General features: G+C 45.1%; 47 protein-coding genes and 5 tRNA genes (1 of these 52 running past the window's edge). 31 read left to right on the top strand and 21 right to left on the bottom strand.

What is annotated here, in order from left to right:
- The 5 genes from RH86_RS13960 to hemN form a co-directional block, all read left to right on the top strand.
- A protein-coding gene (locus tag RH86_RS13960) for a c-type cytochrome (protein ID WP_009386777.1) crosses the window boundary here: on the top strand, positions 1-571 show its 3' portion. 47 nt of this gene lie to the left of the window's left edge; the window shows 571 of its 618 coding nt (coding positions 48-618); its start codon lies beyond the left edge, outside the window; it ends in the stop codon at positions 569-571.
- Positions 572-1380: 809 nt separating this feature from the next.
- A complete protein-coding gene (locus RH86_RS13950; protein ID WP_009386776.1) occupies positions 1381-2019 on the top strand; it encodes a class I SAM-dependent methyltransferase in 639 nt (212 codons plus the stop codon).
- Positions 2019-2579, top strand: a complete 561-nt coding sequence (gene yihI, locus RH86_RS13945; protein WP_005595546.1) for a Der GTPase-activating protein YihI — start codon at positions 2019-2021, stop codon at positions 2577-2579. Before RH86_RS13950 ends, yihI begins: the two co-directional genes overlap by 1 nt.
- Before the next feature lie 8 nt (positions 2580-2587).
- Complete coding sequence (locus RH86_RS13940) at positions 2588-3076, top strand: DUF2489 domain-containing protein (RefSeq protein WP_009386775.1); 489 nt, start codon at positions 2588-2590, stop codon at positions 3074-3076.
- Positions 3077-3264: 188 nt separating this feature from the next.
- Entirely contained in the window at positions 3265-4653 is a 1389-nt protein-coding gene (gene hemN / locus RH86_RS13935) for an oxygen-independent coproporphyrinogen III oxidase (protein WP_009386774.1), read from the top strand.
- Between the two features lie 52 nt (positions 4654-4705).
- On the opposite strand, the gene ilvY is transcribed toward hemN, so the two are convergent.
- Positions 4706-5596 carry an HTH-type transcriptional activator IlvY gene (gene ilvY / locus RH86_RS13930; RefSeq protein ID WP_009386773.1) on the bottom strand — a complete coding sequence of 297 codons (891 nt, stop codon included), beginning with the start codon at positions 5594-5596 and terminating at the stop codon, positions 4706-4708.
- Positions 5597-5741: 145 nt separating this feature from the next.
- On the opposite strand from ilvY, the gene ilvC reads away from it, so the two are divergent.
- Positions 5742-7226, top strand: a complete 1485-nt coding sequence (gene ilvC, locus RH86_RS13925) for a ketol-acid reductoisomerase (protein WP_005595540.1) — start codon at positions 5742-5744, stop codon at positions 7224-7226.
- A 253-nt stretch (positions 7227-7479) separates the two neighbouring features.
- Here ilvC and ubiK read toward each other — a convergent pair whose 3' ends face one another.
- From ubiK to RH86_RS13905, 4 genes are all read right to left on the bottom strand, one after another.
- Positions 7480-7731, bottom strand: a complete 252-nt coding sequence (gene ubiK / locus RH86_RS13920) for a ubiquinone biosynthesis accessory factor UbiK (protein WP_005595538.1) — start codon at positions 7729-7731, stop codon at positions 7480-7482.
- 163 nt (positions 7732-7894) lie between these two features.
- A complete protein-coding gene (locus RH86_RS13915) occupies positions 7895-11020 on the bottom strand; it encodes a multidrug efflux RND transporter permease subunit (protein WP_009386772.1) in 3126 nt (1041 codons plus the stop codon).
- Between the two features lie 11 nt (positions 11021-11031).
- Positions 11032-12138 (bottom strand): efflux RND transporter periplasmic adaptor subunit, encoded by a 1107-nt coding sequence (locus tag RH86_RS13910; RefSeq protein WP_009386770.1) that lies wholly within the window; start codon positions 12136-12138, stop codon positions 11032-11034.
- An 18-nt stretch (positions 12139-12156) separates the two neighbouring features.
- Positions 12157-12738, bottom strand: coding sequence for a TetR/AcrR family transcriptional regulator (locus RH86_RS13905; protein WP_005595535.1), 582 nt, complete (start codon positions 12736-12738; stop codon positions 12157-12159).
- 213 nt (positions 12739-12951) lie between these two features.
- On the opposite strand from RH86_RS13905, the gene rep reads away from it, so the two are divergent.
- A complete protein-coding gene (rep, locus tag RH86_RS13900; RefSeq protein ID WP_009386768.1) occupies positions 12952-14970 on the top strand; it encodes a DNA helicase Rep in 2019 nt (672 codons plus the stop codon).
- Between the two features lie 128 nt (positions 14971-15098).
- Here rep and RH86_RS13895 read toward each other — a convergent pair whose 3' ends face one another.
- Positions 15099-15512 carry a c-type cytochrome gene (locus RH86_RS13895; RefSeq protein ID WP_005595533.1) on the bottom strand — a complete coding sequence of 138 codons (414 nt, stop codon included), beginning with the start codon at positions 15510-15512 and terminating at the stop codon, positions 15099-15101.
- Positions 15513-15801: 289 nt separating this feature from the next.
- On the opposite strand from RH86_RS13895, the gene RH86_RS13890 reads away from it, so the two are divergent.
- The 12 genes from RH86_RS13890 (at position 15802) to RH86_RS13835 (ending at position 26061) form a co-directional block, all read left to right on the top strand.
- Positions 15802-15878: transfer RNA gene (locus RH86_RS13890), tRNA-Arg, on the top strand.
- 34 nt (positions 15879-15912) lie between these two features.
- Positions 15913-15988, top strand: a tRNA-His gene (locus RH86_RS13885).
- Positions 15989-16043: 55 nt separating this feature from the next.
- Positions 16044-16120 (top strand) — tRNA-Pro (locus tag RH86_RS13880).
- A gap of 44 nt (positions 16121-16164) precedes the next feature.
- Positions 16165-16240, top strand: a tRNA-His gene (locus tag RH86_RS13875).
- A gap of 53 nt (positions 16241-16293) precedes the next feature.
- Positions 16294-16370, top strand: a tRNA-Pro gene (locus RH86_RS13870).
- A gap of 754 nt (positions 16371-17124) precedes the next feature.
- The gene (locus RH86_RS13865; RefSeq protein WP_005594520.1) at positions 17125-18867 is read left to right on the top strand and encodes a dipeptide ABC transporter ATP-binding protein; all 1743 of its coding nucleotides are present in this window, start codon (positions 17125-17127) and stop codon (positions 18865-18867) included.
- A gap of 65 nt (positions 18868-18932) precedes the next feature.
- Entirely contained in the window at positions 18933-20486 is a 1554-nt protein-coding gene (locus tag RH86_RS13860; protein ID WP_009386767.1) for an ABC transporter substrate-binding protein, read from the top strand.
- Positions 20487-20688: 202 nt separating this feature from the next.
- Entirely contained in the window at positions 20689-21666 is a 978-nt protein-coding gene (locus RH86_RS13855) for an ABC transporter permease (protein WP_005594523.1), read from the top strand.
- A 2-nt stretch (positions 21667-21668) separates the two neighbouring features.
- Positions 21669-22625 carry an ABC transporter permease gene (locus RH86_RS13850; RefSeq protein WP_009386766.1) on the top strand — a complete coding sequence of 319 codons (957 nt, stop codon included), beginning with the start codon at positions 21669-21671 and terminating at the stop codon, positions 22623-22625.
- A gap of 200 nt (positions 22626-22825) precedes the next feature.
- Complete coding sequence (locus tag RH86_RS13845) at positions 22826-23191, top strand: diacylglycerol kinase (RefSeq protein ID WP_009386765.1); 366 nt, start codon at positions 22826-22828, stop codon at positions 23189-23191.
- A gap of 41 nt (positions 23192-23232) precedes the next feature.
- Positions 23233-24858: a phosphoethanolamine transferase gene (locus RH86_RS13840; RefSeq protein ID WP_050798545.1), complete on the top strand. Its 1626-nt coding sequence runs from the start codon at positions 23233-23235 to the stop codon at positions 24856-24858.
- Between the two features lie 255 nt (positions 24859-25113).
- Entirely contained in the window at positions 25114-26061 is a 948-nt protein-coding gene (locus RH86_RS13835) for an SPOR domain-containing protein (protein WP_009386763.1), read from the top strand.
- 70 nt (positions 26062-26131) lie between these two features.
- On the opposite strand, the gene RH86_RS13830 is transcribed toward RH86_RS13835, so the two are convergent.
- The 4 genes from RH86_RS13830 to RH86_RS13815 form a co-directional block, all read right to left on the bottom strand.
- Positions 26132-28078: a methyl-accepting chemotaxis protein gene (locus RH86_RS13830; RefSeq protein ID WP_009386762.1), complete on the bottom strand. Its 1947-nt coding sequence runs from the start codon at positions 28076-28078 to the stop codon at positions 26132-26134.
- A 291-nt stretch (positions 28079-28369) separates the two neighbouring features.
- On the bottom strand, positions 28370-28744 hold the full coding sequence (locus RH86_RS13825) for a RidA family protein (RefSeq protein WP_005594532.1): 375 nt from the start codon (positions 28742-28744) through the stop codon (positions 28370-28372).
- A gap of 46 nt (positions 28745-28790) precedes the next feature.
- Entirely contained in the window at positions 28791-29978 is a 1188-nt protein-coding gene (metC, locus tag RH86_RS13820; protein WP_009386761.1) for a cystathionine beta-lyase, read from the bottom strand.
- An 11-nt stretch (positions 29979-29989) separates the two neighbouring features.
- Complete coding sequence (locus RH86_RS13815; protein WP_005594535.1) at positions 29990-31225, bottom strand: dicarboxylate/amino acid:cation symporter; 1236 nt, start codon at positions 31223-31225, stop codon at positions 29990-29992.
- 205 nt (positions 31226-31430) lie between these two features.
- On the opposite strand from RH86_RS13815, the gene RH86_RS13810 reads away from it, so the two are divergent.
- Positions 31431-32060: a transcriptional regulator gene (locus tag RH86_RS13810; RefSeq protein WP_005594538.1), complete on the top strand. Its 630-nt coding sequence runs from the start codon at positions 31431-31433 to the stop codon at positions 32058-32060.
- 119 nt (positions 32061-32179) lie between these two features.
- Here RH86_RS13810 and gorA read toward each other — a convergent pair whose 3' ends face one another.
- Both gorA and RH86_RS13800 read right to left on the bottom strand, forming a co-directional pair.
- Positions 32180-33535 carry a glutathione-disulfide reductase gene (gorA, locus tag RH86_RS13805; RefSeq protein ID WP_009386760.1) on the bottom strand — a complete coding sequence of 452 codons (1356 nt, stop codon included), beginning with the start codon at positions 33533-33535 and terminating at the stop codon, positions 32180-32182.
- A 252-nt stretch (positions 33536-33787) separates the two neighbouring features.
- Entirely contained in the window at positions 33788-34627 is an 840-nt protein-coding gene (locus RH86_RS13800; protein WP_009386759.1) for a 23S rRNA (adenine(2030)-N(6))-methyltransferase RlmJ, read from the bottom strand.
- A 262-nt stretch (positions 34628-34889) separates the two neighbouring features.
- On the opposite strand from RH86_RS13800, the gene prlC reads away from it, so the two are divergent.
- Positions 34890-36932: an oligopeptidase A gene (gene prlC / locus RH86_RS13795; RefSeq protein ID WP_009386758.1), complete on the top strand. Its 2043-nt coding sequence runs from the start codon at positions 34890-34892 to the stop codon at positions 36930-36932.
- 112 nt (positions 36933-37044) lie between these two features.
- Here prlC and RH86_RS13790 read toward each other — a convergent pair whose 3' ends face one another.
- From RH86_RS13790 to RH86_RS13775, 4 genes are all read right to left on the bottom strand, one after another.
- Positions 37045-37500 (bottom strand): DoxX family protein, encoded by a 456-nt coding sequence (locus RH86_RS13790; protein ID WP_005594545.1) that lies wholly within the window; start codon positions 37498-37500, stop codon positions 37045-37047.
- A gap of 9 nt (positions 37501-37509) precedes the next feature.
- Entirely contained in the window at positions 37510-38292 is a 783-nt protein-coding gene (locus RH86_RS13785) for a DNA-binding domain-containing protein (RefSeq protein WP_009386757.1), read from the bottom strand.
- Positions 38289-39161, bottom strand: a complete 873-nt coding sequence (locus RH86_RS13780) for a DUF692 domain-containing protein (RefSeq protein ID WP_009386756.1) — start codon at positions 39159-39161, stop codon at positions 38289-38291. Before RH86_RS13780 ends, RH86_RS13785 begins: the two co-directional genes overlap by 4 nt.
- A gap of 95 nt (positions 39162-39256) precedes the next feature.
- Positions 39257-39517 (bottom strand): DUF2282 domain-containing protein, encoded by a 261-nt coding sequence (locus RH86_RS13775; protein WP_005594549.1) that lies wholly within the window; start codon positions 39515-39517, stop codon positions 39257-39259.
- Between the two features lie 256 nt (positions 39518-39773).
- Between RH86_RS13775 and uvrD the strand changes: the two genes are divergently transcribed.
- Entirely contained in the window at positions 39774-41948 is a 2175-nt protein-coding gene (gene uvrD, locus RH86_RS13770) for a DNA helicase II (protein WP_009386755.1), read from the top strand.
- Between the two features lie 886 nt (positions 41949-42834).
- On the opposite strand, the gene RH86_RS13765 is transcribed toward uvrD, so the two are convergent.
- From RH86_RS13765 to rarD, 3 genes are all read right to left on the bottom strand, one after another.
- Positions 42835-43488 carry a LysE family translocator gene (locus tag RH86_RS13765; protein WP_009386753.1) on the bottom strand — a complete coding sequence of 218 codons (654 nt, stop codon included), beginning with the start codon at positions 43486-43488 and terminating at the stop codon, positions 42835-42837.
- 71 nt (positions 43489-43559) lie between these two features.
- Complete coding sequence (locus tag RH86_RS13760) at positions 43560-44357, bottom strand: AraC family transcriptional regulator (protein WP_009386752.1); 798 nt, start codon at positions 44355-44357, stop codon at positions 43560-43562.
- A 66-nt stretch (positions 44358-44423) separates the two neighbouring features.
- On the bottom strand, positions 44424-45338 hold the full coding sequence (rarD, locus tag RH86_RS13755; protein WP_009386751.1) for an EamA family transporter RarD: 915 nt from the start codon (positions 45336-45338) through the stop codon (positions 44424-44426).
- Between the two features lie 145 nt (positions 45339-45483).
- Here rarD and recQ point away from each other — a divergent pair, with 145 nt between their 5' ends.
- The 3 genes from recQ (at position 45484) to RH86_RS13740 (ending at position 48541) form a co-directional block, all read left to right on the top strand.
- The gene (gene recQ, locus RH86_RS13750; protein ID WP_009386750.1) at positions 45484-47322 is read left to right on the top strand and encodes an ATP-dependent DNA helicase RecQ; all 1839 of its coding nucleotides are present in this window, start codon (positions 45484-45486) and stop codon (positions 47320-47322) included.
- The gene (locus tag RH86_RS13745; RefSeq protein ID WP_009386749.1) at positions 47315-47656 is read left to right on the top strand and encodes a DUF3630 family protein; all 342 of its coding nucleotides are present in this window, start codon (positions 47315-47317) and stop codon (positions 47654-47656) included. Before recQ ends, RH86_RS13745 begins: the two co-directional genes overlap by 8 nt.
- Positions 47657-47860: 204 nt before the next feature.
- On the top strand, positions 47861-48541 hold the full coding sequence (locus RH86_RS13740) for a 7-cyano-7-deazaguanine/7-aminomethyl-7-deazaguanine transporter (RefSeq protein WP_009386748.1): 681 nt from the start codon (positions 47861-47863) through the stop codon (positions 48539-48541).
- A 99-nt stretch (positions 48542-48640) separates the two neighbouring features.
- On the opposite strand, the gene gppA is transcribed toward RH86_RS13740, so the two are convergent.
- Entirely contained in the window at positions 48641-50131 is a 1491-nt protein-coding gene (gene gppA, locus RH86_RS13735) for a guanosine-5'-triphosphate,3'-diphosphate diphosphatase (RefSeq protein ID WP_009386747.1), read from the bottom strand.
- A 6-nt stretch (positions 50132-50137) separates the two neighbouring features.
- Positions 50138-51439: an ATP-dependent RNA helicase RhlB gene (gene rhlB, locus RH86_RS13730; protein ID WP_005594562.1), complete on the bottom strand. Its 1302-nt coding sequence runs from the start codon at positions 51437-51439 to the stop codon at positions 50138-50140.
- 111 nt (positions 51440-51550) lie between these two features.
- Here rhlB and trxA point away from each other — a divergent pair, with 111 nt between their 5' ends.
- The 6 genes from trxA (at position 51551) to fre (ending at position 57373) form a co-directional block, all read left to right on the top strand.
- A complete protein-coding gene (gene trxA / locus RH86_RS13725; protein ID WP_005594565.1) occupies positions 51551-51877 on the top strand; it encodes a thioredoxin TrxA in 327 nt (108 codons plus the stop codon).
- 203 nt (positions 51878-52080) lie between these two features.
- Positions 52081-53340: a transcription termination factor Rho gene (rho, locus tag RH86_RS13720; protein WP_005594566.1), complete on the top strand. Its 1260-nt coding sequence runs from the start codon at positions 52081-52083 to the stop codon at positions 53338-53340.
- A 102-nt stretch (positions 53341-53442) separates the two neighbouring features.
- Positions 53443-54441 carry a hypothetical protein gene (locus tag RH86_RS13715; RefSeq protein ID WP_009386746.1) on the top strand — a complete coding sequence of 333 codons (999 nt, stop codon included), beginning with the start codon at positions 53443-53445 and terminating at the stop codon, positions 54439-54441.
- 90 nt (positions 54442-54531) lie between these two features.
- Positions 54532-56376, top strand: coding sequence for a 4-hydroxy-3-polyprenylbenzoate decarboxylase (ubiD, locus tag RH86_RS13710; protein WP_009386745.1), 1845 nt, complete (start codon positions 54532-54534; stop codon positions 56374-56376).
- Entirely contained in the window at positions 56376-56645 is a 270-nt protein-coding gene (locus tag RH86_RS13705; protein WP_005594571.1) for a 2Fe-2S iron-sulfur cluster-binding protein, read from the top strand. Before ubiD ends, RH86_RS13705 begins: the two co-directional genes overlap by 1 nt.
- A 14-nt stretch (positions 56646-56659) precedes the next feature.
- Positions 56660-57373 (top strand): NAD(P)H-flavin reductase, encoded by a 714-nt coding sequence (fre, locus tag RH86_RS13700; RefSeq protein ID WP_009386744.1) that lies wholly within the window; start codon positions 56660-56662, stop codon positions 57371-57373.
- Positions 57374-57671 lie beyond the last annotated feature (298 nt).

Below are 57671 nucleotides of genomic sequence, written 5' to 3'. Positions count from 1 at the left end.
GTGGGCCCAAGGCAGCATTGAAGCTGGTAAAGAAAAATCTCAAACTTGTGTTGCCTGCCATGGGGCTGATGGTAACAGTTTACTCGGCATGTATCCGTCATTGGCGGGTCAGCATGAAAAGTATTTAGAGAAGCAGCTGAAAGACCTCAAACTCGGGATGACAAGCGGTGGTAAGCAAGGCCGTTTTGATCCAGTGATGAGTGGCATGGCTCTTCCTTTAAATGAACAAGATATGGCTGATCTTGCTGCTTATTATGCCTCTCTACCTTTGGCACACAGCACCACTCCAGAAAATGTTGTCGCGCAAGGTAAAATTCTTTACACCGCAGGTGATGCCGAGCGTGGATTGACCGCTTGTATTGCTTGTCATGGGCCACGTGGTAACGGTACTGAGTTGTCTGGTTTCCCGAAAATTTCGGGCCAGCAACCTGACTATATTAAAGCTCAGTTGATGAAATTCCGCGACGGTACGCGTGAAAATGATATGAACGCCATGATGCGTGATATCGCGCAGAAATTAACCGATGAAGATATCGATACACTTTCGAACTATATGGGTGGCTTACATTAAACCGATGTAGTTCCTTATCTGTTGTATTCAACAGTTCGACATCAAAAAGCTGCGACTCGGTTGCGGCTTTTTTTGTCCCTCTCTTTTACTACTCGCCTTCATTTTCAATAATCGTGCTTATTGGTCATACACTTTAGTCATGGATGAATTGCACTTAAAGTGTGACTCGAGTCACTAAGCCAGATCACGAACCAACGGCCATCTTGCTCATTGCGGTGTAAGAGATTCGCTATAGTGTGGCAAGCCAAAATGGCATCGAAAAAGTAAATTAAAATAAAATCATTAACTTATCGTTCTGGTGAATAAGTGAGCATATTTTTTTTGTTTGATGGGTTGTGCTGAGAGAGAGCTGAAGTAAAGTAATCATATTCACAGGGCGTGAGTTAGGAACAAAAGACTAGGATGGTCTCCACGGATGCAAGCAATGAATGCTTGGTAGTGAATAAGGATATTGGGTAGGTAGGATACCTGCTCAAATAAGGATGGTTGACTCGTCTAATGGTTTAGACAGGGAAACGGATCAGGCGCAGGATTAGCCCAGTAACAGGATGTTGAAAAGGAAAGCCAAAACTCATCAGGATGATGGCAAACAACACCTTTTGGCATGGAAAGCACTAAGAACAAATGGAATTTTGGAGTACAACTTTTTGTACGACTCAGTTTTGCCCTTGTGGCATTTAGAAAGCGATAGGCCATCTATCGCTTTTTTTATCTCTATTTTTTACCAATTTGACGATAAATTGCACAATAGTACTCCACTCTAAGCCGAGTTTCTGGTATGTTTCGCATCCCCGTTTGAGGATGTAAAGATGCACCATTGTCCGCTTTGTCAAAGCAATCACACTCATCACTACTTTGAAGACAAACACCGCCAGTACCTCGAATGCTCGAACTGTGCACTGGTCTTTGTTAACCCAGAGCAGCGATTGGATGCTAAAGCTGAAAAAGCGCACTATGATCTGCACGAAAACAACCCTAGTGACATGGGTTATCGCCGCTTTTTATCACGCATGGCTGATCCGATTTGCCAACGTGTGGCACCTCAATCTCACGGGTTAGATTTTGGTTGTGGGCCAGGACCAACACTTTCGATAATGTTGGAAGAGCTGGGCCATACCATGAAGTTATACGATATTTACTATCACCCAGAACGCTCGGTGTTAGAGCAACAGTATGACTTCGTGACTGCCACCGAAGTGATTGAGCACTTATATGAGCCAGCTCAAGTGTGGCAGCAATGGTTGAATTTAGTTAAGCCCGGTGGCTGGCTTGGTATTATGACCAAGATGGTTATCGATGTAGAAGCGTTTGCCCATTGGCATTATAAAAACGATCTCACCCATGCGATCTTTTTTAGCCAAGCAACGTTTGAATACTTGGCAGAGCGGGATAAGCTCGAACTTGAATTTGTAGGAAATGATGTAATTTTACTGAGGAAAGCCCAGTAATGAGTCGTAGTAAAAAATCTAGATCAGGCGGCGCAGCTGCTGATGTTATCGTTGTTCGTAACCGCACCCAATCGGATGTTGAAGGTCGCGAGCGCAAAAGAGATAAAAAGCGTAAAGGCCTAAAAACCGGTACGCGTAATTCTGAAGCAAAACAGAATAAAGATCAGAAAGCAGCGCAGCAGCGTGATCCTCGCTTAGGCAGCAAGAAGAAAATTCCTCTTATCGTTGCAGAAGTGAAAAAACCAACCAAAGCAGAGCGTCGCGTTAGCGCAGCGCAAGAGCTGGAAATGTTGGAAAATGATGCTCAGTTACTGGTATTGCTTGATCGTATCGAAGATGGTGAGAACCTAGGTTCAGGTCTACAGAAATACGTAGATGAAAAGCTAAACCGTATCGAAGTACTGATGAAGCAATTGGGTCTTTACGAAGAAGACATCGCTGACGATGTTGAAGAAGAGACACCTGCGCCAGCAACGAAGAAAACAGCGAAAAAATCAAACTCAGATGACGATCTTCTGTCTGAATTTGAATCGTTCGATTTCGATCAATTTAAAGGATAACAGTCAGTATGAACGTAACCTTATTAGCCTTTGTCGGTGGAATTATTATTCTTGGCTTAGCGTCTTACGCAGGTTACCTTCTGCTCCAACTGAAGAAGCAAAAGGAATTGCAGCTTAAACATCAAAAGCTAGCGATTGAAAAACGTAACGCGAATATCTTTGAAAACGTCAACACACTTTGTTTGGCCGGGATTCAAGGACAATGTGATTTGTCAGAAATCAGCATTCGCGTTTACTGCATTATGGATTACGTTCAAGGCGATGACCGTGTGGATTTCGATACGAAGTTTCCGGCTACCGCTGAGCTATACCATATCGTGAAGGACATGGCGCGTGGTGAAGATCGCCAAGCGCTGCCAAAACAACAGCGTATGCAACAGAATTTGGCCCGTCAAAAAGCAGAATCTCGCCTGCAAGATGCGATTGTTGATGAATTAAAACTGCTGCAACAAACCGTTCAGCCGCTCAACAATCAAATCAATATTCAAATGCTTTAAGCCCCAACGGTAGTTCAACCGGACGATATTGCCTCGATCGCTTACACTTACTAGTGAGTGATCGAGCTAGCAGTTCTGAGTTTTGCTACTCAAAAAACGGTTTGCTTTAGTTTCTACTTTTTGGGGCTATGGCAAAATAGGCCGTTCACATAACCATGACCTTTCAGTCACAAAGTGGAAATATCACCATGTCGCAGCAAGTAGTCGCAAGCCAACAAATTGTGTGGGATCAAACCGTTCTAGATAAGTACAATTACTCTGGGCCGCGTTACACATCTTACCCAACCGCATTAGAGTTTCATGAAGCTTTTACGGTGGCAGATTATGACATGGCATGTGCGGCATACCCTGAACGACCACTCTCGCTTTATATCCATATTCCGTTTTGCCACAAGCTTTGTTACTACTGTGGTTGTAACAAGGTCATTACGCGTCATGCGCACAAAGCGGATGAATATTTGGATGTGTTAGAGGCTGAAATCCGCACTCGCGCTAGCTTGCTACAAGGTCGCCGAGTGACGCAATTACATTTTGGTGGCGGTACTCCAACCTTCTTATCAAAAGCACAAATTAGTCGTGTGATGGCGATCTTACGTGGTGAATTTGATTTTGAGCCTACCGCAGAAATCAGCATCGAAGTTGATCCGCGCGAAATTGAGCTTGATGTACTAGACCACTTACGTGGTGAAGGTTTTAACCGCCTCAGTATTGGCGTGCAAGATTTCAATAAAGAAGTACAGAAGTTGGTTAACCGTGAGCAAGATGAAGATTTTATTATCGCCATGGTTCAGCGCGCCAAAGAGCTTGGCTTCCGTTCGACCAACCTTGATTTGATCTACGGCTTACCAAAGCAGACCAAAGATTCTTTTGCTGAAACCTTAAAGCAAGTGCTGGAAATGCAACCGGGTCGTCTATCGGTGTTTAACTACGCGCACATGCCGCAATTGTTCGCAGCGCAGCGTAAGATTAAAGATGAAGATCTGCCACAAGCATCTGAAAAGATGAATATCTTGCAAGACACCATTGCGACACTGACTGGTGCTGGTTACCAATTTATTGGTATGGACCACTTTGCTTTACCAGAAGATGAACTGGCTGTAGCTCAGCGTGAAGGCATTTTGCATCGTAACTTCCAAGGCTACACTACCCAAGGTGAGTGTGACTTAGTCGGTTTTGGTGTTTCGGCTATTTCAATGATTGGTGATGCATACGCGCAAAACCAGAAAGAGTTGAAAAAGTACTACGCACAAGTGAATGAACAGCGCCACGCATTGTGGAAAGGCGTATCACTGGATAATGACGATTTGATTCGTCGTGAAGTGATTAAGCAGCTGATTTGTAACTTTAAGCTCGATAAAGTCTTCATCAAAAAAGAATTTAAACTCGATTTTAACCGTTACTTTGCTCAAGACTTGGAGCTGCTGCAAACCTTCATCAATGATGAACTGGTGGAAGTGGATGAGAGTGAAATTCGCGTCACATTACGTGGTCGTTTGTTGATTCGTAACATCTGTATGTGTTTCGATAAATACTTACGTGACCGTGCTCGCCAGCAGCAATTTTCTCGTGTGATTTAAGCGAAGAGTTAAGCCAATTTTAAAAGCCACGCTATTGCGTGGCTTTGTGGTTTTAAGGGGTAATGAATTTATCTTGCGCGACTTTCCATAACGCTTTGATGAGCGGATTGTCTAGTTGCGAACGTTTGCAGCACACACCCAGTTCAAATGGAGCAATTGAAGCTACCTTTAAGCGCTCGATCTTATCTCTTACCGGACTGTTATTGATCACCACATCTGGCGCAATACCCACACCACACCCTAATGCCACCATACTGACAATCGCTTCATGACCGGACACTTGAGCGTAGATGTTCGGTTTGATTTTCATCGCTTTAAACCATGTATTGGCGCGTTCACGAGCGGTGCCAGCTTCAGGGACGATAAACGGGATATCACTCCAATTTGGCCTTTCTTGTTGCAGCTCTTGGGCAAAATGGCTCACCCCAGATGGTGCAATCACGGACAGTGGGATTTCACTGATGATCTCAAATTCCACCCGTGACGGCAGTTGGCTAGGCATCGCAGAAATTGCAATGTCTGCGTCATCATTAAGTACCTTGTCGATCGCTTGCGCAGGGTCGCCCGTTGAGAGTTTGAATTCAATAAAAGGGTGCTGAAGGCGAAATTCAGAGAGGAGTTCTGGCAGATGACTGTAGCTGGCGGTGACCGAGCAAAACAGACGGATTTCGCCTTTTAGTTCTTGGTTTTGGTCAACAAATTGCACCTGATAGTTCTGCCATTCTGCGAGAATATTGAGTGCTACAGGTAACAATTTTTTGCCGGAGGGGGTTAATTCCACGCTGCGATTATCGCGTAAAAACAGCGCTTGGCCAGATTCTGCTTCCAGCTTTTGAATTTGGCGACTGAGCGCAGAAGGGCTAATGTGCATCGCTGAAGCCGTCTTGGCAAAGTTTTTACTTTCACATAAGTGAATGAAAAGCTGCAGACTCTTAATGTTCATTTTAGTTACGTCCATGTTGCATAACTTGCAATTACTAATTGTGAATATATCACTTTAAGCAATTTAATGTCTGCTTTAGTATCAGGTTATTCGGTAAACAAAATTGCCGACCAAACGGACATTATTCTTAAAGGAGAGCCCTACAATGGCTAACTATTTCAATACCCTAAACTTGCGTGAGCAACTAGACCAACTAGGTCGTTGTCGTTTTATGGACCGTTCAGAGTTTGCAACAGAAGCAGATTTTCTGAAGGGTAAAAAAGTAGTCATTGTTGGTTGTGGCGCACAAGGTCTTAACCAAGGTCTTAACATGCGTGACTCAGGCCTAGATGTGGCATATGCACTTCGCCAAGCAGCGATTGATGAGCAGCGTCAGTCTTATAAAAATGCCAAAGAGAACGGCTTTGAAGTGGCTAGTTACGAAACGCTAATCCCTCAAGCAGACCTAGTGGTGAACCTGACCCCAGATAAGCAACACACCAATGTTGTTGAAACCGTAATGCCATTGATGAAACAAGGTGCTGCACTGGGTTACTCACACGGCTTCAACATCGTTGAAGAAGGTATGCAAATCCGTGACGACCTAACGGTTGTGATGGTTGCGCCTAAGTGTCCAGGTACGGAAGTTCGTGAAGAATACAAACGCGGTTTTGGTGTACCAACGCTTATCGCTGTTCACCCTGAGAACGATCCAAAAGGTGAAGGTTGGGACATCGCTAAAGCATGGGCTGCGGCAACTGGTGGCCATCGCGCAGGTTGCCTAGAGTCTTCATTCGTTGCAGAAGTGAAGTCAGACCTAATGGGTGAGCAAACTATCCTTTGTGGCATGCTACAAGCGGGTTCAATCGTTTGTTACGAGAAGATGGTTGCGGAAGGTATCGATCCAGCATACGCCGGTAAACTGCTGCAATTTGGTTGGGAAACGGTCACTGAAGCACTGAAATTCGGTGGCATCACACACATGATGGACCGTCTATCAAACCCTGCAAAAATCAAAGCGTTTGAGCTTTCAGAAGAGCTGAAAGATCTGATGCGTCCGCTATACAACAAGCACATGGATGACATCATTGAAGGTGAGTTCTCTCGCACCATGATGGCTGACTGGGCAAACGATGATGTGAACCTACTAGGTTGGCGTGCAGAGACCGGTGAAACGGCGTTTGAAAACTACCCAGAATCAAACATCCAAATCTCAGAGCAAGAGTACTTCGACAACGGCATCCTAATGGTAGCGATGGTACGTGCTGGGGTTGAGCTAGCATTTGAAGCGATGACAGCATCAGGCATCATCGATGAGTCTGCGTACTACGAATCACTACACGAACTGCCGTTAATCGCCAACACGGTTGCGCGTAAGCGTCTATACGAAATGAACGTGGTTATTTCAGACACAGCAGAATATGGTAACTACCTGTTTGCTAACGTTGCAACGCCGTTACTACGCGAGAAATTCATGCCATCAGTGGGTATTGATGTCATCGGCAAAGGCCTAGGTGAAGAATCAAACCAAGTTGATAACCAGCAACTGATTGAAGTGAATGATGCGATTCGCAACCACCCAGTAGAATACATTGGTGAAGAGCTTCGTGGTTACATGACAGATATGAAGCACATCGCGGTAGGCGGCTAATTTATTGTGCTAGGGGATAACTCTGATGCGCTGATTTAGTTTTGTAAACGGCGCGTCTTCTCTTTAGGAACTGGAGCCTTATCCCTGCGTTCTTGATTTGAATCGAAGGCGCAAAAATAAAGATAAAAACAGCATCAACAAAAAAGGCTTGTTCCGAATGGACCAAGCCTTTTTAATTTCTCGCTTCTCGCTTCTCGCTTCTCGCTTCTCGCTTCTCGCTTCTCGCTTCTCGCTTCTCGCTTCTCGCTTCTCGCTATTTATCCGCTAACTTTGCTTCTAGATCAGACAGTTTCTTTTCCATTTCAGTTAGCTTTTGACGAGTACGTAGTAGCACTTGAGTTTGCACGTCGAACTCTTCGCGGCTAACGACGTCGAGTTTGTTAAGTTGGCCTTGGATTACTTGGCGTACTTTTTGGTCAACATCTGAGCCAAGGTCTTTTACTGGCTGAGGCATTGAATCATGAATTTGTTTCGCGATTTGCTCTAATTTCTTTGGGTCAAACATGGTGTGAACACTCCTGTATCTTTGGATTCATTCTATGTAATTGATACGCGAAAGTCGCCATTTTGATGCAAAAAATCGACTCTTTACTCATTGGTAGTCTGGTTTCTTTTTGTACTAATGAAAAAAAGGCCACCGAGGTGGCCTTTATAGAGAGGTATAAATCTTAACTTGGTTTATTCGCTCGTTCACGGTGAACAGCTTTCGCTTCATCCACTCGTGCCAGTTTTTCTAAGTCTTTATCTTCAACAAACACAGGTAGTGGTTTGTGTTGCTCTGCTAAGTAACTATAAATCACTGGCAGTACAAACAGCGTGAATAGTGTACCAATCGCTAGACCAGATACGATAACAATACCAATACTAAAGCGCTGTGCAGCACCTGCACCCGATGCATAGAGCAGTGGGATCAGGCCGGCGATCATCGCGGCGGTGGTCATCAGAATTGGGCGAAGACGTACTTTCGCCGCTTCTTTCACCGCGTCAATGCGTGAAAGCTTGTTATGTAACTGTTCTTCTTTGGCCACTTCACAAATCAAGATACCGTGTTTGGTGATCAGGCCCACCAAGGTAATCAAACCAACTTGCGAGTAGATGTTCATCGTCGCCGTCCCCCAAGCCAAGGCTATCAGGGCGCCACAAATAGCCAGTGGTACGGATACCATGATGACCAGTGGGTCACGAATCGATTCGAACTGAATAGCCAGAACAAGGAAGATAATTGCCAATGCCAAGCCAAAGGTGGCGTATAGAGCGCTCCCTTCGGTGACGAACTGGCGTGATTCACCCATATAGTCGTGGTTATAGCCGGTAGGTAAGCTGCTTTGCGCGACATCTTCAAACCACTTCACCGCATCACCCATTGCCACACCCGGCGCAGGGACCGCACCGACAGTTGCTGAGTTGAGTTGGTTAAAGTGAGGTAGAGCACGAGGTGCGGCTACCACATCAATGTTGATTAAGCTGCCAAGTGGAATCGATTCACCACTGGCGGTTCTGACGTAGTAGTTATCCATTGATTCAGGGTTTAAGCGCCATTTACGCTCTACCTGAGGGATTACTTCGTATGAACGGCCGTTGAGGTCGATACGGTTTACATAACCATCGGCCATCATGGTACTTAAGGTAATACCGATATCTTGCATCGTTACGCCATACGCACCTGCTTTATCTTTATCGATGCTGATTTTCATTGTGGCAGAGCCATAGTTCAAATCAAGATCAGAATAGACAAACATTGGGCTCTTCATCACTTGTGTCAGGATATCGCTGGCGATAGTGAACAAGCTTTCAAAGCTATTTGGCGTCGTAATAACGAACTGCAACGGTAGACCTGAACCAGCCCCTGGTAGTTCTGGCATCTGGAATGCCGTTACTGCCATGCCTGGTACATTAGCGACTAAATCGCCGACGCGCTTAGTGATTTCAGCTTGGCTGGCGTCACGTTGGCTCCACGGTTTTAGTGTCGCAAGACCAAAGGCTTGGTTGGAGTTTGGTACACCAGTGAAGACCTGAGCGTATTCCACTTCAGGTTGGTCTGACAGAATCTTATTCACGTCATTCATGGTGTTTTGCAAATAGTCTAAGTTGGCATTCGCTGGGCCAGTACCCAGTAACACCACCACGCCTTTATCTTCTGATGGTGCCAGTTCACTTGGGATGAACTTAAACAGGATCGGAAGAGTGGCAAAGACGATTATCGCAAAGGCAATCACCACTGGGCGGTGTTTCATTACCGCGTCAATCATGCTCTCGTATCGATTGGTCATCTTATCGAGGAAGTGATGTACCGTTTGTTCGAACTTGCTTGGCTTGTCGGTGGCTTTCAGCATCTTCGAACACATCATTGGTGATAGTGTTAATGCGATGATACCTGAAACAAAAACCGCACCCGCCAAGGTTAGCGCAAACTCTTTAAATAGCGCACCGGTGATGCCACCCATCAAAGCGATTGGCGCATATACCGCACCCAATGTCAGTGTCATTGCGATAACCGGAACGGCGATTTCACGCGTACCAATAATCGCTGCACGGAATGGGGACTCGCCTTCTTTGATATGACGGTCAACGTTTTCCAATACCACGATGGCGTCATCCACCACCAGACCGATAGCTAAAACCATCGCCAACAGTGTCATCAAGTTCCACGAGAAGCCCATGCCTTGCATTACCATCGCCACACCAATCAGTGAGAGTGGAATGGTGACGATAGGGATCACAACCGCTCGGAATGAACCGAGGAAGATGGTGATCACCACCAATACAATCAAAGCGGCTTCCAAAATAGTTTTGATAACTTCATGAATCGACTCGTTGATGGCAATCGTGGAGTCATACATGACATTCATTTTGATATTGCTAGGCAAGTTACGCTCAAGTTGAGGTAAAAGTGCTCTAACATCAGCAGCAATGTTGATTGGGTTAGCGCTTGGTGCAGCATTGATTGCTGAGACCACGGCCTCTTTGCCATTGGCACTGGCGCGGTAAACGTCGTGACTCTTGTCTAAAGTGACCTTAGCAATGTCACCTAAGCGAATCACGTTACCTTTACCGGTTTTCACCACAAGTGCTTTGAGCTCTTCAACATTAGAAACCTGAGTATCAGCACTGCCGTTATACAACACAAACTCACCAGTGGCTTGGCCCGTAGCGGATTGGTAGTTGTTGGCACTTAGGACGCCCATAACATCGGTTGCAGTGAGATCAAGCGCGCCCATTTTGTATGGGTCAAGCCAAACTCGTAGGGCGTATTTCATCCCACCATACATGTCGACTTTGGATACACCATTGACTGTGAACAGCTGTGGGTTAATCACACGCTCAAGGTAATCGGTGATCTGGCTTGAAGAGAGTTCATCACTGGTAAAACCGATGTAGAGAACCGCCGTTGTCGAACCGGTCGACATACTAACTGTCGGATCTTCCGCTTCTTTCGGTAGTTGTGACCGCACCGAGTTGGTTTTTGCCAGTATGTCTGCCAATGCCGCGTTGGGATCGGTATTGAGCTTCATTGTCACAGTAATCGTTGATTGACCGAGTACCGATTGTGACGTCATGAAATCAATATTGTCGGCCTGTGCAACGGCTTGCTCCAATGGCTGAGTAATAAAGCCTTGGATTAAGTCTGCACTGGCACCGTAGTAACCGGTGGTCACCGTGACCACGGTATTTGTCATTTCAGGGTATTCTCGAACCTGCATCTTGAAGATTGCTTGAAGACCAAGCAAAGCAATCAAGAAACTGATCGATACCGCTAAAACTGGACGTTTAATAAAAACATCAGTAAAGCGCATGAAGCCTCCGGTTACAGCATTGGTGTTTCTTTTGGTGGAGTAAGGGCAGTGTCTTCAACCACACGCACTTTGGCATGATTACTCAGACGAACCTGACCAGAGGTGACGACGACATCACCGGGTTTTACGCCTTCAAGAATATGAGCGATATCTGTTGCACGTTCGCCCACTTTCACCACTTGCTGTGTTACGCGTTTCTCTCCGTCTTCTTCAGTAATAATGTAAACATTATCGCCGTATAAGGTGTAGGTAATCGCGGTTTGCGGCAAGGTCACTTGATCAGCAACGAGTGGTAAAATGATATTGGCACGCGCGAACATGCCGCTACGTAATTTACCATCGCTGTTTGGAATGCTTGCTTGCACTTGAATCAAGCCACTTTGTACTGCAACGGCTGGTTCTATGGCCGTAATTGCGCCTTTGAATGGACGTTCAGGGTAAGCATCAACGAAAATGTCGACTTCTTGGCCTAGATTGATACGAGAGATATCGGTTTGCGGAACGGTGAAACGTAAACGCATCACACTGGTGTCTTCTAAACGGACAATGTCAGTACCAGTTTGCAGATATTGACCAAGATAGACATTACGGATACCCACTTCACCGGCGAAAGGTGCACGGATTTCACGACGATCGATAGAGGCTTTTAAACTTTCGACATCAGCAACAAGAGAGAAGTAGTTTGCACCAGCTTCATCGAGTGCTTCTTTAGAGATGGAACCTTTCTTGAAGAGGCCCTGGTAACGCTTGTATTTGGCTTTTGCCGCAGGAACTTTGGCTTGAGCACTTTTGAGGTTGGCTTGCTCGACTGCAGAATCTAGCTCAACCAGCAGTTGGTCTTGCTCGACTTGGGTACCTGAATCAAAGCTAATGTTATCAATAATACCGCTGGTTTCATTGGCGAGGGTAACGCCCTGATTGGGTTCGATGAAGCCGATCGCCTCGATCACTGGTACCCAATCTACCGATTTAACCGTAATGGCGGTGACGGGGAATTCCGCCTCGGGTCGGTTCGCCATATATTCGGCAATTTTATGCTGCTTGAACAGATTGAAACCTATCACACTACCGAACAGTAGTATCGCAATAAGTAACATGAAGAAAGTCCACTTTTTCATTCTAATTGGAACTCCAAGTTAATGAGTAATTATTGCATCCCAACTGGCTTCGATGACGGCGTCTAATTCGTCATCTTTCAGTTTATAGAATCCCAGCGCGTGTTTTCTCGCAAGGGTGACACTTGATTCAAAGCTCAAAACAAATAGCACTTGATTATCCAATTGCTTAAATATCTTTTGTTTCTTACCTTCAATAAACAAACGCTCTACTTGGTCAAACATTTTGCGCTCAAGTTCCCTAACCTGTTGATCGTCGGTCGCGGGAAGAGATTCATATTGGACTCGGCTACTTAGTGCATCCATCTCACAGGATGCCAGGTTCCAAATGTTTAGCCACATAGTATGGAAGGCCGTTTTTAAGGGCATATCGTCCGTTACGCCGCTTTGAACGGCTGTGGCTATACGTTTGGCTACATGAAGTCGAACTTCATTGAGTAATTGTTCTTTGTCAGAAAAATATCGATAAATGGTACCCGCGGCGACTCCTGCTGCTGTGGCGACTTTTTGCATCGACAGACCATGAAAGCCTGAGTCTGCAATTAGCTTTTCCGCTGCAGCTAAAATTTGTGCGTGTTTATCTAAAGAGATCTTTCTTGACATTTTTCCTATCACTAATGAATGAACGTTCATTCATTATTAGGCCAAAATCGGCCAGTGTTTGCAATATAGTATGGCCCTAAATCTGTAAAAATCTTGTCAATCCAATGATTTTTCTTCGTTTTGAGTGAAATTATTTGGCCTACCATTAATCATGGTAATAACAAGGTTGCACTATTATTATAAGCGGCAATATTTTTTCGAGATGAGACCCTCATGAAGCTGAACCCCGGACAAGATCAAGCGGTAAAGTATGTGTCAGGCCCATGTCTTGTGTTGGCAGGCGCAGGCTCAGGCAAAACTCGTGTTATCACGAACAAAATCGCTTATTTGGTTCAGCAGTGTGGTTACAAGGCGCGTAACATTGCTGCGGTAACCTTTACCAATAAAGCCGCGCGTGAAATGAAAGAGCGCGTTGGGCAAACATTAGGCAAGCAAGAAGCAAAAGGCTTGATGGTTTCCACCTTCCATACCTTAGGTCTTAACATCATCAAGCGTGAACACAAGCACCTGGGCTTAAAAGCGGGCTTTTCGCTGTTTGATGATCAAGACCAGTTGGCACTACTCAAAGAGCTGACCGAAACCCAATTGGATGGTGATAAAGATCTGCTGCGCCAATTGCTCAGCGCGATATCCAACTGGAAGAACGACATGCTCACGCCAGAGCAAGCTAAAGCTTACGCTCAAGGCGAGCAACAGCAGTTGTTTGCTTTTTGTTTTGATATGTACCAGAAACAGATGCGAGCCTACAACGCGCTTGATTTTGATGATTTGATCGCATTGCCGGTATTGTTACTGCGGACCAATGAAGAAGCTCGAACGCGTTGGCAGAATCGAATTCGTTACCTGCTGGTGGATGAATATCAAGATACCAACACCAGCCAGTATGAATTAGTACGTTTGTTAGTCGGCCAGCGTGAGCGTTTGACGGTGGTGGGCGATGATGACCAATCAATTTACTCATGGCGTGGGGCAAAACCGCAAAACTTGGTGTTGTTGGGGCAAGATTACCCGAACTTAAAGCTGATCAAGTTGGAGCAAAATTATCGTTCGACCAACCGAATTCTGCGTTGTGCCAACATTCTGATCGCCAATAACCCGCACGTATACGAGAAATCGTTGTTCTCTGAGCTGCCTGATGGCGAAAAACTCAAAGTGCTACTGGCGAAAAATGAAGATCATGAAGCGGAACGTGTGACTGGTGAGATCATTGCGCATAAGTTCCTTAATCGTACCAACTATCGCGACTATGCGATTTTGTACCGTGGTAATCACCAATCTCGTCTGATTGAAAAGTCGCTGATGCAAAACCGGGTGCCATACAAATTGTCTGGCGGAACGTCGTTTTTTGCTCGTGCGGAAATCAAAGATATCATGGCTTACCTAAAAGTATTGGTGAACCCGGATGATGACAATGCATTCCTACGCATTGTTAACACGCCCAAGCGTGAGATTGGGCCGGTCACTCTAGAGAAGCTCGGCAGTTACGCTAACATGCGTGGTAAAAGCCTATTTGAGGCCAGCTTTGAAATGGGCCTCGAGCAGCATCTTACTGGACGAGGTTTAGAGAATTTACAGCGTTTTACGACCTGGCTGGTGAAGATTGCCGATCAAGCTGAGCGTGGCGATACAGTTGAAGCGGTACGATCATTGGTGCGTGATATCCATTATGAAGATTGGCTGTATGAGACATCTTCAAGCCCGAAAGCGGCAGAAATGCGGATGAAAAACGTCTCGGATCTCTACTCGTGGATTGTGGCTGATTTAGAAGGTGATAATTACGACCAAGAAGAGAAATCTTTAAAAGAGGTGGTTCAACGTCTAACTCTGCGCGATATGATGGAGCGTAATGAAGAAGATGAAGACAGTGATGCAGTGCAATTGATGACGCTACACGCTTCGAAAGGTTTGGAGTTCCCTTACGTCTATCTGCTCGGTTCGGAAGAGGGTATCTTGCCACACCAAACCAGTATTGATGAAGATAACGTCGAAGAAGAGCGTCGCTTGATGTATGTGGGGATCACTCGTGCACAGAAAGAGCTGACCTTTACCATGTGCCGTGAACGTCGCCAATATGGTGAGTTACTGAAACCAACACAAAGCCGCTTTTTAGATGAATTGCCATTTGATGATGTGGAGTGGGAACAGACTAAGAAGCCGGTTACCCAAGAAGAACGTATGGCGAAAGGGCAGGCGCACATTGCCAATTTAAGATCGATGTTTAATAAAAAGTAATGAAGTTAAATTGATTCGCCTAAATCTCGATTAAAGGTAGCGACTGCAAATCAGTACGATTAAAAACACAAAAGGCTTGGTTTCGACCAAGCCTTTTTCACGTGCATCATTTAACGCAGTAGCCGTTTTTATAGGCCATCAGTCATGTGTTTGATGGCTGCGATGATTTCTTCATCAGAACAATCCATACATGCCCCTTTGGCTGGCATCGCATTGAAGCCATTAATCGCGTGGTCATTTAGCACCGCTTCGCCTTGAGCAATGCGGGGTGCCCAATCTGCGGCATCACCAATCTTAGGTGCGCCGCTGACGCCTGTGGCATGACAAGCAATACAGAAGGTGCCATAAACACTCGCGCCATCACGAGGACCGGTTGGTTCCGCGACAACAGGTTCACTGCCCGCTAAATAAACATTACCAACAGGTTTGATCCTTTCTGCTATCGCATCGTATTCTTCTTGGTTCACACTTGCTGCAAAGGCGGCGCCAGAAAAGGCGACGGCAGCGATTAAGGTGGTTAAGATTTTTCGAGACATATCCATTAAACTCACTGTACATTCCTGAGGGTAAGTTCAAGCTTACCTTTTATTAGTGTGTAAATTGACGAACAGCAAGTAAAGCTGTTAAATCAATGTAAACATTAGGTGATTATATCCCGATAAGTTGTTGCAATAAACAATAACTTCCCAGCGACAGGGGGTACATCACACGCAGGATTGGTTTTTAATTAGTCTATGTTGCTGAAAAAGGCGTCAAACGGTAAAAAAAGTTGAAAAAGTACTAGACGCAATAGTGTGATATCCGTATTATTCCTCTCCGCCGATAGGGCATGCGCCCGTAGCTCAGCTGGATAGAGCGTTGGCCTCCGGAGCCAAAGGTCGAAGGTTCGAATCCTTTCGGGCGCACCATGTGCCTCGGAAGTATTATCGGTAAAAAACAGTGGTGGCTATAGCTCAGTTGGTAGAGTCCCGGATTGTGATTCCGGTTGTCGCGAGTTCAAGCCTCGTTAGCCACCCCATTATTCAGGTAGCATTTGCTCCCTTTCTTGATGAAAATCGAGAAGAAACTTAAGTCGGTGAATAGCGCAGCTTGGTAGCGCATCTGGTTTGGGACCAGAGGGTCGGGGGTTCGAATCCCTCTTCACCGACCACTATTTAGTTTATTGCTTAGATGGCATTAAACACACAAATTGTGGTGGCTATAGCTCAGTTGGTAGAGTCCCGGATTGTGATTCCGGTTGTCGCGAGTTCAAGCCTCGTTAGCCACCCCATTATATAGGTAGCTTTGCTTCCTTTCTTGATGAAAGTTAAGATAAAACCTTGTCGGTGAATAGCGCAGCTTGGTAGCGCATCTGGTTTGGGACCAGAGGGTCGGGGGTTCGAATCCCTCTTCACCGACCACTATACGAAGCCCTAGTCGAAAGACTAGGGCTTTTTTGCATCTGTGCTTTAGCTATATTTCTTTATTCATATTGTCTACGTAGCCGCTAGTTATACAAATCGTCATGGTTAGCAATGACTAATCGCTTACCCTTTTCTTTATTCTCCTCATCGATACCTTTATCTGCTCTTTACTGGGTTTTTATCACATTACTGTCTCAGCTAGCCCGCTCTTAGCTTTATTTCACTCGTTATATTACTCACCTTCATGCTTTAAGCCATGCGGCAAAATAGATGGTTTTCACCTGATTATTTTTGGGTGGTAAAAATAGAATTAAAGATTGAGTCGTGCTTATTGTGTGAAGTTAATCACTGGTTGTGTGGTTTCTGGTTGGTTCTAAATATTACTGATTCATCTTAATGGTAGTGTTATGTGTTTTTTTTGTTAATGACGCTTAATTCACTAAATTGATTGATTATGCGCAGGGATTTAACGGTAATTTAGATAATAATCACTAGGTGGCCAGTGATAGCAGTAAATGTTGGCGCTTGCTTATCAGTTTTTCTTATCAATAATTGTATTTTTATGCATTGTTGTGTTTATTAGTTGCTTAAAATATGCGCAAAACTAAATTTTTCCACTGTAAATGTTGCTTTCGTGTGAATTATTTGCCAAATTGAACAGCTAATATTGGCCAGAACGATATTCTGGTAAATGAATGGATTCAGTTTTTCAGACAGGGCAGAAAGCTGTCAAAGCAGTAGAGGTCTGGTAATGTCACTTTTAGAAGTAAGAAACCTGCGTATCGAATACCCATCGCGTCATGGTGTTCATGCTGCGGTTAAATCACTGTCGTTTAATATCGAACGTGGTGAGATCGTTGGCGTAGTCGGTGAGTCGGGGGCCGGTAAATCAACCGTAGGCAATGCAGTTATCGATCTACTTAGCCCTCCGGGCACGATCGCAGACGGTGAAGTGTTCTTAGAAGGCGAAAAAATATCGGGATTAACTCCGCAGCAAATGCGTCGAGTTCGTGGTTCAAAAATCGGTTTCATCTTCCAAGATCCGATGACATCACTTAACCCGTTATTTACCGTTGAACAGCAAATCAAAGAAACGATTCATGCCAACATGAAGGTTTCGGATGAGGAAGCGTATCAGCGCGCACTTAATTTAATGAACCAAGTCGGTATTCCACAACCAGAGAATCGTCTTAAACAGTATCCACACCAATTTTCTGGTGGCATGCGTCAGCGTGTTGTCATTGCGATCGCCCTTGCTGGCGAACCTGACCTTATCATTGCTGATGAGCCAACCACCGCATTGGATGTTTCTATCCAAGATCAAATTCTGACGCTTATTCGTGATTTATGCATCAAGAACAATGTCGGTTGTATGTTGGTTACTCACGACATGGGCGTGGTCTCTAATGTGACCGATCGTGTCGCAGTCATGTATCGAGGCGATCTAGTTGAATTTGGTCCAACCGCGAAAGTCTTAGGCGATCCCGATCACTCCTATACTCGCAGTTTGATTTCTGCCGTACCACGTTCAGACATGAAACTAGAGCGTTTTCCTCTGGTGAGCTATATCGAACAAGCTTCCGAGCTAAAGCCACTGGATATTAAAAATCACTGGTTAGGTCAAAGCCAAGATCAGCGTGACTATAGCGGTGCTCTGTTGGAAGTGGAAAACGTCAATCTTCGCTTTATTACTAAAGACTCTCTATTTGAAAGTCGTCGTGAATATGTACAAGCTTCGAATAACGTCAGCTTCGAAGTAAAAGAGGGTGAGACGTTCGGTTTGGTTGGGGAATCTGGTTCTGGTAAGTCGACCATTGCTCGTGTGATCGCCGGTCTTTATGCACCTAATTCAGGACGCGTTACGTTTGAAGGTATTGACCTGACTTCACTGCGTTCAGAGAAAGAACGTCGTCCGATCCGTCGTCAAATGCAGATGGTTTTCCAAAATCCATATACTTCGATGAATCCGCGCATGAAAGTGTTCGATATTATCGCTGAGCCGATCCGTTTTCATAAACTCACGCGCAATGAAACAGAAACGCGACAGATCGTTAACGATCTTTTGGATCACGTTGGTTTGGGCGTTATGGCTGGGGTGAAGTACCCACATGAGTTTTCTGGTGGTCAGCGCCAGCGTATTTCTATCGCTCGTGCATTGGCAACACGTCCACGCTTGCTGATTTGTGATGAGCCGACCTCGGCATTGGATGTATCAGTGCAGGCGCAAATTCTTAACCTGCTGAAAGATTTACAGAGTGAGCTCAACCTCACCATGCTGTTTATCAGTCACGACTTGCCCGTCATTCGTCAAATGTGCGATCGCGTGGGTGTAATGCAAATGGGGACGCTATTGGAGGTGGCTCCAACTGAGCAATTGTTCACTCAGCCTCAGCATGCTTACAGCAAACAATTGATTTCATTAATGCCGGAATTTACTGGCTTAAGAGAAGAAGTAGAAGCGGCACAAGCCGTGGATAGCAAAGTCACCGCTTAGCTATCAAATCCAAATAGATGCAAACACAACAACTAGGGATTGGATCCCGCATAAGGAGTTATGCAATGAAAACCATGAAAAGCAAATTAGCAGTGGCGCTAATGACTGCAGGTCTAAGCTTTAATGCAATGGCGGCAGATATCAAAGTTGGCTACGCAGCTGACCCTGTTTCGTTAGACCCGCATGAGCAGTTATCTGGCGGTACGCTGCAAATGTCACACATGGTATTTGATCCACTTGTTCGCTTTACTCAAGAGATGGATTTTGAACCGCGCCTTGCGCAAAGCTGGGAGCGTATTGATGATAAAACCATGCGCTTCAAACTGCGTGAAGGGGTGAAGTTCCACTCTGGCAATGCTTTGACTGCTGATGATGTGGTTTGGACGTTTGACCGTCTGCAAAGCTCGCCAGATTTTAAAGCTATCTTCGACCCATATGAAAAGATTGTGAAGGTGGATGATTACACTTTTGACCTTGTCACCAAAGGCCCATACCCACTGGTTCTACAGACTGCGACTTACATCTTCCCAATGGACAGTAAGTTTTACTCAGGTAACACCGCCGATGGCAAAGATAAATCTGAAGTGGTGAAGCACGGTAACTCATTTGCGTCGACCAATGTTTCAGGTACTGGTCCGTTCATCGTGACTGAACGTGAACAAGGCGTAAAAGTAGAATTTGAACGCTTTAATGATTACTGGGATACCGCTTCTAAAGGTAACGTTGATAAGCTGACCTTGGTGCCAATCAAAGAAGATGCAACGCGTGTCGCAGCACTACTGTCTGGTGGTGTGGATATGATTCACCCAGTAGCGCCAAATGACCACAAACGTGTTAAATCAGCGGAAGGCATCGATCTGGTCACACTACCAGGTACTCGTATCATCACTTTCCAAATGAACCAAAACAGCAATGAAGCGTTAAAAGACGTTCGCGTACGTCAAGCTATTGTGCATGCGATCAACAATGAAGGCATCGTGAAGAAAATCATGAAAGGCTTCGCGACTGCTGCAGGTCAACAAAGTCCGGCAGGTTACGTAGGCCATGATGAAGCACTAGTGCCACGTTACGATCTGAAAAAAGCGAAGCAGTTGATGAAAGAAGCGGGTTATGAGGATGGTTTTGCGCTGAGCATGATCGCGCCAAATAACCGTTATGTGAACGATGCGAAAGTTGCACAAGCGGCGGCTGCGATGCTATCGAAGATCGGTATTAAGGTGGATCTGAAAACCATGCCTAAAGCGCAGTACTGGCCTGAGTTTGATCTCTGTGCAGCCGATATGCTGATGATTGGCTGGCACTCAGATACCGAAGATTCGGCTAACTTGAGTGAATTCCTAACCATGACGCGCAATGCGGAAACAGGTAAAGGCCAATACAACTGTGGTTACTACTCAAACCCAGAAATGGATGCGGTCGTAGAAGCGGCTAACGTAGAAACCGATCCGGCTAAGCGTGCAGCGATGCTGAAAGGCGTAGAAGCGACGCTATACAACGATGCAGCGTTTGTTCCACTGCATTGGCAAAGTGAAGCGTGGGGCGCGAAATCTAACGTGAAAGCGGCAGACATCGTCAACCCAATGGTTATGCCTTACTTTGGCGACTTAGTGGTTGAATAATCACATTCTGTAGTCATAAGGAGGGTGCAATACCCTCCTTAATAAGCCCAATCTAGATAAGCGTTACTGACGCAGATTAGGTAGACACACGCTCAATTTCGTTTCAGTCGGGTTGAGTGGTTTTTAAGGCTGAATATCTACTTTGGTTGTCAGGTAGAAAGACACCTCAATCAGAGCACTATGGATAGTTAAGGGGCAAGGAATGTTTTCGTTTCTGGTCAAGCGCCTGTATCAGGCACTGATAGTGATGTTTGTGATCAGTTTAGTGGCGTTTGCCATTCAGGATAATCTGGGTGACCCGCTGCGTGAGCTTGTAGGTCAGTCGGTTTCGGAAGCGGAGCGCCAAGCGCTACGTGATGAATTAGGCTTAAACGATCCCTTTATCACAAAATATACTCGCTTTGTCAGCAACGCGCTGCAAGGTGATTTAGGTACATCTTACTTCTTCAAGCGACCAGCAGTGGATGTGATTTTAGATAAGCTGGTGGCGACGTTAGAATTGGTGTTTGGCGCTACGCTGATCATCGTTTTGTTATCAATACCGCTTGGCGTCTATTCGGCGATTCATCCTAAGAGTATGTTCACCAAATTTATCATGGCAATGAGTAGCGTCGGCATCTCGATTCCCGTGTTCTTAACCGCAATTATGCTGATGTATGTCTTCTCAATTGAGCTTGGGTGGTTGCCATCGTATGGGCGAGGGGAAACTGCGAATGTCTTGGGCTGGGAGTCGGGCTTTTTCACTATAGATGGTCTTAAACACCTGATCTTACCGTGTATCGCTTTAGCTTCAATTATGCTGCCGCTGTTTATTCGTTTAGTTCGTTCTGAAATGTTGGAAGTGCTTAGCTCTGAATACATTAAATTTGCTAAAGCTAAGGGGCTGAACCTCAACAAAATCTATTACCAACATGCACTGAAAAATACCATGCTACCGGTTCTTACCGTCGGTGGTGTACAAATTGGTACCATGGTGGCTTATACCATTTTGACGGAAACCGTTTTCCAATGGCCGGGTACGGGCTTTTTGTTCCTAGAGGCAATTAACCGTGTTGATACGCCGTTAATTACCGCCTATGTCATCTTTGTTGGTTTGATTTTCGTGGTGACCAATACCATTGTTGACTTGCTCTACGGCATTATCAACCCAACGGTTAACTTAACCGGAAAAGGAGCTTAGTCATGAGTCATAGCAATATTTCAGCGGCTCCTTCATCTGCACCGTCGGCGTGGCAACGTTTTAAACAGTCGGATTTCTTGTATTACTTCAAGCGCGATAAAGTCGCGATGGCGAGTTTTACCGTCTTTATGATGTTCTTGGTGCTGGCACTGGCAGCGCCTGTCTTGGCGCCAACTGACCCTTATGATCTTACCTCGATAGATATCATGGATTCGGAGCTACCACCATCATGGATGGAAGGTGGGGAAGAGCACTTTGTTTTGGGTACTGATGAGCAAGGACGTGATATTTTATCGACCATTTTGTACGGTTCTCGTTTATCCCTGACTATCGGCTTTCTTGCTGTCGGCTTACAGCTTTTCCTCGGTATCATTATTGGTCTGTCGGCGGGCTACTTTGGTGGCCGTGTCGATAGTTTCTTGATGCGCTTTGCCGATGTGCAGCTATCATTCTCGACTATGATGGTGGCCATTATTGTCTCAGCGATTTTCAAAGCCAGCTTCGGCAGTGATTTTTACAATCAATATGCTGTGATCATGCTAGTGGTGATTATTGGTGTGGCAGAGTGGCCGCAGTATGCGCGTACCATTCGAGCGTCGGTATTAGCAGAGAAGAAAAAAGAGTATGTGGAAGCGGCGCGTGTGATGGGCTTTAAAGCGCCTCGCATCATGTTCCGTCATATTCTGCCTAACTGTTTGTCACCGATTTTGGTGATTTCGACGGTACAGGTAGCAAACGCCATCATGTCGGAAGCGGCGCTTTCCTTCTTAGGGTTAGGCTTACCGGTAGACCAACCATCATTGGGGGCATTGATCAGTATTGGCTTTAACTACATCTTCTCAGGTGCTTGGTGGATTACCGCCTTCCCGGGCATTGTTTTAGTTACCTTGGTGTTAGTGATCAATTTGCTGGGTGACTGGCTACGAGATGTGTTTAACCCGAAAATTTATAAAGGCTAATCCCCTTAAAATTAGTTTGTTGATACTAAGCCGCGCTCTGTCGCGGCTTTTTTTCGCCTATGCTTATTTCTGAAAACTTTGTTTGTGTTAACTAACTTCGAACTTTAGTTGAAATTAGTGTCTGATATGTCACTTCGTAAAGGTATATCGCTGCCTTTGTATTTGTTGTCAAAGAATAACCACAAGAATAAGGAAAGAGAGTGAAGCCAGGTAAAACAGGGTTTAGTCGTATTGTGCATGCCACAGGGTATTCAATTCAGGGGTTAAAAGCCGCTTGGTGCAATGAAGCGGCATTTCGCCAAGAGTGTGCTCTATTAGCTATCGCTATCTTTATTACTGTTTTTTTGCCAGTCGGAACAGTTGAAAAGGTATTGTTGGTGGGCAGTGTGGCTATCGTAGTGATTGTTGAGTTACTGAATTCTGCTATTGAAGCGGTGGTGGATAGAGTGGGGGCTGAATGGCATGAGTTGAGCGGTCGAGCAAAAGATATTGGTTCGGCAGCGGTACTGATTGCCTTGCTACTGGCGGCATTTACTTGGGTATCGATTTTGGGAGGCGCACTGTGAAGAACCTACTTGATCGTTTTGCTAACCTCTTCCGAACTAAGATGAGCTATGCGAGCTTTACTGTGATGCTCGCATTTTATTTTGCGGTTGTGCTCAACTTACCCATCTATAAAGAGCTACATCATATTTTTGCTCAGATGGAGAGCGTAAAGCTGGGCTTTATATGTACCATCCCTTTATTTTTCTGGGCGGCATTGACACTGATCTTTAGCCTGTTTAGCTGGCCTTATATAAGCAAACCTTTCTTTATCATTTTGTTGATTTGCTCAGCCTTAGTGAGCTATGCCGGTTTTAACTACGGGACGATTTTCGATGCGGATATGATCACCAATATCATGCAAACCGATAGCAGCGAAGCGAGCTCTTATCTGAGCTTATATTCGTTAGCATGGTTCGTGTTGTTAGGTATTATTCCGGCGTTTTTTGTCGCCAGTGTTTCTTTTCAATCAGAGTCACTGCTGAAGTTTATTGTCAAAAAGCTGCTTTCAATAGTGGTTGCTGCGTTGGTTATTGTGGCCATTGCGAGCGTCTATTATCAAGACTACGCCTCGGTTGGTCGCAACAACAGTTATCTGAAGAAAGAGATTGTTCCGACGCAATTTGTGTATAGTACTTTTAAATATTTTAAACATACTTACTTCACGACGCCTGTCGCGTATAAAGAGTTGGGGTTGGATGCGCGTCAATCTGAGCGAGCTCTGAAAATGGCACAAAGCAAGCCAACTCTATTGGTGCTGGTGGTGGGTGAAACGGCGCGTTCGCAGAATTATCAGCTTAATGGTTATCCACGCCCAACCAACCCATTCACTTCTCAGCTGGACGTTATCTCTTTCCAAGACGTACGTTCATGCGGTACGGCAACAGCGGTTTCTCTACCGTGCATGTTCTCAAACTTGACTCATGATAACTACGATCATGACATTGCCAATAATCAAGATAACGTGATTGATATCCTCAAGCGTGCTGGAATTGGTATGGTATGGGAGGATGATGATGGTGGCGATAAAGGGGTTGCGAAACATATTGAAAAGCAAATGATGAATCGAACACGCGTTGATCAGCAATGTGACGGTAGTACTTGCTACGATATGGTACTGCTAGAGGATTTTGCAAAAAACATTGATAAGCAATCGGGTAATCGGCTATTGGCCATGCACTTAATTGGTAGCCATGGTCCTACGTATTATAAGCGCTATCCAAAAGAGATGGCCGTGTTTCAGCCAGACTGCCCTAGAGCCGACATTGAAAATTGCACCAATGAGCAGATCGTTAATAGCTATGACAACAGTATTCGATATACCGATTATGTTCTCAGCCAAACTATCGCGCGTTTAAAAAGCTTGGAAGATAAGTACAACACTGCACTTATTTACCTATCGGATCATGGCGAATCGCTTGGGGAAGATGGGCTTTATTTGCATGGTGCACCTTATGCGCTCGCCCCCGATTATCAGACGACAGTTCCTTTGATTGTATGGATGTCGCCTGGTTTTAAGCAATTAAAAGCTGTTAACTACGATTGTTTGAAGCAGGAGGCGAAACAAACCGAACATTATTCTCACGATAACTTGTTTCATTCACTGCTCGGCATTATGGATGTTGAAACGCAGGTTTATCAGCCTGAATTGGATTTATTTGCCCAATGTCGCCAGCCTCATCAGCAGTGAAAGCCTGAAAGGTGATCTAAGCCTAAGATTTATCTATAACAAACTCTCTACACTAAGGGCCGTATTAAATTACGGCTCTTTTTTTGCATTCACATTTTCTCAACAGTGAATCGTCAATAATGACAATATTTATTAGTTTGGGGAGATGCCATCGAATTAAAGCCACTGAGTCATTGTTAGGCTTTCTCAATCTCGATGTCGTGCATCACTTGTCACCCGCCGTCAAATCAATAACAACTAAGGTCTGTTTACTATATGGATATTAAATTGCTGCCAGCATCAGCCAAGCCACTTTCAACACTCCTTTGTTCAGTCGCATTAGGTTTTTTATTTTTTAGTCCAACCAGTTATGGCGAGCAATTTTTATGCGATGCCATTCAAAGCTCAGCACAAGAGTTGCCATTGCTTGATAAATCTTGCCCAATAGGTAATGGTTTATGGGGTAAACAGCAACCTAAAGGCAGTGAATCGACCTTTTGGATCCAGTGTGGCGTGTTGTCTAAACCGCTGAGTGTGGATGAAGCCAAGGTGATCTATCAAAAGATCAGTACCGATGTGTGGGGCAAAATTGAAGGCCGAAATGCGCGTTGTTTGATTGGCCCATACAATGATTTTGCTCAAGCTAGTAAAGAGCTCAAAGCGGTCAAAACACTCAAACCGTATCAACAGGCTTTTATTCGTGAAGTGGTAAAGGGAGCAGCCACGACGCCGAAAGCAGCAAAACCGATCGTTACTCAACCTACGGTAACTAAACTCAATACTGATAAGAAAGTCGCAGAGAAAAAACAATCGACGACAGTGATCCCTGCGCCTAAACCGATCGCGAAGCCAAAACTTGCCGTTGCCGCGATTGTGCCAAAGCCTGCTGATACGCAAGTCACGATACGCCGCGAAGCGGTGATCAACGGTACGCAATATAAAGTGCCTTACATGATTTTTAGTGATGAGCAGTTTTACATGGAGTATGAAATGCCATGGAACCGTTTGAACTTTGAAGGTGCGGCAAAATTGTGCCAGCAGATCGGAATGCAATTACCCAATACCGAGCAATGGCAAACCTTGTTAGAGGCGAAATTGATGGTAGGCGAGCAATGGCCGATCCACTTGCCTTACTGGGGGGCTGAGCGCACCGGCTTATTTACCAATGGTAAAACCAACCATATAAAGGGCTCATCACTACTGAATGTGATGTGTGTGAAGTAGATATTTCCTATTTAGTCTCTAATTTTTATAAGCCAAGGAGCGGATATCCGCTCCTTAGTCCTAAATTTAATTAACGTATCCCCTTAAACCTCTCTACATCGGTGGTTAAGCCCTGCATTGACTCAACAATCATTGTGCTGGCTTGGCGGCTTTCATTGAGTAAGGTTTCACGCTGGTGGCCTTGCGCGACAATGTTTTCAATGTTGCTGCTAATGTCATTGAGGCTATTGCTACTCTCTCGTGTTTCTTGCGCAATCTTGGCGTTCATATCAAATAGTTTGCTCAGTTCTGAGCGAAGATCCGTTAGAGATTCAGCGGCTTGTTGCTGCTCGGTTAAGCTACTTTCACTGCTTTGTTGAATCGCTTCCATTTGTTGGGTCACATTGGCGGCGGCTGACATTAAGCTATTGATGATGTCTTGAATCTCGTTGGTTGAGTCATGGGTGCGTTGAGACAAGCTACGCACCTCATCAGCGACGACGGCAAACCCTCGACCATGTTCACCGGCACGAGCGGCTTCAATTGCGGCATTTAACGCGAGCAAATTAGTCTGTTCTGAAATACCACTGATCACTTCCAACACTTTGAGAATACGGTCAGTATGGGTATTAAGATCGTTGAGATCCTGCTGACTTTTTCCCATGTCAGTTTGCAGCTGCAACGTGCTATTAACACTGCTGTTCATAGTGTCTTCAGTGCGGCTTAGTGAGGTTTGGCCATTTTGTGAGACGGTTTTTATCTCATCGCAGAATTGGGCAAGGCCACCGAGCGCAACATTAATCTGTTGGGTTGTTGCGGCGATATTATCGAGAGATCCTTGTTGCTCTTCTGAAGCAAGGTTTACTTGATCAGAATTGGATTTCAGAATTTGAGCCGCATCAACGGAGCTTTTCGTCGTGTGTTTTACCTGCTGCATTGCGCCTTTTAGACTATCGAGGAATTGGTTAAAGCGTTGAGCGACTTCGCCAATTTCTGCGTTGTCATTGACTTTAATATGTTGAGCTAAGTCGAGTTTTGAGGCGGTGTTCTCTATGCCTTCGGTTAATTGGCGTAGTGGTTGAATCAATGCACGAACTAACCAGAACATCACCACCAGTGCGATAGCCGCAACACTGAGCGAGATCGCTAGCGTTTTCCAAACCATGGCGATCATGGGGGCCATTAGCTCAGAAGTTGGCAGTTCGAGAACCACAAAGCGCTGAATAGTCGGCACCCATTTTGAGGCGATAAAATATTCTTGGCCGTTAAGTTGACGAATCTCTAATTGGTATTGTTGGCTCTTATCGAGCAAACCAGCTAATGCTGCTTGGCTATTATCGTTAGTGATGATGCTATTAGATGATGTCACATTTAAGTTACCAAGCTCATCAACCAGTAGTGCATGGCCATGTTGCCCTACCGATTGGCTTTCAACAATCTCTACCATGTTGTTAACGTTAACCCCCAACCCCGCCACAACTAGTGGCTCATTAGAGTTGGGTTTATTTTGCTGGCTGCGGTAGTTAATAAAGAGGAATTTATTTCCATTAACCTCATCAAGATTAAGATCGTACTCTTTATTGGTCGCCACAAACGCATTATAGAAATTACCGTTGGCATAATCTTGCAGCAATTGGCGTTTGAATTGGTCACCCGCCTCACTGAAGTATTCTTGACCGTAATCACTTTGTGCACTTAAAAATAGAATATCAGCATCAGAGACCGCTTTGATGTGATTAAAACTGTTGGTAATGACCGATGTATCTTCGACAAGGTAAGGAGAATAAAGCCATTGGGCTACGGCGAGAGATTCTGTCAGTACACGAGCATAGTTAATCGATGGGAGAAAAGAGTTAGTAATCTTGTCGCCTAAGCTATCGAGTTGCTGCGGAATGACCTGTTCTAACAACGTTTGCTTTTGTTGATTGTAGTCATGATTCGCTAGGTAAGAGGCTATGCTGGAGACGCTTAACAGTGTTAAGAGTGAAAAACTGACGAAGATACGGGTTCGTATCGATAGGTGGCTCCAATTGCGCATAAATTTGTCCTTAAAATCCATTACGTCGTTGCCGAATAAGGCATATGTGAGTAGGTGCATTTGGTAGTTTAAGAATGAAATGGCAATGGGAATATGACAAGTGAGAACTTTCGTAGCGATAATTGAATTGTCTCGCACTAAAGTGCTAGTTGCTGGCTTGTTTCATATACAGAATGTCGGTTTGGTAAGTGTTTGTTCTTTTTGAACAAAATGCCATTTGGTAGCGCAAGAACAAAAAAAGCCACTAGGGGGTAGTGGCTTTAGGTAAATTCAGAAACTTACTAATAATAATTACAGTTCAGCAATCAGTTCGATTTCTACTAGAGCATCTAATGGTAGACGAGCGACTTCTACACATGAACGTGCAGGTTTGTGCTCACCAAAAAACTCAGCATAAGCAGTATTGAACTCAGCAAAATTGTTCATATCAGATAGAAATACCGTCGTTTTTACAACGCGATTTTTTTCACTACCCGCTTCTGCTAGCACAGCACTAATGTTGCGGAAGATCTGTTGTGCTTGACCTGTTACGTCATCTGCAGCGAACTTCATTGTGGCAGGATCAAGAGGTAGTTGACCTGAAAGGTAAAGCATACCGTTTGATTTGATCGCTTGAGAGAATGGGCCAACAGCCGCTGGGGCTTGGTCTGAAAATACTACTTGCATGGAAACTCCGAAAAAGCACCATCGTGAGATGGTGCCAAAGTGATAATTAGTAAACGCGTTTGAAGCCGTTTTTTAGGTCTTCGATTAGGTCTGATACGTTTTCTAGACCAATGTGAATGCGAACTAACGTGCCTTCAAAATCAACAGGGTTCGCAGGGCGAATCGCGTTGAGCTCTTCAGGTTGGTTAGCCAAAATCAGAGATTCGTAACCACCCCATGAGTACGCCATTGAGAAGTGTTCAAAGTTGTCTAAGTACGCTTCTAGCTCTTCTTGAGTTAGCTTTTTATTCAGAACGAAGCTGAACAGACCGTTACAACCTTTGAAATCACGAACATAGAATTCGTGGCCTTTACAGCTTGGCAGTGCAGGGTGGTTAACCACGGCGACTTCAGGTCGCTCAGATAGCCATTGCGCGACTTCGATACTGGCTTTCTCATGTTGAGCTAAGCGAATGCCCATAGTACGTAAACCACGCATTGCCACGTATGCCGTGTCTGCGTCGACCATTTGACCCATTAGGTATGAACGCTCACGTAGGCGATCCCAGCAACGCTCGTTACTTACTGCAGTGCCTAGCATCGCATCAGAGTGACCAACGATGTATTTCGTCCCCGCTTGAATCGAGATATCAATGCCGTGCTCAAGTGCTGGGAATAGGATGCCAGCAGCCCAAGTGTTGTCGATCATGATGATGATATCTTCTGATACTGCACGAACGGCTTTCACAATACCTGGGATATCTTGTACTTCCATAGTTACCGAGCTTGGTGACTCTAGGAACAATACTTTAGTGTTTGGTTTTACTAGCTCAGCGATTTCCGCACCGATGGTTGGATCGTAGTAAGTGGTTTCGATGCCCATACCTTTCAGTACAATGTTGCAGAAATCTTGAGTTGGCTCGTAAGCCGCGCCTGTCATGATAACGTGGTCACCAGACTCAACGAATGCCAAGATAGCGTTTGAAACGGCAGCGGCGCCACATGGGTATAGGTAACAACCCGCGCCACCTTCTAGTTCACACATTGCATCTTGTAGAGCGAAGTGAGTCAGAGTACCGCGACGACCATAGAACAATTCACCTTTTGCACGGTTAGCCGTTGCGTGTTTCTTCTGTTGTACGCTGTCAAATACAAGTGAAGATGCGCGTTGGATCACTGGGTTAACAGAGCCTTGTAGGTAACGAGATTTACGGCCTGCGTTCACTAATTGTGTTTCGATATTTTTGCTTGTCATTGTTCTGTGTCCTATGCCAGTTGTTCAACAGGTTGAGATTGTTCTTGTTGTTGTGTTTCTTTACCCATAAAGCGTTCAACGATTTGTGTTGCGTTTAAGTCGTGTACTACGTTTAGAACCGTTGCTGGAGCATCACATACCGTACCGATTACAACCAGTACAGGGATCGCTTCAAGCGGTAGACCTAGCGTGGTTACGATGAAGATTTCACCTAGGAAAGCACCACCAGGAACACCACCAATGATGATTGCAGATAGCACCGCGATAACCATGGTCATTGCAAACACATCAAAAGTGAACGGTAGACCTAGTACTGCGTAGATGAAGACCACTTTGATTGCCGCAGTGATTGCTACGCCAGATTTGTTTAGGTTCACGAACAGTGGAATACAGATGTCGTAGATATCTTTACGAATACCCATGTTGTCTGCTGTTTTAATCGTTACAGGTAGTGTACCTAGAGATGAACACGTACCTAGTGCTGTAATAGAAGGTGCCGCCGCGTATTTCCAGAATTGTTTCACGCCATTTACGCCACCACCGATGTACGAGTAAACGCACGCACCAACGATGTAGTAAACCACCATGTAGCCACACAATAGACCAATAACGGTTGCTAGAGGTGCAAGGATTGAGCTGTCTTGTGATGCCATAGTTGCCGCGAAGAATGCGCCTAGACCCACTGGTGCAAGTTTCATGATTAGGCCAACGATGTTCATTACGATTGCGTTTGCAGCATCGATAAGTTCAGCAATTTTTTTACCTTTCTCACCCGCTTGGCTGGTTGCGATACCGGCTAGAACCGACATGATGATCAGAGCAAGGATGTTTGATTTAGATAGCAGGCCAACAAAGTCATTAGTCGTAAACATGCTAACGAAATCCATGCCGCCATTGCCGCCAGTAAACTCTTGGCTAAGGTCGATCGTTACACCTTGAGAGATATCGAACATCTGAGCGATACCCACGATACCCAGTGCAGGGAAGAAGGCCATTGCAATTGAGATGACCAATACAAGACCAAGAATTTTGCCTAGTTTTTTCAGGTCAGTCATGCTCGCAATTGAAGACATAACGCTGAGTGAAACCAGAGGAACGATCACCATGAAAAGAAGGTTTAGAAAGATTTGACCGATTGGTTTTACTTTGAGTGCCAGTTCTGGTGCCGCGATACCAAAGATCGCGCCAATGATGAGTGCCAATAGTAAGACTATTGATGAGCGGTACGGCTCTAGCTTTTTCCACATAATGTTTCACTCTTATTAGTTGTTAAATTTTGATAAAAAATTATCTTCACACTTATTATGCGGCGGATTATGGCGAATAATTTATACAAAAAACGTGATAATTATCGCTAAAATGAATGAATGATAGAAATTATTATAATTTATATCTTTATTTCACTGGTGTGTGATAAATTATTATAAGAAAAAAATACTAAGGAGATGGGGCATGAATTATTTGTCATTGTATGAACCAATCGTTGATATGTTGGCGGATTTTTTAGGGCATGACGTTGAGGTGGTTTTGCATGATTTGCGCGACTTAGAGGCCTCGATTTATAAGATTCGAAATGGCCATATCAGTGGTAGAGTCGTTGGCGATCCGATTACCAACTTGGTGGCAAAGTCGATAGCAACGGATAAGTCAGTAGACTATGAGTGCAACTATGTTGGCCTATCGAAAGACAACAAAAAGCTAAAGTGTGCGACTTTTTATATTCGAAATGCGGATAAAAAAATTGTTGGAGCGCTGTGCATTAACATGATGGTTGAGCAATTTGTTAATGCGAAGCGTTTTATAGATTCACTGCTTTCTGGTTTTCCAGAGATGACGGAAGAAAACCATGTTGATGAGCATCTAGGTGTAAGCATTCCTGAGATGGTCGATATTCGTATCGAAAAAGTACTGGAAGCTTATCCGGTTGCGCTGGCAGATTTGTCGAAAGAAGACAAAATCACTATCGTGACCGATTTGAATAACGAAGGTATTTTCTTGCTTAAAGGCACCGTAGGTAAAGTGGCGCATAGCTTGAATATTTCAGAGCCGACGGTTTATAAGTACTTACAGCAGTTGAAGTGATTACACCGCTAAAAGTGGTAAAAATTATCGATTTTTAGTGATAAAAAAGGCTCATCAGCGTGGCTGATGAGCCTTTTATTGTATGTTGAGAGTATCAGTCTCTAGCGCGGCATTTCAGCCTAGCGCATCGTTACAAATTCTTCGCTGCCTGTCGGGTGGATAGCAACAACAGAGTCGAAATCAGCTTTGGTTGCGCCCATTTTCATTGCGACGCCAAAACCTTGGATCATTTCATCCACGGCAAAACCGATGCCGTGTAGACCGACGACTTTCTCATCATCACCAGCGCAAACCAGTTTCATTTTGCATGGTTGACGGTGCTGCGTCACCGCGGTGTACATTGCGGTAAAGCCAGAGGTGTAAACCTTCACATTCTCTTTGCCGTAAAGCTCTTCCGCTTCTTGGGTGGTAAGGCCGATGGTGCCGATTGGTGGGTGGCTAAACACAACCGTTGGAACCAGTTTGTAGTCCATCTTCGCGTCAGTTTTACCATTAAATAGGCGCTCAGAAAGCTGGCGACCTGCCTTAACAGCGACCGGTGTCAGCTCAATACCACCTTCCATGATATCGCCAACACAGTAGATGCCTTCAACATTGGTCTGCTGGTATTCATCCACTTTGATGTAGCCACGATCGTTGGTTTCAACACCCGTTGATGCAAGGTTGATTGCGTCAGTCGCAGGGTGGCGACCAATCGCCCAAATTAGGCTATCAACGTTTTGGCTTTCACCGTTTTCTAGATGCAGTGTTAGGCTGCCATCGGCTTCTTTAACCACTTCTTTTGGTACTGAGTGAGTATGTAGCGTTGGGCCTTCAGCGTTCATCACTTCAACCAAAGTATCAATGATCATCGGATCAAAGCTGCGCAGTGGTGATTCTTTACGGCAGAATAGGTGCGTTTCGGTGCCAAGTGCGCTTAGAACACCTGCGATCTCAACGGCAATGTAACCTGCGCCGATAACGGCAACACGTTTTGGTTGCTCAGTCAGTTCAAAGAAACCATTCGAGTCGATGCCGAATTCAGCACCAGGAATATTAGGAATGCTTGGACGACCACCCACGGCAATTAGGATGTGATCAGCGGTGTAAAGCTCACCATTTACTTCAACGGTTTTAGCGTCAACAAATCGCGCAAAGCCTTTAATGACATTCACTTTGTTGTTGCCCAAAACGCGATCGTAAGATTCATGAATACGACCAATATAAGCTTGGCGGCTTTCAATCAGCTTGCCCCAGTTAAGGCCTTTGTATTCAACATCAAAGCCGTAATCTGGCGCGTATAGCTTCATTGCTTCAGCAATTTGTGCTCCATGCCACATCACTTTCTTGGGTACGCAGCCAACGTTAACACAAGTACCACCAAGGTCTTGAGCTTCAATCAGTGCTACTTTAGCGCCGTACATAGAAGCACGGTTTGCCGATGCAATGCCGCCGCTGCCGCCGCCAATACAGATATAGTCAAAATGAGTCGCCATTACTTTCTCCAATCATTGTTAGGGTGAGGCGAAATCGCATTGCTGTGTTGTGGATGCTGACTTATCCCAAGCAAGCTAACCCCGTATCCCTATTTAAATTTGTTTCCTATAAATTCTATATTGAGGGCGGATTGGTTGAACTCAATCCACCCTCACAGATTTTGTTGTGAGCTGCTTGGCTTTTATTAAACAATGACGTGATTGTTCAGTTGTGATGGGCATGCCAGCAGGCTCTAACTTTATGAGGTGTGCTTATTCCGGCACAACCCAATCAACTTTCCAATGGCCTGTTGCTGGTGCAATCGCCTCTTGTAGGAAAGGTAGAATTTGTTTCATTTGGTTTTCTAGCATCCATGGCGGATTGATAACAATCATGCCCGATGCCGTCATACCACGTTCATTGGTGTCTGGAGAAACACCAAGTTCAATATTTAGAATCTTGCGAATGCCAAGACCTTCTAAACCTTCTAGCATATCTTCAATATCGCAACGATTAACCACTGGGTACCAGATTGCGTAGATACCGGTCGCCCAACGTTTGTGACTTTGGGCAATAGCCTGTACTACATCGCGGTATTCTTTGGCTAGCTCGTAAGGTGGATCAATCAACACTAAACCGCGACGCTCTCTTGGCGGTAAGCTTGCGATGAGTCGTTTGAATCCATCTTCTTTGTAGATGCTCACTTGGCGATCGCGATGGAATTCCTGTTCTAGCAATGGGTAATCGCTAGGGTGTAACTCAGTAAGTACCATGCGGTCTTGTGAGCGGATCTGTGCACGAGCGACACGAGGTGAGCCCGGGTAGTAACGCAGCGTTTCACCGTTATTGAGTACGCGAATTGATTCAATATAACTGCTGATCTCTTCAGGTAGATTCGCCTGGTTCCAAATACGTGCGATCCCTTGCTTGTATTCGCCGGTTTTCTCAGACCATTCATGGGTTAAGTCGTAACGACCCACACCTGAGTGTGTATCGTGGTACACAAACGGTTTGTCCTTTTGCTTCAGTGTATCAAGGATAAGGCTTTGAACGATATGTTTGACAACATCAGCGTGGTTGCCAGCGTGGAAACTGTGGCGGTAACTCAGCAAGGGATACTCTCGAAATGGTCATGTAGACCATGGTCATTGCAATTAAGATTATGGCTTATTATATACCCAAAACTGGTCGAGATGCTTGTATCAAGCAGCAAGAAAGCAACAAGCGATCTGCGGCACGTTTGCATCAAGTTGTTAGCATAATCATCAAGGTGACTATTGAAAATCGCTTAATCTACCTATATTTAGTTAAGACGTAACTATTACATAAAAGACGAGCTCGTCAGTTCGCTTTGCGCAACAAAAGGAATGCTTTATGTCCAATCCGCTGCTAACTTTTACCGATTTACCGCCGTTCTCGCAAATTAAGCCTGAACATATTAAGCCAGCTGTCGAACAAGCCATTAGCGATTGCCGTGACAAAATTGAACAAGTGTTGGCGGGCAATACAGAGCCGACATGGGATAACCTCGTTGCACCAATCGAAGAAGTTGACGATCGTCTTAGCCGTATTTGGTCTCCGGTGAGCCATATGAATTCGGTGATGAATAGCGAAGCTCTGCGCGAAGCGTATGAAAGTTGTTTGCCATTGCTGTCGGAGTACGGTACTTGGGTCGGACAACACAAAGGCTTGTTTGAGGCTTACAAAGCGATCAAAGCTAGCCAAGCGTTTGCCGATTTGAATCAAGCAGAGCAAAAAACTATTACTGACGCATTGCGTGACTTTGAATTGTCAGGCATTGGTTTACCCGTTGAAGAGCAGCGCCGCTACGGTGAAATCAGTAAGCGTATGTCGGAGCTAGGTTCGCAGTTCTCAAATAATGTGTTGGATGCCACCATGGGGTGGACCAAGCATGTTACTGATGAAAAAGAATTGGCAGGCATGCCTGAGTCGGCATTAGCAGCGGCACAAGCCGCGGCCCAAGCTAAAGAGCTTGATGGTTATCTGCTGACACTCGACATTCCGTCATACCTACCGGTAATGACTTACTGTGATAACCAAGCCTTGCGCCAAGAGTTATATGAAGCTTACGTTACCCGTGCATCGGATCGCGGCCCGAATGCTGGCAAGTGGGATAACAGCGAAATCATCGCAGAAAAACTGAAACTGCGTCATGAAATAGCCCGTATGCTTGGTTTTGCGACTTACAGTGAAAAATCGCTAGCAACGAAAATGGCAGAGAACCCAGAGCAAGTCCTTGGTTTCTTAAACGATCTGGCGACTAAAGCGAAACCACAAGGTGAGCGCGAAGTCGAAGAGCTACGTCAATTTGCTAAAAGCGAGTGCGGTGTAGAAGAACTCAATCTTTGGGACATCGCCTACTACAGTGAGAAACAAAAACAGAACCTGTTCCAAATCTCAGACGAAGAATTGCGTCCTTACTTCCCTGAGCAAAAAGCAGTAAGCGGCTTATTTGAAGTATTAAATCGCGTCTTTGGTATGACAGTCACTGAGCGTCAAGGTATCGATACCTGGCATGAGTCGGTACGTTTCTTTGATATCTTTGATAGTGAAGGCACGCTACGCGGTAGCTTCTATCTTGATTTGTACGCTCGTGAACACAAACGTGGCGGCGCGTGGATGGATGATTGCCGTGGTCGTCGTATGACCTTATCTGGCGAACTACAAACGCCAGTGGCCTACCTAACGTGTAACTTCAACCGTCCAGTGGGCGATAAGCCTGCGCTGTTTACTCACGATGAAGTCGTCACCTTGTTCCATGAGTTTGGTCACGGTATTCACCATATGCTGACTCAAGTTGCGACGGGTGCAGTATCGGGCATTAATGGTGTTCCTTGGGATGCTGTTGAGCTGCCAAGTCAATTCTTAGAGAACTGGTGCTGGGAAGAAGAGGCGCTTGCATTCATCTCTGGCCACTATCTAACCGGTGAACCATTGCCAAAAGAGATGTTGGATAAAATGCTGGCGGCGAAAAACTTCCAGTCAGCGATGTTTATTCTTCGTCAACTCGAATTCGGCTTGTTTGATTTCACTCTACACACTGAATACGAACCAGAAGTAGGCCCTCGCGTCTTAGAGACGTTAGCTGAAGTGAAAAGCAAAGTGGCCGTGCTGCCGAGCTTAGAGTGGAACCGTTTCTCACACAGCTTTAGCCATATTTTTGCTGGTGGTTACAGCGCGGGTTACTACAGCTATCTATGGGCAGAAGTGTTGTCTTCGGATGCATTTTCTCGTTTTGAAGAGGAAGGTATCTTTAACCAAGAAACCGGTAAGAGCTTCTTGAACAATATCCTTGAGATGGGTGGCAGTGAAGAGCCAATGGAGTTATTCAAACGCTTCCGTGGTCGTGAGCCGGAAATTGATGCTTTGCTACGCCATGCCGGTATCATCGCCTAATCCTGTTTACTCTTCGTATTTGAGTTTTTGTAGGATTTACAATTAAACAAAGCCTTCCATTTGGAAGGCTTTTTGCTATTTACTGCTATTTAGCCTCGGAAAAATGTGAAAATTAGCTTTGTAGCTTGTATTTGAGTAGTTTGTCGAGAGAGAGAGGGCCAGCACCCCATACCACAACAACCATGATCATTAAGCCCCACAACTGATGGTCATAAAAGCCTTTCTCCCACAACAATGGGTAAGAAACCACGGCGATAATATTAAAGACGAATAAGATTGCCGCCATTGGGCGAGTCAGTAATCCTAAGGCTAAAAATACGGGTAAGATTAACTCTGCTGCTGTGCCCATGTACGCGGCCATTTGCCATGGAATTAACGGGACTTGGTACTCATATTCAAATAGATAGAGCGTACTATCCCATGATGAGATTTTGATCAGCCCTGAGTTGAAAAATACCCAAGCTACCCATAAGCGGCAGAATAACAATAGCAGTGGTACAAAAACGCATTGGAGTTTAGCAATCATCGCGTCGTAATGGTTGAGCCAATTCTTTACAGCGGTTGTCATAATGCTCTCCTAGTGATTCTGTTCGGTCGAGTTATCGATGGGTAACGTTAGGGAAAAACCGGCGATGACACCCAGTTCAATAATCGTGTTCAATGAGCTCAGTAATGACGGCTCAATATCAGCCAGCGGTATGCTTTTGTATAGTTGCTGAATGAGCAGAAATTCGGGATTGGTTAGAGCGATCCCTTTGGCTAGCCCCGTATTTGTCGTGACGATAACACCTTGCTCGGCTAGGTTAATGTCTAGCCCTTCTATCTCATTTTTCTGCACTGCGTGATGCAGAGAAAAAAGCGCATACTGACTTGTGAAAGGGAGTGCCGCTGGAGATAAATGAAAACAGATGTGTGCATGTTGCTCAGGAGAAAGGGCGCTCAGTTGTGCAAGTGGCCTCAATGAGAGCGATTCTACGTTAGCATGACGTTGTTGACTGATATCGAGCGTCCATTCAAAACGAGCAACCTCGGCACAACAAGGCGCAGCTTGCATCACGGCATCAAAGTGCAACAGCGTTTGATCGAAATGCTCACCATATTCACTGACATCCCCTTGGTTCAATGGATTGTCCAGCACATGTTGGCGAGCAAGCTGTAAAAAGCACTCTTCTCCCAGCAATGCTTGCACGGTCGGATAGGTGATTTGCAAGATTTCGCTTAAACCGACAATAAAATTATTACGGTAAATCTGCATTCGTTCATCGGCGGTGAATGCATCACTGATAATGTTGCAAGCCTCTCCGCTCGATTGATAGTGCAGAGCCTTGGCAAATTCATTTTGTAGCGCGGCTAAATTCATGATGCTTTCCTTGACTGAGTCGTGCTTTGTGTTGTCGCCAAGGTATTGAGTATCATGCTGGCTTTACTCGCCTCATGAATTAAAACGTCGGGCGTTGGAATGTCGAGATCCCATTCAATTAAGGAATGACGAACGCCATGCTCGGCTGACCATTGACTAAACAGTTGCCATACCTCATCGCTCACTGGACGGCTGTGGGTATCAATCCAGATTTCACCTTTATCCAATTGTTTGATGGTAAAACCGGCCAAATGAATTTCATCGACGGCATGTGCGGGGATGCCCGCTAAGTATGTTTCACTGCCAAAACCATGATTGAAGGCAGAAACATGAATATTGTTGAAATCGAGCAGCAAGCGACAACCTGTGCGGCGATGCACTTCGGCCAGAAAATCCCATTCGGCAATTGTTGAATGAGCAAATTTGACATAGCTTGAAGGGTTTTCGATCAGTAACGGCCTTTGCAGTGCATCTTGCACTTCAAGAACATTGCGACAAAAGACTTGCAACGCTTCTTCGGTATAAGGGAGAGGTAATAAGTCATTGAAATGATGACCACCATGTTCACTCCAGCTTAAATGATCGGACACAAGGAGTGGCTCGACTTGTTTCACCAGTGCTTTTAACTTAGTCAAATGCTCCGCACTGATGCGCCCGACACTACCAAGTGATAAGCCGATGCCGTGACAGCTTATTTGGTAGCGCTCACGCAAAGTGAGAAGCTGTTGTCTCGCGAGAGAATGAGGTTGGAAATAGTTTTCGCTGTGGATTTCTAACCAAGAGAAGTGCGCAGGCTCGGAGAGAAAAAAATCCATGTGAGGTGTGCGTAAACCTACCCCAACCAATGAATGTTGAGCGGATAGTGTCACAAGGCTTTCCCTCAATAGTGTGATGTACGACGGTGTTCGGTCTATCACTAGGTGCGCTGGTTGAGCGTCAGTACACCTAGTGATAGGCGTTTCGTTTAAGCTGACTCGGTGCTACCACCTGCAAGCTTGCCGCATAGTCCGGTTGGAACGACTACAAAAGCATCTTTTTGGTTATCTTCCTTGGCCGTTCCTGCGCATGAGCTGGTTTTGGTTGCGCAGTCATTTTTACCTGCTTTAGCCACGCCGTAGCACTTTTCTTTTTCTGCTGCGACAGCTGGTGCGGCGGTTAACATGGTGCCACCTAACGCAATAAGACCAGTGATTGCAGCTGTAACGGCTAGATTAGACTTTTTCATAGTAATTTCCTCTGACTGAATTCCTTTGTTTAAATCCACAAGTTAATCATCAACTTGCTTACATAAAAGGATAGAAAAGCCGCGGAAAAACTTTCATTAAAAATAAAAAATGTACAAAAATGTTTCACTATTGTTGCTTAGTTGGTTGATGTGTAAGCAATAAAAAAGTGGAAAAAATTTCTCCTTTTTGTGCTCATATCGCATAGCTGTTTAGGTTATAATCAACTTTTATGTATAAATAACCAGTAGCTTAGCCATGATGGATCCTTCTTTACTTCTCGACGGTCTGAACGATAAACAGCGTGAGGCTGTAGCCGCTCCAATCGAAAATCTACTTGTTTTGGCCGGCGCAGGCAGTGGTAAAACACGTGTGCTAGTGCACCGCATTGCTTGGTTGATGTCGGTTGAACAGGCATCGCCGTTTTCGATCATGTCAGTGACCTTTACCAATAAGGCGGCAGCAGAAATGCGTGGTCGTATTGAAGAGTTGATGATGGGCAGTTCATCTGGGATGTGGAATGGTACCTTCCATGGTATTTGTCATCGTATTCTGCGCGCGCATTATCTAGACGCTAAGTTACCGGAAGATTTCCAGATTATTGATTCTGATGATCAGCAGCGCTTACTCAAACGTTTGATTAAAGCGCAAAATTTAGATGAAAAGCAGTGGCCACCACGTCAGGTTTGCTGGTGGATTAATGGTAAAAAAGATGAAGGCTTACGTCCTAATCACATCGATGCCTACCATGATCCAATTACGAAAACCTACCTGCAATTGTACAGTGCCTATCAAGAAGCGTGTGATCGCGCTGGCTTAGTTGATTTTGCTGAAATCTTGCTAAGAGCACATGAGTTGCTGCGTGATAAAACCGCGATCCGTGAACATTATCAAGCGCGCTTTAAGCATATCTTGGTCGACGAATTTCAAGATACCAACAACATTCAATACGCTTGGCTGCGCATGATGGCTGGTCGAGATACTCACGTGATGATCGTTGGTGATGATGATCAGTCAATCTATGGTTGGCGTGGTGCTCAAATCGAGAATATTGAAAAATTCACCCTTGAATTTCCGAGCGTGAATACCATTCGTCTTGAACAAAATTATCGTTCAACCAAGACCATTCTTGAAGCCTCGAATACTCTAATCGCCAATAATACCGAGCGAATGGGTAAAGAGCTGTGGACCGACGGCAAAGTAGGTGAGCCTATTTCGGTTTATTCGGCGTACAACGAGCTGGATGAAGCGCGTTTTGCAGTGAGTAAAATTAAAGAGTGGCAAGAGAAAGGTGGCGTGTTGAACGACACTGCGATGCTTTATCGTAACAATGCCCAGTCTCGTGTATTGGAAGAAGCCTTGCTGCAAGCGGGCTTGCCTTATCGTATCTATGGCGGTATGCGATTCTTCGAACGTCAGGAAATTCGTGACGCATTAGGTTATCTACGTCTTATCAATAATCGTGATAACGACGCCGCTTTTGAACGTATTGTAAATACACCAACGCGCGGTCTTGGCGATAAAACCCTAGAGACGGTGCGCTTTGCTGCGCGCGATCGTGGTTGCACCCTGTGGGAATCATGTGTCGCGTTGATTGATGAGCAAGTGCTGACTGGCCGAGCGGCTGGCGCATTGAGTCGCTTTATCGAATTGATTAATGCGATGGAAGATGACACCCGAGAAATGTCATTGCATGAGCAAACTGACCATGTGGTGAAATACTCAGGCTTGTTCGCCATGTATGAGCAAGAAAAGGGTGAGAAGTCTAAAGCTCGTATCGAAAACTTGGAAGAATTGGTCACGGCAACCCGCCAGTTCGAAAAGCCAGAAGAAGCGGATGAAATGAGTGAGCTGACCGCTTTCTTAACGCATGCCGCATTGGAAGCGGGCGAAGGCCAAGCGGATGAGTTTGAAGATGCTGTACAGCTAATGACATTGCACAGTGCGAAAGGTTTGGAATTCCCGATGGTGTTTATGGTTGGGGTAGAGGAAGGGATGTTCCCAAGTCAAATGTCTGCAGAAGAAGCAGGGCGTTTGGAGGAAGAACGCCGTCTTTGTTATGTTGGCATGACGCGTGCGATGGAAAAGCTCTACATTACCTACGCGGAAATGCGTCGCTTGTATGGCCAAGATAAATACCACAAGCCGTCACGCTTTATTCGTGAGCTACCAGAATCTTGCCTAGATGAAGTGCGCATGAAAGCGCAAGTGAGTCGTCCTTCAGGTAGCGGTCGTTTCAGTCAAACAGTGGTAAAAGAGAGCTTCAATGAAACCGGTTTTACGCTTGGCTCTCGTGTTCTCCATCCTAAATTTGGTGAAGGTACCATCATTAACTTTGAAGGCAGTGGCCCACAGAGCCGCGTGCAAGTTGCTTTTAATGGTGAAGGCATCAAGTGGTTAGTGACCGCTTATGCTCGATTAGAAAAACTCTAATCAGCAAGTTTTATTGAATTCAAAGGCGCACTTCGGTGCGCCTTTTTAGTATTTGGCCTATGGGTGTCCAAAAGCTATTAAATCAGTTCTATTCTCAACATTGACTATGAGACTAGAGGAATTAAAGAGGGGTTTTCAAAGTAGTGGGAATGATAGCTAGGCGATAAATAAGTGAATCCACTGAGCATAGTGAGCGATGTTATGGGGTGAGTGAAAATTGGCAACAACGCAGCAGCAATAAATAAGCAGGTAAAAAAAGAAAAACCCCGAGGGGCTAGGCCCTTCGGGGTTATGGTCTTACTCGCAGCAATCCGGCTACTAAAAGTGCTCCATGCATCAAATCCATGATAGTGTGCTGTAGTCCTTCAGCGTATTCCTTTCGTCGCCATCCTAGCGGTGTCCTTGACCTTATCCTGGTCTACTAATCTTCCTGATTAGCTCTCATCACTTGATCCCTGAGCGGTGTCCATGACATCTTCCTGATGTTCAGTCCTTGCCTCGTCCAGAGGTGTCCATTTCCCATCCTTAGTAGCAACCATCCTAGTTACTATTGCGTCCGTTCAATGTCCAATTTGCTATCCGTGCCGATTATTCATCCTAAATAACCGAATCTTCTTCCTGAAGATGACCTAATCCGTGGCCTTTTCCTGTTCCGTGTCAGAATCCTTCCGACAGGGTTTATATTACGTCTTTCTCGATTTAGAACAATTGATGTAATCGATTTCTTTCTATGTGTAAATGGATTAAAAATAAAACAAGTCATTTATTATCAATGGCTTGCTATTTGTTTTTGGCTTTTTCTCTCTGCAGGTATATGCAATCTCCCAAGCTTGTTGTGAGAGATCTCTTACAAGGCTTGGGGGCGATCGATGATCTGGCAGTAACGTCACATAATCAACAGTGATGAAATGGTGTTCCATAATATCGTGACACCAATCAAACTGAACATCATGCCGCAGATACCATCAATGTATTTGCTCAACTGATGAAGCTTTTTCTGTAAACGCTGACTGGTCAATAGCCACGCCAACAAAGAGAACCACAATAGAGATAAACTCCAAAGGATTAACAGTGCCGCTCCTTTTCCACCAAGCGACATGGTGGCGGGAACAAGGCTCGACATTAAACTAACAAAAAACACTAATGCTTTGGGGTTGAGGATGTTCGTCATGAAGCCACGTGAAAAGGCCTGACGTTTATTACTGAGTAAATATTGCGATTTATTTTTTACGCCTGAGGCGTCACTTGATTGAAAAGCAGCGCGTAAAGCGCCTACGCCTAAATAAAGTAAGTAACTGCCACCCAATAATTGTAATGCGGCAAATAGTGCGGGATGTTGCTGTACTAAATAACTTACGCCAGTCAGGCTGAAAATCGAATGCAGTAAAATACCGCAAGATAAGCCTAAGGCAATGAATAACCCAGTTTGGCGTCCGTAACGCGAAGCGTTTTGTACCACTAAAGCGAAATCAGGGCCGGGGCTCATAAGGGCAACCCAGTGCACGGCTGCAAGGGTGGCAAGAATAGTCAGTTCATTCATAACAAGATTCTAGATAACGATAATGACCCTGATTATCCTTATTTGATGGGATGTCGGCTTGTAAATTTTGATCACTCACTGATCTGTGTTGGTGGAACACCGAAGTTGCTTTTGAAGGCTTTGCTGAAATGGGCTTGATCATAGAAGCCGACATGGTGGGCAACATAGGTGGCATTGTGCCCTTGTTGCAGTAATTTCATTGCTTGCTCCAAGCGTAGTCGACTGAGCCAAGCGTAAGGGGTGATGCCCATTTTTTGTTTGAAATGACGTTGAAACTGGGTCGGAGTGAGATGGCACAAATTGGCCAACTGCTCTAAACGGATAGGTTCATCGAGGTGGGCCAGGATAAATTCCTTGAGGGTGACGATAGATTGGCGACCTAACGGCGAGGCTTTTTCGGGTTGCCCATAGCCAAACTGAGTGAACAGTTGCTCTAGCCCCTCTAGTGGTAAGCAATCTTTCGCCAGTTGGCATTGACCGTTATCGCCGAGCAGTAAATGCAATTGATAGAGTTGCTGAAAGATGTCTGGGTTGGCAATGATGCTCTGACGAAAACTCAATATCTGCTCTGGCTGGGTATATTCAGCAAGCTGGGTCAGCCAGTTTGGATCAATCGCAAAGACTTTGGTTTGATAGCCACGCTCTAGCACCGAATTACCATCATGCAGTTCGTCAGGTGCCATAATCACTACATGCCCTTGTCCAACATGGTGATTTTTTCCTTGATGATGGAAACGTTGTTCACCTTGGGTTATCAGGCCAATGTGAAAATCGAGATGATAGTGACGTTGGAAAACAAACTGCCGATAACGCGCATCAATCAAATTGATCGATTCACTCACGGTGTTGCTGTATTTGACGCGATCCATAGAAAAAAAGCTTGGTGAAAGTTTCACCAAGCTTATCGAGCTTATTTTGGATTGTCTTGTATAAAATTAACGTTGCAGCGCTTTTTTATTTCGGCGGTTATTACGTAAACCATCAAAACTAAACACCAACAAGGCGCCCCAAATAAAGACAAAAGTGAGCGCTTTGTCGACACTAAAGGCTTCGCCATAAACCAATACCGCAAGTAAAAACATTAAGCTTGGGCCGATATATTGGAAAAAGCCGAGGGTGGATAGTTTTAAGCGTGTCGCCGCACCAGTAAAGCACAGTAGTGGTAGCGTCGTTATTATTCCCGCAGAAACCAATAATAGATTCAGAGTCATTGGATTAAGGCTAAAGTCTGAGGTGGCAGAGTCAGCAATCCACAATAGATAAATGGCTGCTGCAGGCAATAACACTAAGGTCTCAACAAACAACCCAGTTTGCGCACTAACACTGACTTTTTTACGCAGTAAGCCATAGAAGCCGAAGGAGCATGCCAGTCCAATCGCGACGATAGGCAGAGATCCAAAAGCCATGAGTTGCACCAGAACGCCACCAGTGGCGAGTGCCACCGCGAGCCATTGCAACTTCCTTAAACGTTCGCCCAAAAATAGCATGCCGAGTAAGACATTCACTAATGGGTTAATGAAGTAACCTAAACTGGCATCCAGCATATGATTACTGTTGACCGCCCAGATGAAAATCAGCCAATTCGACCCAATTAAGATAGAAGAAGTTAGTAGATAGGCCATCTTACGTTTATCGGCCATCACATCACGGACGCTGTGCCAGTGACGGCCAAAATGGAGCAGGGCAGCAAGTAAGAAAAAAGACCACACTACACGGTGGCTTAAGATTTCTAACGGGGCAACAGTGCTGAGTGATTTAAAGTAAATCGGTGCGATACCCCACATGGTGTAAGCGCCGAGAGCAAGCAGCACGCCTTGGCGCGACCGTTGTTGCAGTTCTTCTTCAGTCATACAAGATCACTAACTGTTTAAAAAGGAGGGGAATTGGTCAGTATAAAAGCGGCCTGATAAAACGCCTAACAATTTGCAGTTTTATTCACCAGCGTTCCCCACTACAATGTGCCACTTACCTCACACTGAGTAACTGAGATACTAGATGACCTCGACACTTTTAGCCCAACCTGACGATGAGATAACTGTCACCGCACAAAGCGTGCTGGAACAGGTGTTTGGTTATCAACAATTCCGTTCAGGACAAGAGCAAGTGATTGAGGCGGCAATTCAAGGCAAAGATAGCCTTGTGATCATGCCGACAGGCGGTGGTAAGTCACTGTGTTATCAAGTGCCAGCCTTGGTGCGAGAGGGCTTAACCTTGGTGATATCACCATTGATCTCTTTGATGAAAGACCAGGTTGATCAGTTAAAAGCGGATGGGGTTGCGGCTGAATGTATTAACTCGAGCATGCCGCGCGAAGAGCTGATTTCAGTCTACAACCGCATGAACTCTGGTGCTCTCAAGTTAGTCTATGTGTCACCAGAACGTGTACTGATGCGTGATTTCATTGAGCGTTTACAAGGCGTGTCGCTGAGCATGATTGCGGTCGATGAAGCGCACTGTATTTCGCAGTGGGGCCATGATTTTCGCCCGGAGTACGCTTCATTAGGTCAACTCAAACACTATTTTCCACATGTGCCGTTTATGGCTTTGACGGCCACGGCCGATGATGCCACTCGCAACGATATTGTGAGTCGCTTACAGTTGGTTGAGCCGCTTAATTACCTAGGCAGTTTTGACCGACCAAATATCCGCTACACCTTGTTGGAAAAACATAAGCCGGTTTCACAAATCATCCGTTATCTTGATACCCAGAAAGGGCATTGCGGTATTATCTATTGCGGTAGCCGTAAAAAAGTCGAAATGGTGACGGAGAAACTGTGTAACAACCATATTCGTGCCGCTAGTTATCATGCCGGTATGGATGCCGATGAGCGCGCTTACGTACAAGAAGCTTTTCAGCGTGATGATATTCAAATCGTGGTTGCCACTGTGGCTTTTGGTATGGGCATTAATAAACCCAACGTACGCTTTGTCGCGCATTTTGATATTCCACGTAATATAGAATCGTACTACCAAGAAACAGGCCGAGCAGGGCGCGATGGCCTGCCTGCCGAAGCGGTGATGCTTTACGACCCGGCTGATATCAGTTGGCTACGCCGCATGTTGGATGAAAAAGATGAAGGGCCACAAAAGCAGGTTGAAGCGCATAAGCTCAATGCCATGAGCGCCTTTGCGGAAGCGCAAACCTGTCGTCGCCAAGTGCTGCTCAATTATTTTGGCGAATATCGTGATAAGCCATGTGGTAACTGCGATATTTGTTTAGACCCACCAAAACATTTCGATGCCACTCAGGAAGCGCAAAAAGCATTGTCGTGCGTGTATCGCGTGAACCAAAGTTTCGGCATTGGCTATGTGGTTGAAGTGCTGCGTGGGATGCAAAATATCCGTATTCGCGAACAAGGGCACGATAAACTCTCGACCTATGGTCTTGGCCGCGATCATAGCCACGATTATTGGGTAAGTGTTTTCCGTCAGTTAATTCATAAAGGCTTGTTATTTCAAAATATCACCCGTAACTCAACCTTGCAGCTGACCGAAGAAGCACGGCCGTTGTTGCGTGGTGAGATGACGCTTGAGTTGGCGGTACCGCGTTTAGATACCGCAGCTCGCGCAGCGAAGTCAGACAAATTGACCAGCAAGAATTACGATAAGAAGCTGTTCGCTAAATTACGCAAACTACGTAAATCGATTGCTGATGAAGATGGTTTACCACCTTATGTTGTTTTCAGCGATGCCACCTTGATTGATATGGCGGAGATCTTGCCAACTTCTTATGGAGAGATGCTGGCGGTAAATGGTGTGGGTCAACGTAAGTTAGAGAAGTACGCGGATCCATTCCTCGATTTAATACAGGAACACATTACTCAGCATGGTTAATAAAATGGAATTTGGTTTGATTGAGTATCAAGCGGAGCAGGGAAGAATCATACTGAATACACCGGGGTTTGATTTTGACTCCTTCCCATACCTAGGCGAAAGACTGCTCGCCGCGTTGCCTGCCCGCGTGATTGAAAAACAGTGTGATGCGGATATTCATTCTTGGTTGATTGATTTTGAAGATTGCCAAATGTTTCTTAAAGCGGAGCACTACAGTGAAAGTGTTTGGTTTGAAAGTCTCTCGGGGAGCAACAGCCAAGCAGAGTTGGCTTACCTAGCAAGCTTATTCCAACAAGGTTTCAGTTTGCCTGACTCATCACCATTTTTGCGATAACAAATCCATCTTGCAGACAAAAATGGTTAATGTATAATCGCCCGCCTCTTGTTGTTTGGTGTTATAGCTCTAAACAATAAGAGCGAATAATCATTTATTTTTTAAACATTGTTGGTAAGTATTCGCTTGGTTACTCACGTTGAGATAACTCGGTGGATTCGATTTGGGTTCCCTCACCCCCAAACCAAACTAAAAAGGTATCGCATGAGTAACTTTACGTCTGCGCAACAGCGCAACGCCCTTCTATATTTAGCTTTATTCCACTTGATCATTATTGCCTCAAGCAATTACTTGGTTCAGTTGCCATTTACCATTTTTGGTTTCCACACCACGTGGGGCGCTTTCACTTTTCCTTTTATTTTCTTAGCAACTGATTTAACCGTTCGTATTTTTGGTGCACAAATGGCACGTAAGATCATCTTTTTGGTGATGTTACCGGCGCTCGTTGTCTCGTATTTACTGTCGGTGGTTTTCTTTGAAGGCCAGTATCAAGGCTTTAGTCATCTAGGTGAGTTCAATGTGTTTGTTGCTCGTATTGCGGTAGCAAGTTTTATGGCTTACTTACTTGGCCAAGTTTTGGATGTACAAGTCTTTAATCGTTTACGCCAAATGAAACAGTGGTGGATTGCTCCAACCTGTTCTACCTTGTTTGGTAATGCGATCGATACTTTGGCTTTCTTCTCAGTTGCATTCTATCAAAGCCCTGATCCTTTTATGGCTGAGCATTGGATGGAAATTGCTTTAGTCGATTACAGCTTTAAGTTAGTGATAAGTCTTGGTCTGTTTGTGCCAATGTATGGTGTGCTACTTAATTATCTAGTGAAAAAACTTACCTCCGTTAATCCCGAATTTCGATTGATGGGGTCGGAAGAAAAAGTTTCTTAGGTAATGCGATACCAATGAAAATAAAAAAGCCCGCATTGATTTGCGGGCTTTTTGCATCTTGGCTATAGCTTTTGGCTATTATGGTGGTTCGCGATGAACCTAACGGCTGATAATGCTAAGTGGCCAGCCAATATCACTTTGACGGTTTGCTTCAATCTCTAACTCACTCGCGGTGAGCGGATTGTTAGCTAGCCATTGTGCATCGACAAATAGAGAGAGCTTATCGCCTTCCGATTGCAACGTGACTTGCGGCTCTAGCTCTTGTTGGCGGCGGTGGGTTAGCAGAACCGATAAACGTAATAGTCGTAGAATTCGTTTAGCACTAGCACTTGAGATTGCGTGCTGCTCAGGCAGGGAATTTAATTGTTCTCGGTAACGGCGAACCAATTCTGCGAGCAGATGTTTTTGCGCACGAGTGTAGCCTGGCAAATCTAAGTTTTTCAGTAAATACGCGGCGTGTTCGCCACCTTTCTTAAAATCGATCGCTAAACCGATTTCATGCAGTTTTGCTGCCGTATCGAGCATGGCATTGGCTTGCGGTTCGACCAACCACTGCGTTTCGCACTGATTAAGTAAACGCTTGGCAAGGCAGGCAACTTGTTGACCGTATTGCTGATCAATTTGGTAACGACTTTGCACGCTGGCAATAGTGCGCACACGAATGTCATTTTGTTTTAACTCATCGACCATTTCATAAACCAAGCCTTCACGCAGTGCGCCGCCGGCCAAAGTCATCGATTCGATGTCGAGTAGTTCAAAAATCGCAATCAAAATAGAAAGGCCGCTTGGAAAGACCAAAGCGCGTTCGAGGGTCAGTCCCTCGATATCGAGCTCTTCTAAATGATCGGCAAGCATGGCTTGTTTTTGCAGGCGCTTTAGTTTGGCGTGAGTGATTACCTCATCCATTCCTTGCGCCAGCATGATCTCTTGTAACGCTTGCACAGTGCCAGAGGCACCCACACAAACGTCCCAACCAAGTTCAGTGTATTGCTGTAAAATAGGGTCTAAGGTTGCTTTTGCCGCATCAATTGCTTGATCGAAGTTACGGGTAGTGAGTTGACGATCTTTAAAGTGACGCTCTAGCCAAGTCACACAACCCATTTTTAGGCTGGTTAATGCTTTGGCTTCAAATCCCTCACCAATGATCAGTTCAGTACTCGCACCGCCGATATCCACCACTAAACGGCGGCCACTGCCACCGGATGTATGGGCGACACCTTTATAAATGGTAGCCGCTTCTTCTTCGCCACAAATGACGTCTATTTTATAGCCAAGAATCTGGTTGGCTTTCGCTAAGAAAACATCCACATTGGTTGCGGTGCGCAGTGTTGCGGTACCAACAATACGAATGTTTTCTTGTGGGATGTCTTGCAGTCGCTCTGCAAATAAACTCAAGCAGTCCCAACCTCTTTGCATGGCTTCTTGGCTTAACGTATTACTGTCGTTTAACCCTGCAGCAAGGCGAACCTTGCGCTTAATCTTAGCCATGGTCTGAACGCTGCCATCAATATGACGCACAACGAGCATATGAAAACTGTTCGACCCGAGGTCGATAGCGGCGTAAAGCGGCGATGGAACAACTTGGCTCATAGCGACTTAAGAATCCTTTTGTTGACGCGGTGGGCGTGAGCGATTTGGTTTGCGATTACCAGAACGAGAACCACCAGTGTTGGTGCGACGTTGTTGCTGGTTACGCGTGCGCAGACGGATCGGCGCTGGGAGATCTTGGATCAAAGCAGACGAATCGTATTCCGATACAGGAATCGTGTGCTCGATGTACTCTTCGATCGCTGGAAGATTGATTGCGTATTGTTCACAAGCAAATGTGATTGAGTGGCCACTTGCGCCAGCACGACCAGTACGACCGATGCGGTGTACGTAATCTTCACAATCGTCAGGTAGATCGTAGTTAAATACGTGTGTTACTTGTGGGATGTGTAGACCACGAGCAGCAACGTCGGTTGCGACTAGAATGTCAACTTCACCTCGAGTAAATTGCTCAAGGATACGCTCACGTTTTTTCTGTGGAACATCGCCTGTTAATAGACCAACACGGTGCTTATCTGCCGCTAGATGACCCCAAATTGAGTCACACATATGCTTGGTATTGGCAAACACGATCGCGCGATCTGGCCATTCTTCTTCAATAATCGTTTGAAGTAGCGCCATTTTATCTTCGTTAGAAGGATAGAACAGTTCTTCTTGGATACGGTGACCTGTTTTTTGCTCTGGTTCTACAACCACTGGTACAGGTTCATTCATGTGTTCGAAGGCTAATTCTTGCACGCGGTACGATAGCGTTGCTGAGAACATCATGTTCAAACGTTCTTTTGGCTCAGGCATACGACGGAACAAGAAACGAATGTCCTTGATAAAGCCAAGGTCAAACATGCGATCCGCTTCATCTAATACGACAACTTGAATGTGGTTTAGATTAAATACGCGTTGCTTGTAGAAATCGATGATGCGACCCGTCGTACCAATTAAGATATCTACGCCTTGCTCTAGTTTGGTCACCTGCTTTTCGTAGCTTTCGCCACCGTAAGCTAATGCCGCCTTGATGCCTGTGCTAGCAATCAACGGTTCAGCATCATTAAAGATCTGAATCGCCAACTCGCGAGTTGGAGCCATGATGATGGCACGTGGCTGATTAGGTTTGCGGCCTTCATGCTCAGGTGTCGTCAGTAGGTGGTTAAAAGTAGCAGTAAGGAACGCTAACGTCTTACCAGTACCCGTTTGGGCCTGGCCTGCAATATCACGGCCGGAGAGCAGGACCGGCAACGCCTGTGCTTGGATAGGGGTACAAAACTCGAACCCTTTTTGCTCCAAACCCTTGGTAACTTGGGGGTTAAGCCCCAAATCGGCGAACTTTTGCTCTGTGATGTGCGTCTTTTTCATCGCTATAGAATATCAGCTTAAGCTTGCAATACGAAAGTAAATACATTCCAATAGGGCATCTCAATACTGGTTATCATCCAACCAGTTCCGAAAAATACAGTGGAGTGGACGATGAGTGATAATATTTTGCAGCTAACTGATGAAGGTTTTGAAAACGACGTAATCAATGCTGCAGGCCCAGTTCTTGTTGATTTTTGGGCAGAATGGTGTGGTCCTTGTAAGATGATTGCCCCAATTCTTGACGAAATCTCAGAAGAGTACGCAGGCAAGCTCACTATCGGTAAACTAAATATCGATCAAAATGCTGGCACGCCACCAAAATTTGGTATTCGCGGTATTCCAACGTTACTACTCTTCAAAGATGGTAGCGTAGCAGCAACGAAAGTTGGCGCTCTGTCTAAAACTCAGTTGAAAGAGTTTTTGGACGCTAATCTGTAATACTCGCTGTTAAATAGAACCGTACATTTTTATCAATGTGCGGTTTTGTTTTTGAACGGCAACAAAAGATAGACTAGGCTAGTATTTAGTGCTAATTTATCGCACGTAAATTAAACAAGTATTCTCTTCTTGGTCGATCCAGAGACCGAATCCATCTTAACTACAAAACAGATCCTATTTTGACTAAACAAGCATCTACCACCATGAATCTAACAGAACTGAAGAACAGACCTGTTTCTGATCTTGTCAAACTTGGCGAAAGCTTGGGCCTTGAAAACCTTGCTCGTCTAAGAAAACAAGACATCATCTTTGCCATCCTAAAAGCGCATGCAAAAAGCGGTGAAGATATTTTTGGCGATGGGGTTCTGGAAATTCTACAAGACGGTTTTGGTTTCCTTCGTAGCGCAGACAGCTCTTACCTTGCTGGTCCTGACGATATCTACGTATCACCAAGTCAAATTCGTCGTTTCAACCTACGTACAGGTGATTCGATTGCCGGAAAAATTCGCCCACCAAAAGATGGCGAACGTTACTTTGCTCTACTTAAAGTAAATACGGTAAACCACGACAAGCCAGATAACGCACGTAACAAAATCCTGTTCGAAAACCTTACTCCTCTGCATGCCAATGAGCGCATGGTTATGGAACGTGGTAACGGCGCAACAGAAGATATTACGGCTCGTATCCTCGATTTGGCTTCACCAATTGGTAAAGGTCAACGTGGTTTGATTGTTGCTCCGCCAAAAGCGGGTAAAACAATGTTGCTGCAAAATATTGCACAAAGCATTGCTTACAATCACCCAGAATGTGAATTAATGGTACTTCTTATCGACGAACGTCCAGAAGAAGTAACTGAGATGCAACGTCTTGTAAAAGGCGAAGTGATTGCATCAACCTTCGATGAACCAGCGTCTCGTCACGTACAAGTGGCAGAAATGGTTATCGAAAAAGCAAAACGTCTTGTTGAACACAAGAAAGACGTGGTTATCTTGCTTGACTCGATTACTCGTCTAGCACGTGCTTACAACACCGTCGTTCCTTCATCAGGTAAAGTTCTAACGGGTGGTGTGGATGCAAACGCACTGCATCGTCCAAAGCGTTTCTTCGGTGCGGCACGTAACGTAGAAGAAGGCGGTAGCTTAACCATCATCGCAACGGCACTAGTTGATACTGGTTCTAAGATGGATGAAGTAATCTACGAAGAGTTTAAAGGTACAGGTAACATGGAACTGCACCTAAACCGTAAGATTGCTGAAAAGCGTGTATTCCCAGCGATTGATTTCAACCGTTCAGGTACTCGTCGTGAAGAGCTATTGACTAAGACTGACGAACTACAAAAAATGTGGATTCTGCGTAAGATTGTTCACCCAATGGGCGAAACAGATGCAATGGAATTCCTCATTGATAAACTTGCGATGACGAAGACCAACGATGAGTTCTTCGATGCGATGCGTCGCCAGTAATTTCGTTATTTAAAAAACGCCACCGTCATTACGGTGGCGTTTTTGTTTGCATTCTATTTAGGCAAAGAGCACAATGAATGCAAATGTTACAAGGAGGTTAACATGCAACAAGGAATGTTGTCGTCGCTTCTCCTATCCATATTATTGGCATTGGGTATGACCAATGCTGTTGCGACGGAAATGCCACCTGAAAAGGTAGAGCTCTGGCTACAGAGTGATCATATGCATGACAAAGTCGCTGAATTACTCTTGCATGTTGTTGAGGATGATCTCGACAGTCTTAATTTTTCCCTACAAAGATTAGCGTTTCCTCAACAAGAGGTAGCACGTTACCTATTGCTACAAAAACTCGAACAGCAAGAGTTTATCCTCACCCCTAAAATGGCTATTTTTGTTGAACAACAAAAAGTAATGGTGCCGACTTACCAAGTTCTCGAGCGGGGTGATGGTTACGAATTTAGTATCCCTGCATTTAACTTCCCAGCAATCGCGAGTCGATTACTTAAGCGTTGGCAGCAAGATCAATCCACCCTTGATTTTGTTATGCAAGCTGAACGAAAAGAGCTTGAACTGCGCCATTGGTTAACGGAAGGGTCGGATTACCAGCGTCAAACGCGAGAAAAACTTTTTGTTCGCGAGCTTGATAGCCTCTCTTTAGATGCGGTGGATTCTTTGGTGCAGCAATTAACTCAAGAAGTTGTCGTGAGTTGGTTGCCTTCATCGGAAGTTATGGTTCGCCTAGCTCAAGTGAGCGAAGATCCGCAGGTCTATAAATTGGTGTGGTTAATGAAAGTTGATCATCATAGCCAGAATGAATTAAGTCGGTTGGCTAAAGTAGGGGATACCTTTGCTCAGCAGCAGATCATGCAAGCGGCCAATAACCCCAATTTACGCCAGCAAGCGCTGACTGAACTGACACGAATCAAGCCGATGAGCCAAGAAGTTAAAGCGTTTTTAGTTACCAGAATGAGCAATAATGATGAGGTTTCTTTTGTTGCTGGCCAACTGGCTCAACAAGGTTATTCAACATGGTTATCTGAGCTGGTATCTAACGATAAAAAAGTGAAGCGTGGTGCGATTTTGAAGGTTCTTAGTCAATAGAGAGTCGTAATACCCATATATAAAACAGGGATCGGAGATCTCTGTTTGTTTGATATACTGCATGCAGTTTAACCAGCCATTAGAAGAACTATGAGTTTTAAGGACTTGCGCGAATTTGTTGACCAGCTTGAGAAGCTTGGAAAATTAAAACGCATTACTCACCCGATTGATCCCCATTATGAAATGACAGAAATCAGTGACCGCGTACTACGTGCCGGCGGGCCTGCTTTGTTGTTTGAAAATCCGATTGGTTACGATTATCCGGTACTCACCAACTTATTTGGCACACCAGAACGCGTTGCGATTGGGATGGGACGGTCTGAGGTGAAGGAGCTACGTGAAGTTGGCAAACTACTGGCGTACTTGAAAGAGCCAGAGCCACCGCGTGGTTTTAAAGATGCGCTTGATAAGCTGCCGGTCTTTAAACAAGTTCTTAATATGCCCGCTAGACGCTTACGTAAAGCACCTTGTCAGGAGATTGTTTGGCAAGGTGAAGAGATTGATCTTGATAAAATTCCGGTGATGAGTTGCTGGCAAGACGATGTTGCTCCTTTGCTTACGTGGGGTTTAACGATCACCAAAGGGCCGAATAAAAAGCGTCAGAATCTCGGTATTTATCGCCAGCAAAAAATTGGTAAAAACAAGATCATCATGCGTTGGCTTGCTCATCGTGGTGGTGCGTTAGATCTGCGTGATTGGATGGAAACAAATCCCGGAGAGCGATTCCCTGTCTCGGTGGCATTTGGTGCCGATCCTGCAACTATTCTTGGCGCGGTGACGCCTGTTCCAGATAGTTTATCGGAATACGCATTTGCGGGGCTGTTGCGTGGCAGCCGTACTGAAGTTGTAAAATCACTGAGTAATGACCTTGATGTCCCAGCCAGTGCTGAAATGGTGTTTGAAGGTTATATCGATCCACAAGAGTTTGCTGATGAAGGTCCGTATGGCGATCACACTGGCTACTACAACGAAAAAGAAAAACATCACGTCTTTACAATTACGCACATCACTATGCGTCAGCAACCTATTTACCACAGTACTTACACTGGTCGCCCGCCGGATGAGCCAGCGGTATTGGGGGTAGCATTAAATGAAGTCTTTGTTCCGATTTTGCAAAAGCAATTTCCCGAGATAGAAGATTTTTATTTACCACCTGAGGGCTGCTCATATCGTATGGCGATTGTGACGCTGAAGAAACAATACCCTGGACATGCTAAGCGCGTGATGATGGGAGTGTGGTCTTTCTTGCGTCAATTCATGTATACCAAATTTGTCATTGTGTGTGATGAGTCAGTTAATGCGCGCGATTGGGATGAAGTCGTACAAGCGATGACTAGCAACATGGATCCTGTGCGTGACACGTTGTTGATTGAGCATACGCCGATTGACTCGTTGGACTTTGCTTCACCAGTTGTTGGGCTTGGGTCAAAAATTGGTTGGGATGCGACGATAAAGTGGCAAGCCGAACTTGCCTCGAGTGTTGCTGAGTCAAAAGGTGAGTTATTCGATCCAGATGCGATTCTTGAACAGATAAAATTGGCGAACCCAATCATTCGTGACATCTATCTGCCTCAAGGTGCACGATGTGGGCAAATGGTATTGGTTTCGATTGATAAGCAAAATCCGGGTGAAGGACAACAGGTGATAGCTGCGATATGGTCGCATTTATCTTCGCTGGTCGATCCTAAGTTTATCGTAGTATGCGATGATGATGTGAACATTCGCGATTGGAATGATGTCATATGGGCTGTGACCACTCGGATGGATCCTGCGCGTGATAGTAGGCTTGATCGTGATGCTGATGTTGGGCGCATTGCTTTGGATGCTACCAATAAACTCGGTGATGAAGCTTCTCGTGAGTGGGGGATACCCATTAAGAAAGATCCACTGTTGGTCGACAAAATCGATGCAATATGGCATCAATTAGGACTGTAATGGGAAACACAGTTACATTATTACCTAGCCAAGTGACGTTTAAAGTCCCGGTCGGGCAAACGATATTGGAAGCCGCGCTCAACAATAATATTAGCTTTCCTCATCGTTGCCAGATTGGTGCATGCGCGATGTGCATGTGTAAAAAAGTATCGGGAGAGGTGCACTATGAACTGGAACCGATGCTCACCGAACAAGAACAACAGCAAGGGTGGATATTCTCATGCCTTGCGTATACAAAAAGTAATTTAGTCCTTACTTTTGAAGAGTAAGTAAGAGGAAGACCATGAGTATTCAATGCAAAGTAAAGTCGATAGAGTCACTCGCCGCTAATACCTATCGCATCCTGCTTCACCCTGAACAGCCAGTTGCTTTTAAAGCGGGCCAATACCTAATGGTCGTGATGGGCGATAAAGATAAGCGTCCATTCTCAATTGCGAGTAGCCCTTGTCGCTATGAAGGGGAACTTGAACTGCATATCGGTGCGGCGGAGCAAAATGCTTACGCGCATGAAGTAGTTGAAGCAATGAAAACAGCCTTGGCTGATGGCTCATCGATTACTGTTGATGCGCCTCATGGTGATGCATGGGTAAAAGAAGAGAGCGAACGTCCTTTATTATTGATTGCTGGTGGTACAGGCTTTAGTTACGTACGCTCGATTTTGGATCATTGTGTCGCCCAAAAGAAAGCTAATCCAATCTATCTATATTGGGGAGCGCGTGATAACAGCCAACTCTACGCTAAAGATGAACTGATCACTTTATCTGAGCAATACGCTAATGTGCACTTTATTCCGGTTGTTGAACAAGCGCCGAATGAGTGGGATGGCAAAGTGGGTAATGTACTAGAGGCGGTAAGCGAAGATTTTGATGTATTAGAAGATTTCGATATCTATATTGCAGGTCGCTTTGAAATGGCTGGTGCTGCACGTGAGCAATTTACGCAAAACAAGCAAGCGAGAAGCGACAGAATGTTTGCAGATGCTTACGCTTTTATCTAATAGCGCATCATGTCTCTGATGAAAAAGAGGGCTTTTAGCCCTCTTTTTTGCCTTATTGCTGCTAATTTCATCGGATAGTCACTTTTTCTGAATTAATTTGCAAAAAGGCTTGCCAATAAAATCCAGTTACCTATAATGCGCATCCACTGACAAAGCAGACGCCGCAAGGCTTCAGCGTTAGTCAGAGAGGTAAAAGCTTCTGAGAAAAGAAATTGAAAAAGTGTTTGACTCTTTCCGTTATCTCGTTAGAATTCACCTCCGCTTCGAGAGAAACTCTCGCAGCAAAGCTCTTTAACAA

This window comes from Vibrio sp. N418, assembly GCF_000222565.1.
GTDB classification, from domain to species: Bacteria; Pseudomonadota; Gammaproteobacteria; order Enterobacterales; family Vibrionaceae; genus Vibrio; species Vibrio scophthalmi.
The sequence above is the reverse complement of the archived record's forward strand: the minus strand, read 5'-3'. Positions and strand labels throughout refer to the sequence as shown.

What these genes read in the sequence shown, in the direction of transcription:
- uvrD (WP_009386755.1), top strand. Translation starts at nt 39,774, where the DNA reads ATGATGGATCCTTCTTTACTTCTCGACGGTCTGAACGATAAACAGCGT.
- RH86_RS13740 (WP_009386748.1), top strand. Translation starts at nt 47,861, where the DNA reads ATGAGTAACTTTACGTCTGCGCAACAGCGCAACGCCCTTCTATATTTA.
- metC (WP_009386761.1), bottom strand. Translation starts at nt 29,978, where the DNA reads ATGACAAGCAAAAATATCGAAACACAATTAGTGAACGCAGGCCGTAAA.
- rep (WP_009386768.1), top strand. Translation starts at nt 12,952, where the DNA reads ATGAAGCTGAACCCCGGACAAGATCAAGCGGTAAAGTATGTGTCAGGC.
- RH86_RS13810 (WP_005594538.1), top strand. Translation starts at nt 31,431, where the DNA reads ATGAATTATTTGTCATTGTATGAACCAATCGTTGATATGTTGGCGGAT.
- RH86_RS13790 (WP_005594545.1), bottom strand. Translation starts at nt 37,500, where the DNA reads ATGACAACCGCTGTAAAGAATTGGCTCAACCATTACGACGCGATGATT.
- RH86_RS13860 (WP_009386767.1), top strand. Translation starts at nt 18,933, where the DNA reads ATGAAAACCATGAAAAGCAAATTAGCAGTGGCGCTAATGACTGCAGGT.
- ilvY (WP_009386773.1), bottom strand. Translation starts at nt 5,596, where the DNA reads ATGAACATTAAGAGTCTGCAGCTTTTCATTCACTTATGTGAAAGTAAA.
- RH86_RS13830 (WP_009386762.1), bottom strand. Translation starts at nt 28,078, where the DNA reads ATGCGCAATTGGAGCCACCTATCGATACGAACCCGTATCTTCGTCAGT.
- RH86_RS13940 (WP_009386775.1), top strand. Translation starts at nt 2,588, where the DNA reads ATGAACGTAACCTTATTAGCCTTTGTCGGTGGAATTATTATTCTTGGC.
- gppA (WP_009386747.1), bottom strand. Translation starts at nt 50,131, where the DNA reads ATGAGCCAAGTTGTTCCATCGCCGCTTTACGCCGCTATCGACCTCGGG.
- RH86_RS13840 (WP_050798545.1), top strand. Translation starts at nt 23,233, where the DNA reads ATGAGCTATGCGAGCTTTACTGTGATGCTCGCATTTTATTTTGCGGTT.
- RH86_RS13915 (WP_009386772.1), bottom strand. Translation starts at nt 11,020, where the DNA reads ATGCGCTTTACTGATGTTTTTATTAAACGTCCAGTTTTAGCGGTATCG.
- RH86_RS13855 (WP_005594523.1), top strand. Translation starts at nt 20,689, where the DNA reads ATGTTTTCGTTTCTGGTCAAGCGCCTGTATCAGGCACTGATAGTGATG.
- RH86_RS13910 (WP_009386770.1), bottom strand. Translation starts at nt 12,138, where the DNA reads ATGAAAAAGTGGACTTTCTTCATGTTACTTATTGCGATACTACTGTTC.
- rarD (WP_009386751.1), bottom strand. Translation starts at nt 45,338, where the DNA reads ATGACTGAAGAAGAACTGCAACAACGGTCGCGCCAAGGCGTGCTGCTT.
- fre (WP_009386744.1), top strand. Translation starts at nt 56,660, where the DNA reads ATGAGTATTCAATGCAAAGTAAAGTCGATAGAGTCACTCGCCGCTAAT.
- RH86_RS13760 (WP_009386752.1), bottom strand. Translation starts at nt 44,357, where the DNA reads ATGGATCGCGTCAAATACAGCAACACCGTGAGTGAATCGATCAATTTG.
- RH86_RS13785 (WP_009386757.1), bottom strand. Translation starts at nt 38,292, where the DNA reads ATGAATTTAGCCGCGCTACAAAATGAATTTGCCAAGGCTCTGCACTAT.
- yihI (WP_005595546.1), top strand. Translation starts at nt 2,019, where the DNA reads ATGAGTCGTAGTAAAAAATCTAGATCAGGCGGCGCAGCTGCTGATGTT.
- RH86_RS13705 (WP_005594571.1), top strand. Translation starts at nt 56,376, where the DNA reads ATGGGAAACACAGTTACATTATTACCTAGCCAAGTGACGTTTAAAGTC.
- RH86_RS13825 (WP_005594532.1), bottom strand. Translation starts at nt 28,744, where the DNA reads ATGCAAGTAGTATTTTCAGACCAAGCCCCAGCGGCTGTTGGCCCATTC.
- hemN (WP_009386774.1), top strand. Translation starts at nt 3,265, where the DNA reads ATGTCGCAGCAAGTAGTCGCAAGCCAACAAATTGTGTGGGATCAAACC.
- RH86_RS13950 (WP_009386776.1), top strand. Translation starts at nt 1,381, where the DNA reads ATGCACCATTGTCCGCTTTGTCAAAGCAATCACACTCATCACTACTTT.
- RH86_RS13895 (WP_005595533.1), bottom strand. Translation starts at nt 15,512, where the DNA reads ATGGATATGTCTCGAAAAATCTTAACCACCTTAATCGCTGCCGTCGCC.
- recQ (WP_009386750.1), top strand. Translation starts at nt 45,484, where the DNA reads ATGACCTCGACACTTTTAGCCCAACCTGACGATGAGATAACTGTCACC.
- RH86_RS13745 (WP_009386749.1), top strand. Translation starts at nt 47,315, where the DNA reads ATGGTTAATAAAATGGAATTTGGTTTGATTGAGTATCAAGCGGAGCAG.
- RH86_RS13905 (WP_005595535.1), bottom strand. Translation starts at nt 12,738, where the DNA reads ATGTCAAGAAAGATCTCTTTAGATAAACACGCACAAATTTTAGCTGCA.
- gorA (WP_009386760.1), bottom strand. Translation starts at nt 33,535, where the DNA reads ATGGCGACTCATTTTGACTATATCTGTATTGGCGGCGGCAGCGGCGGC.
- RH86_RS13850 (WP_009386766.1), top strand. Translation starts at nt 21,669, where the DNA reads ATGAGTCATAGCAATATTTCAGCGGCTCCTTCATCTGCACCGTCGGCG.
- prlC (WP_009386758.1), top strand. Translation starts at nt 34,890, where the DNA reads ATGTCCAATCCGCTGCTAACTTTTACCGATTTACCGCCGTTCTCGCAA.
- RH86_RS13865 (WP_005594520.1), top strand. Translation starts at nt 17,125, where the DNA reads ATGTCACTTTTAGAAGTAAGAAACCTGCGTATCGAATACCCATCGCGT.
- rho (WP_005594566.1), top strand. Translation starts at nt 52,081, where the DNA reads ATGAATCTAACAGAACTGAAGAACAGACCTGTTTCTGATCTTGTCAAA.
- RH86_RS13775 (WP_005594549.1), bottom strand. Translation starts at nt 39,517, where the DNA reads ATGAAAAAGTCTAATCTAGCCGTTACAGCTGCAATCACTGGTCTTATT.
- RH86_RS13715 (WP_009386746.1), top strand. Translation starts at nt 53,443, where the DNA reads ATGCAACAAGGAATGTTGTCGTCGCTTCTCCTATCCATATTATTGGCA.
- ubiD (WP_009386745.1), top strand. Translation starts at nt 54,532, where the DNA reads ATGAGTTTTAAGGACTTGCGCGAATTTGTTGACCAGCTTGAGAAGCTT.
- trxA (WP_005594565.1), top strand. Translation starts at nt 51,551, where the DNA reads ATGAGTGATAATATTTTGCAGCTAACTGATGAAGGTTTTGAAAACGAC.
- ilvC (WP_005595540.1), top strand. Translation starts at nt 5,742, where the DNA reads ATGGCTAACTATTTCAATACCCTAAACTTGCGTGAGCAACTAGACCAA.
- ubiK (WP_005595538.1), bottom strand. Translation starts at nt 7,731, where the DNA reads ATGTTTGACCCAAAGAAATTAGAGCAAATCGCGAAACAAATTCATGAT.
- rhlB (WP_005594562.1), bottom strand. Translation starts at nt 51,439, where the DNA reads ATGAAAAAGACGCACATCACAGAGCAAAAGTTCGCCGATTTGGGGCTT.
- RH86_RS13815 (WP_005594535.1), bottom strand. Translation starts at nt 31,225, where the DNA reads ATGTGGAAAAAGCTAGAGCCGTACCGCTCATCAATAGTCTTACTATTG.
- RH86_RS13835 (WP_009386763.1), top strand. Translation starts at nt 25,114, where the DNA reads ATGGATATTAAATTGCTGCCAGCATCAGCCAAGCCACTTTCAACACTC.
- RH86_RS13765 (WP_009386753.1), bottom strand. Translation starts at nt 43,488, where the DNA reads ATGAATGAACTGACTATTCTTGCCACCCTTGCAGCCGTGCACTGGGTT.